This is a genomic window from Kitasatospora sp. NPDC001132 (assembly GCF_053598415.1).
Window position 1 is genome coordinate 1 of record NZ_JBSFKF010000036.1, and the last position, 56734, is coordinate 56734.

50 protein-coding genes and 1 pseudogene (1 of these 51 cut by a window edge) are annotated in these 56734 nt (G+C 74.3%); 27 read left to right on the top strand and 24 right to left on the bottom strand.

The genetic code is table 11. The annotated features are described in order from the left end of the window. Window positions 1-520: 520 nt before the first annotated feature. Window positions 521-970, top strand: a complete 450-nt coding sequence (locus tag ACWDBE_RS32890) for a PTS sugar transporter subunit IIA (protein ID WP_449792050.1) — start codon at window positions 521-523, stop codon at window positions 968-970. A 96-nt stretch (window positions 971-1066) separates the two neighbouring features. Continuing rightward, window positions 1067-2737 carry a phosphoenolpyruvate--protein phosphotransferase gene (gene ptsP / locus ACWDBE_RS32895; RefSeq protein WP_449809732.1) on the top strand — a complete coding sequence of 557 codons (1671 nt, stop codon included), beginning with the start codon at window positions 1067-1069 and terminating at the stop codon, window positions 2735-2737. Between the two features lie 71 nt (window positions 2738-2808). Here the strand turns inward: ptsP and ACWDBE_RS32900 are convergent, their stop codons facing one another. The 3 genes from ACWDBE_RS32900 to ACWDBE_RS32910 all read right to left on the bottom strand — a co-directional run bounded on the left by ACWDBE_RS32900 (window position 2809) and on the right by ACWDBE_RS32910 (window position 6452). Next, a complete protein-coding gene (locus tag ACWDBE_RS32900) occupies window positions 2809-4827 on the bottom strand; it encodes an acetoacetate--CoA ligase (RefSeq protein WP_449792052.1) in 2019 nt (672 codons plus the stop codon). A gap of 129 nt (window positions 4828-4956) precedes the next feature. Next, window positions 4957-5505 carry an NUDIX domain-containing protein gene (locus ACWDBE_RS32905; protein ID WP_449792053.1) on the bottom strand — a complete coding sequence of 183 codons (549 nt, stop codon included), beginning with the start codon at window positions 5503-5505 and terminating at the stop codon, window positions 4957-4959. 50 nt (window positions 5506-5555) lie between these two features. Further along, window positions 5556-6452 carry an NUDIX hydrolase gene (locus tag ACWDBE_RS32910; protein WP_449809763.1) on the bottom strand — a complete coding sequence of 299 codons (897 nt, stop codon included), beginning with the start codon at window positions 6450-6452 and terminating at the stop codon, window positions 5556-5558. 189 nt (window positions 6453-6641) lie between these two features. On the opposite strand from ACWDBE_RS32910, the gene mmuM reads away from it, so the two are divergent. The 5 genes from mmuM to ACWDBE_RS32935 all read left to right on the top strand — a co-directional run bounded on the left by mmuM (window position 6642) and on the right by ACWDBE_RS32935 (window position 13120). Then, window positions 6642-7586, top strand: a complete 945-nt coding sequence (gene mmuM, locus ACWDBE_RS32915) for a homocysteine S-methyltransferase (protein WP_449792054.1) — start codon at window positions 6642-6644, stop codon at window positions 7584-7586. A 208-nt stretch (window positions 7587-7794) separates the two neighbouring features. After that, window positions 7795-8559 (top strand): IclR family transcriptional regulator, encoded by a 765-nt coding sequence (locus ACWDBE_RS32920; RefSeq protein ID WP_449792055.1) that lies wholly within the window; start codon window positions 7795-7797, stop codon window positions 8557-8559. A gap of 439 nt (window positions 8560-8998) precedes the next feature. Continuing rightward, complete coding sequence (locus ACWDBE_RS32925) at window positions 8999-9718, top strand: MIP/aquaporin family protein (protein ID WP_449792056.1); 720 nt, start codon at window positions 8999-9001, stop codon at window positions 9716-9718. 113 nt (window positions 9719-9831) lie between these two features. After that, on the top strand, window positions 9832-11352 hold the full coding sequence (glpK, locus tag ACWDBE_RS32930) for a glycerol kinase GlpK (protein ID WP_449792057.1): 1521 nt from the start codon (window positions 9832-9834) through the stop codon (window positions 11350-11352). 172 nt (window positions 11353-11524) lie between these two features. Further along, window positions 11525-13120, top strand: coding sequence for an FAD-dependent oxidoreductase (locus ACWDBE_RS32935; protein WP_449792058.1), 1596 nt, complete (start codon window positions 11525-11527; stop codon window positions 13118-13120). Window positions 13121-13736: 616 nt separating this feature from the next. Here the strand turns inward: ACWDBE_RS32935 and ACWDBE_RS32940 are convergent. Together ACWDBE_RS32940 and ACWDBE_RS32945 are read right to left on the bottom strand one after the other, a co-directional pair. Beyond that, window positions 13737-15125, bottom strand: a complete 1389-nt coding sequence (locus ACWDBE_RS32940; RefSeq protein ID WP_449792102.1) for a GntT/GntP/DsdX family permease — start codon at window positions 15123-15125, stop codon at window positions 13737-13739. 2 nt (window positions 15126-15127) lie between these two features. Next, window positions 15128-15682, bottom strand: coding sequence for a gluconokinase (locus tag ACWDBE_RS32945; RefSeq protein WP_449792060.1), 555 nt, complete (start codon window positions 15680-15682; stop codon window positions 15128-15130). A 191-nt stretch (window positions 15683-15873) separates the two neighbouring features. On the opposite strand from ACWDBE_RS32945, the gene ACWDBE_RS32950 reads away from it, so the two are divergent. Then, window positions 15874-16569: a FadR/GntR family transcriptional regulator gene (locus ACWDBE_RS32950; RefSeq protein ID WP_449792061.1), complete on the top strand. Its 696-nt coding sequence runs from the start codon at window positions 15874-15876 to the stop codon at window positions 16567-16569. 186 nt (window positions 16570-16755) lie between these two features. Beyond that, window positions 16756-17265: a hypothetical protein gene (locus tag ACWDBE_RS32955; RefSeq protein ID WP_449809733.1), complete on the top strand. Its 510-nt coding sequence runs from the start codon at window positions 16756-16758 to the stop codon at window positions 17263-17265. 15 nt (window positions 17266-17280) lie between these two features. On the opposite strand, the gene ACWDBE_RS32960 is transcribed toward ACWDBE_RS32955, so the two are convergent. The 4 genes from ACWDBE_RS32960 to ACWDBE_RS32975 all read right to left on the bottom strand — a co-directional run bounded on the left by ACWDBE_RS32960 (window position 17281) and on the right by ACWDBE_RS32975 (window position 25372). Next, complete coding sequence (locus ACWDBE_RS32960) at window positions 17281-18048, bottom strand: metallophosphoesterase (RefSeq protein ID WP_449792063.1); 768 nt, start codon at window positions 18046-18048, stop codon at window positions 17281-17283. 100 nt (window positions 18049-18148) lie between these two features. Further along, window positions 18149-22711, bottom strand: coding sequence for a hypothetical protein (locus tag ACWDBE_RS32965; RefSeq protein ID WP_449792064.1), 4563 nt, complete (start codon window positions 22709-22711; stop codon window positions 18149-18151). A 117-nt stretch (window positions 22712-22828) separates the two neighbouring features. After that, a complete protein-coding gene (locus ACWDBE_RS32970; protein ID WP_402415911.1) occupies window positions 22829-23704 on the bottom strand; it encodes a hypothetical protein in 876 nt (291 codons plus the stop codon). 135 nt (window positions 23705-23839) lie between these two features. Further along, the gene (locus tag ACWDBE_RS32975; protein ID WP_449792103.1) at window positions 23840-25372 is read right to left on the bottom strand and encodes a hypothetical protein; all 1533 of its coding nucleotides are present in this window, start codon (window positions 25370-25372) and stop codon (window positions 23840-23842) included. 194 nt (window positions 25373-25566) lie between these two features. Here ACWDBE_RS32975 and ACWDBE_RS32980 point away from each other — a divergent pair, with 194 nt between their 5' ends. The 5 genes from ACWDBE_RS32980 (at window position 25567) to ACWDBE_RS33000 (ending at window position 29845) form a co-directional block, all read left to right on the top strand. Continuing rightward, a complete protein-coding gene (locus ACWDBE_RS32980; RefSeq protein WP_449809734.1) occupies window positions 25567-26619 on the top strand; it encodes an IPT/TIG domain-containing protein in 1053 nt (350 codons plus the stop codon). Window positions 26620-26826: 207 nt separating this feature from the next. Next, window positions 26827-27351 (top strand): hypothetical protein, encoded by a 525-nt coding sequence (locus tag ACWDBE_RS32985; RefSeq protein WP_449809735.1) that lies wholly within the window; start codon window positions 26827-26829, stop codon window positions 27349-27351. A gap of 174 nt (window positions 27352-27525) precedes the next feature. Then, window positions 27526-28290, top strand: coding sequence for a LamB/YcsF family protein (locus ACWDBE_RS32990; protein ID WP_392883963.1), 765 nt, complete (start codon window positions 27526-27528; stop codon window positions 28288-28290). Further along, window positions 28287-28913: a 5-oxoprolinase subunit PxpB gene (gene pxpB, locus ACWDBE_RS32995; protein WP_449809736.1), complete on the top strand. Its 627-nt coding sequence runs from the start codon at window positions 28287-28289 to the stop codon at window positions 28911-28913. The genes ACWDBE_RS32990 and pxpB overlap by 4 nt, the downstream gene beginning before the upstream one ends. A gap of 68 nt (window positions 28914-28981) precedes the next feature. Further along, on the top strand, window positions 28982-29845 hold the full coding sequence (locus ACWDBE_RS33000; RefSeq protein ID WP_449809737.1) for a 5-oxoprolinase subunit C family protein: 864 nt from the start codon (window positions 28982-28984) through the stop codon (window positions 29843-29845). A 33-nt stretch (window positions 29846-29878) separates the two neighbouring features. On the opposite strand, the gene ACWDBE_RS33005 is transcribed toward ACWDBE_RS33000, so the two are convergent. After that, window positions 29879-30802 carry an aminoglycoside phosphotransferase family protein gene (locus ACWDBE_RS33005; RefSeq protein ID WP_449809738.1) on the bottom strand — a complete coding sequence of 308 codons (924 nt, stop codon included), beginning with the start codon at window positions 30800-30802 and terminating at the stop codon, window positions 29879-29881. Between the two features lie 100 nt (window positions 30803-30902). Further along, window positions 30903-31673, bottom strand: coding sequence for an alpha/beta fold hydrolase (locus ACWDBE_RS33010; RefSeq protein WP_449809739.1), 771 nt, complete (start codon window positions 31671-31673; stop codon window positions 30903-30905). Between the two features lie 156 nt (window positions 31674-31829). Here ACWDBE_RS33010 and ACWDBE_RS33015 point away from each other — a divergent pair, with 156 nt between their 5' ends. From ACWDBE_RS33015 to ACWDBE_RS33025, 3 genes are all read left to right on the top strand, one after another. After that, window positions 31830-32375, top strand: coding sequence for a PadR family transcriptional regulator (locus ACWDBE_RS33015; RefSeq protein WP_449792071.1), 546 nt, complete (start codon window positions 31830-31832; stop codon window positions 32373-32375). Between the two features lie 247 nt (window positions 32376-32622). Continuing rightward, window positions 32623-33318, top strand: coding sequence for a class I SAM-dependent methyltransferase (locus tag ACWDBE_RS33020; protein WP_449792072.1), 696 nt, complete (start codon window positions 32623-32625; stop codon window positions 33316-33318). 267 nt (window positions 33319-33585) lie between these two features. Further along, window positions 33586-34428 (top strand): undecaprenyl-diphosphate phosphatase, encoded by an 843-nt coding sequence (locus tag ACWDBE_RS33025; RefSeq protein ID WP_449792104.1) that lies wholly within the window; start codon window positions 33586-33588, stop codon window positions 34426-34428. Between the two features lie 170 nt (window positions 34429-34598). Here ACWDBE_RS33025 and ACWDBE_RS33030 read toward each other — a convergent pair whose 3' ends face one another. After that, on the bottom strand, window positions 34599-36110 hold the full coding sequence (locus ACWDBE_RS33030; protein WP_449809740.1) for a HEAT repeat domain-containing protein: 1512 nt from the start codon (window positions 36108-36110) through the stop codon (window positions 34599-34601). A gap of 288 nt (window positions 36111-36398) precedes the next feature. Here ACWDBE_RS33030 and ACWDBE_RS33035 point away from each other — a divergent pair, with 288 nt between their 5' ends. Continuing rightward, the gene (locus ACWDBE_RS33035) at window positions 36399-36959 is read left to right on the top strand and encodes a PAS domain-containing protein (RefSeq protein WP_449809741.1); all 561 of its coding nucleotides are present in this window, start codon (window positions 36399-36401) and stop codon (window positions 36957-36959) included. Between the two features lie 106 nt (window positions 36960-37065). On the opposite strand, the gene ACWDBE_RS33040 is transcribed toward ACWDBE_RS33035, so the two are convergent. Further along, window positions 37066-38547 carry a DNA-binding protein NsdB gene (locus ACWDBE_RS33040; protein ID WP_449792075.1) on the bottom strand — a complete coding sequence of 494 codons (1482 nt, stop codon included), beginning with the start codon at window positions 38545-38547 and terminating at the stop codon, window positions 37066-37068. Window positions 38548-39301: 754 nt separating this feature from the next. On the opposite strand from ACWDBE_RS33040, the gene ACWDBE_RS33045 reads away from it, so the two are divergent. After that, a complete protein-coding gene (locus ACWDBE_RS33045; RefSeq protein ID WP_392921060.1) occupies window positions 39302-40309 on the top strand; it encodes an aminoglycoside phosphotransferase family protein in 1008 nt (335 codons plus the stop codon). 38 nt (window positions 40310-40347) lie between these two features. Here ACWDBE_RS33045 and ACWDBE_RS33050 read toward each other — a convergent pair whose 3' ends face one another. From ACWDBE_RS33050 to ACWDBE_RS33065, 4 genes are all read right to left on the bottom strand, one after another. Further along, window positions 40348-41568 carry an acyl-CoA dehydrogenase family protein gene (locus ACWDBE_RS33050; protein ID WP_449809742.1) on the bottom strand — a complete coding sequence of 407 codons (1221 nt, stop codon included), beginning with the start codon at window positions 41566-41568 and terminating at the stop codon, window positions 40348-40350. Window positions 41569-42013: 445 nt separating this feature from the next. Next, complete coding sequence (locus tag ACWDBE_RS33055; RefSeq protein WP_350526312.1) at window positions 42014-42097, bottom strand: putative leader peptide; 84 nt, start codon at window positions 42095-42097, stop codon at window positions 42014-42016. Between the two features lie 100 nt (window positions 42098-42197). Continuing rightward, entirely contained in the window at window positions 42198-42692 is a 495-nt protein-coding gene (locus ACWDBE_RS33060; RefSeq protein WP_030058989.1) for a hypothetical protein, read from the bottom strand. Between the two features lie 732 nt (window positions 42693-43424). Further along, window positions 43425-43652 carry a DUF397 domain-containing protein gene (locus ACWDBE_RS33065; protein ID WP_449792105.1) on the bottom strand — a complete coding sequence of 76 codons (228 nt, stop codon included), beginning with the start codon at window positions 43650-43652 and terminating at the stop codon, window positions 43425-43427. A 404-nt stretch (window positions 43653-44056) separates the two neighbouring features. Here ACWDBE_RS33065 and ACWDBE_RS33070 point away from each other — a divergent pair, with 404 nt between their 5' ends. Next, window positions 44057-44596: a PTS-dependent dihydroxyacetone kinase phosphotransferase subunit DhaM gene (locus tag ACWDBE_RS33070; protein WP_449792077.1), complete on the top strand. Its 540-nt coding sequence runs from the start codon at window positions 44057-44059 to the stop codon at window positions 44594-44596. A 92-nt stretch (window positions 44597-44688) separates the two neighbouring features. Here ACWDBE_RS33070 and ACWDBE_RS33075 read toward each other — a convergent pair whose 3' ends face one another. From ACWDBE_RS33075 to ACWDBE_RS33085, 3 genes are all read right to left on the bottom strand, one after another. Then, complete coding sequence (locus ACWDBE_RS33075) at window positions 44689-45177, bottom strand: NUDIX hydrolase (protein WP_449792078.1); 489 nt, start codon at window positions 45175-45177, stop codon at window positions 44689-44691. Between the two features lie 10 nt (window positions 45178-45187). Then, complete coding sequence (locus tag ACWDBE_RS33080; RefSeq protein ID WP_449809743.1) at window positions 45188-45739, bottom strand: sugar transferase; 552 nt, start codon at window positions 45737-45739, stop codon at window positions 45188-45190. 278 nt (window positions 45740-46017) lie between these two features. Continuing rightward, complete coding sequence (locus ACWDBE_RS33085) at window positions 46018-46233, bottom strand: hypothetical protein (protein ID WP_449809744.1); 216 nt, start codon at window positions 46231-46233, stop codon at window positions 46018-46020. Window positions 46234-46694: 461 nt separating this feature from the next. On the opposite strand from ACWDBE_RS33085, the gene ACWDBE_RS33090 reads away from it, so the two are divergent. After that, window positions 46695-47840 carry a polysaccharide deacetylase family protein gene (locus ACWDBE_RS33090; RefSeq protein ID WP_449809745.1) on the top strand — a complete coding sequence of 382 codons (1146 nt, stop codon included), beginning with the start codon at window positions 46695-46697 and terminating at the stop codon, window positions 47838-47840. A 195-nt stretch (window positions 47841-48035) separates the two neighbouring features. Here ACWDBE_RS33090 and ACWDBE_RS33095 read toward each other — a convergent pair whose 3' ends face one another. Then, the gene (locus ACWDBE_RS33095; protein ID WP_449809746.1) at window positions 48036-48812 is read right to left on the bottom strand and encodes a glutamate racemase; all 777 of its coding nucleotides are present in this window, start codon (window positions 48810-48812) and stop codon (window positions 48036-48038) included. A 57-nt stretch (window positions 48813-48869) separates the two neighbouring features. Between ACWDBE_RS33095 and ACWDBE_RS33100 the strand changes: the two genes are divergently transcribed. Together ACWDBE_RS33100 and ACWDBE_RS33105 are read left to right on the top strand one after the other, a co-directional pair. Beyond that, the gene (locus tag ACWDBE_RS33100; RefSeq protein ID WP_449809747.1) at window positions 48870-50018 is read left to right on the top strand and encodes a glycosyltransferase; all 1149 of its coding nucleotides are present in this window, start codon (window positions 48870-48872) and stop codon (window positions 50016-50018) included. A gap of 77 nt (window positions 50019-50095) precedes the next feature. Continuing rightward, window positions 50096-50851 (top strand): SAM-dependent methyltransferase, encoded by a 756-nt coding sequence (locus ACWDBE_RS33105; RefSeq protein ID WP_449809748.1) that lies wholly within the window; start codon window positions 50096-50098, stop codon window positions 50849-50851. An 83-nt stretch (window positions 50852-50934) separates the two neighbouring features. On the opposite strand, the gene ACWDBE_RS33110 is transcribed toward ACWDBE_RS33105, so the two are convergent. The 3 genes and pseudogenes from ACWDBE_RS33110 to ACWDBE_RS33120 form a co-directional block, all read right to left on the bottom strand. Next, window positions 50935-51612, bottom strand: a complete 678-nt coding sequence (locus ACWDBE_RS33110; RefSeq protein ID WP_449809749.1) for a thiol:disulfide interchange protein DsbA/DsbL — start codon at window positions 51610-51612, stop codon at window positions 50935-50937. 143 nt (window positions 51613-51755) lie between these two features. Continuing rightward, entirely contained in the window at window positions 51756-51980 is a 225-nt protein-coding gene (locus tag ACWDBE_RS33115; protein ID WP_449809750.1) for a glycosyltransferase, read from the bottom strand. 62 nt (window positions 51981-52042) lie between these two features. Beyond that, a pseudogene (locus ACWDBE_RS33120) lies at window positions 52043-53044 on the bottom strand (glycosyltransferase); the annotation flags it as partial. Window positions 53045-53489: 445 nt separating this feature from the next. Between ACWDBE_RS33120 and mscL the strand changes: the two are divergent. From mscL to ACWDBE_RS33140, 4 genes are all read left to right on the top strand, one after another. After that, window positions 53490-53936 carry a large conductance mechanosensitive channel protein MscL gene (gene mscL / locus ACWDBE_RS33125; protein WP_449792087.1) on the top strand — a complete coding sequence of 149 codons (447 nt, stop codon included), beginning with the start codon at window positions 53490-53492 and terminating at the stop codon, window positions 53934-53936. Window positions 53937-54364: 428 nt separating this feature from the next. After that, entirely contained in the window at window positions 54365-55144 is a 780-nt protein-coding gene (locus ACWDBE_RS33130; protein ID WP_449792088.1) for a DUF6643 family protein, read from the top strand. Between the two features lie 208 nt (window positions 55145-55352). Further along, window positions 55353-56228 (top strand): MOSC domain-containing protein, encoded by an 876-nt coding sequence (locus ACWDBE_RS33135; RefSeq protein ID WP_449792089.1) that lies wholly within the window; start codon window positions 55353-55355, stop codon window positions 56226-56228. A gap of 326 nt (window positions 56229-56554) precedes the next feature. Further along, window positions 56555-56734: the beginning of a right-handed parallel beta-helix repeat-containing protein gene (locus ACWDBE_RS33140; protein ID WP_449809751.1), read on the top strand. 2352 nt of this gene lie beyond the right edge of the window; only the first 180 of its 2532 coding nucleotides appear in the window; the start codon lies at window positions 56555-56557; the stop codon falls past the right edge of the window.

Consider the following 56734-nt stretch of genomic DNA (forward strand, 5'->3'; position numbering starts at 1 on the left):
CCGGGGATGTCAACATATCTGGCGTTGACTTTTGGCACGCTGTTGAGTTCTCAAGGAACGGACGCTTCCTTCGGACCGCCTTCCAGCGGACCCTCAGGGCTTCGTTCTTTCGTGTTTCCAGCTTATCAGACGCTTTCCGCTCCATTTACCGGAGCTTTTCGCTTCTGAAATCTGGCGTTAACCGCGGAGTCGCGGCGACTCGACCAACCATAGCGGGTGGGCGGCCGGAGCGCGAATCGGGGCGCGCCGGGAGTCCCCCGGACGGCGCATGATTTGTTGCTCTCGCGAGCATATACAGCAATGGTCCCGATTCGCCAAGATGCCTGTAGAGTGCGGCGCATCGGCCAGAGGACTAGACCACTCGCGGGCCGGTGAGCCGCCGGCCGACTGGGCAGGCGCGGGCGGTTCTTCGCCCGGGAATGTCAGCAGATGTCCCTAGTTGACATCACTTAGGCTTCAGTTGATCGTCGTGCCGCTCCTCGCGGCCGCTCGCTGTACTGCGTACTTGGGAGGCACAACCATGACCACTGTGACGTCGCCGCTGACCGGCAAGATCGTGGGGCTCGCGGGCGTGCCCGACCCGGTGTTCTCGGGTGCGATGGTCGGCCCGGGCACCGCGATCGACCCGGTGCGTGAGCAGACCACGGCGCTCGCCCCGGTGGATGGTGTCGTCGTCTCCATGCACCCGCACGCGTTCGTCGTGGTGGACGCCGAGGGCCACGGTGTGCTGACCCACCTCGGGATCGACACCGTCCAGCTGAACGGCGAGGGCTTCGAGCTGCTCGTCGCCAAGGGCGACACGGTGACCCGCGGTCAGGCCGTCATCAAGTGGGACCCGGCCGCCGTCGAGGCCGCCGGCAAGTCGCCGATCTCGCCGATCGTGGCCCTGGAGGCCACCGACGACTCGCTCGGCGACCTGCGGGAGGACGGCGAAGCCAAGGCGGGCGACCAGCTGTTCAGCTGGAGCTGATCTCTTCCTTCCGACACCCGCCCCGAGCGAGATGACGGGGCGGCCCCCACACAGCGGTTCCCGGCGGGGCCGCTCATCTCAGCGGAGACAGGTGACATGGAGAAGACGCTGCGCGGCGTGGGCGTGAGCCACGGGGTCGCGATCGGCCAGGTGCGGCACATGGGGACGGCGGTACTGGAGCCCCCGGCCACCCAGATCCCGACCGAGGACGCCCCGCGGGAGCAGGCCCGGGCCCAGGCCGCCGTCGAGGCGGTCGCCGCCGACCTCATCGCGCGCGGCAACCTCGCGGGGGGCGAGGCGCAGGCCGTACTGGAGGCCCAGGCGCTGATGGCGCAGGACCCTGAGCTGATGGCCGACGTGTCCCGCCGGATCGCCGTCGGCAGCAGTGCCGAGCGTGGCGTCTACGACGCGTTCGCGGCCTACCGGGCGCTGCTCGCCTCCGCCGGGGAGTACCTGGCCGGGCGGGTCGCCGACCTGGACGACGTGCGCAACCGGATCGTGGCCCGGCTGCTCGGTGTGCCGATGCCGGGTGTGCCGGACAGCGACGAGCCGTACGTGCTGTTCGCGCGGGACCTGGCGCCGGCCGACACCGCGCTGCTCGACCCGACGCTGGTGCTCGGCTTCGTGACCGAGGAGGGCGGGCCGACCAGCCACAGCGCCATCCTGGCCCGGGCGATGGGCGTGCCGGCCGTCGTGGCACTGCCGGGTGCGATCGAGGTCGCCGAGGGCACCGTCGTCGCGGTGGACGGCAGCTCCGGCGACGTGCTGGTGGAGCCGTCCCAGGAGAAGCAGGACGAGCTGCGGGCGGTCGCCGCCGAGCGCAAGGCCGCGCTGGCCGCTTCCTCCGGCCCGGGGCAGACCTCGGACGGTCACCGGGTGCCGCTGCTGGCGAACGTGGGCGGTCCGGCCGACGTGCCGGCCGCGCTGGAGAACGGCGCCGAGGGCGTCGGCCTGTTCCGCACCGAGTTCCTCTTCCTGGACGACTCGGCGAAGGCGCCCAGTGCCGAGAAGCAGGTCGAGGCGTACCGCAAGGTGCTGGAGGCCTTCCCCGAGGGCCGGGTCGTGGTCCGGGTGCTGGACGCCGGCGCCGACAAGCCGCTGGACTTCCTGACCCCCGCCGACGAGCCGAACCCGGCGCTGGGCGTGCGCGGGCTGCGCACCCTGCTCGAACACCCCGACGTGCTGCGCACCCAGCTCGAGGCGCTGGCCAAGGCGGCCGAGGGGCTGCCAGTGCACCTTGAGGTGATGGCCCCGATGGTGGCCGACCGCAAGGACGCCAAGGACTTCGCGGCCGCGTGCCGGGAGGCCGGGCTGGACGCCAAGTTCGGTGCGATGGTGGAGATCCCGTCGGCCGCGCTGCGCGCCAGGGCGATCCTCCGGGAGGTCGAGTTCCTGTCGCTGGGGACCAACGACCTCGCCCAGTACACCTTCGCGGCCGACCGTCAGGTCGGTGCGCTGGCCCGGCTCCAGGACCCGTGGCAGCCGGCCCTGCTGGACCTGGTCGCCGCGGCGGCCGACGCGGCCCGGGTGAGCGGCAAGAGCTGCGGTGTCTGCGGCGAGGCGGCCTCCGACCCGCTGCTGGCCGTGGTGCTGACCGGTCTGGGCGTCACCAGCCTGTCGATGGGCGCGGCCTCGATCCCCTACGTGCGGACCACGCTCGCCAAGTACACGCTGGCGCAGTGCCGCCGGGCGGCCGAGGCGGCGCGGGCCGCGGACAGTGCCGAGGAGGCGCGGGCTGCGGCGCAGCAGGTGCTCTCCGGGGAGTGACGGCACAAGAGACGAGAAGGGGCGCTCCCACCATCGCGGTGGGGGCGCCCCTTTCGTTCGCGCCGGGCCGGTCAGGCCCGGCGGTCGAGGCGGAGCCGCTCGAAGAAGCGCAGGTGCTCGATGCGGTCGACGGAGCCGGGGTTGACGGCCTGCTCCAGCGGGGTGCCGGAGAGGATGCGCTTGACCGGGACCTCGATCCGCTTGCCGGTGAGGGTGTGCGGGAGGCCGCGGACGGCGATGACCTCGTCGGGCACGTGGCGCGGGGAGAGCTCGGTGCGCAGCGAGGTGCGGATGCGCCCGATCACGTCGTCGGTCAGCTCCGCGCCGGGGGTGAGGACGACGAACAGCGGCATCCAGTAGCCGCCGTCGGGCTCCTCCAGGCCGATGACCAGGGACTCGGCGATCTCGGGGAGGCGCTCGACGACCTCGTAGATGTCCGAGGAGCCCATCCGGACGCCCTGGCGGTTGAGGGTGGAGTCGGAGCGGCCGTGGATGACGACGGTGCCGCGGGAGGTGACGGTGATCCAGTCGCCGTGGCGCCAGATGCCGGGGTAGGTGTCGAAGTAGCTGTCGTGGTAGCGGGTGCCCTCCGGGTCGTTCCAGAAGCCGGTGGGCATCGACGGGATGGGCTTGGTGACGACGAGTTCGCCGACGGCGTCGGTGTGGGGGTGGCCCTGGGCGTCCCAGGACTCGACGGCCGCGCCGAGGCAGGGGGCCTGGATCTCGCCGAGGTGCACGGGGAGGGTCGGGACGCCGCCGACGAAGCAGGAGCAGACGTCGGTGCCGCCGCTGACGGAGGCGAGCCAGACGTCCTGCTTGACCTCGTCGTAGATCCAGCGGAAGCCGTCGGGCGGGAGCGGGGAGCCGGTGGTGCCGATGCAGCGGACGGCGGAGAGGTCGAGGTCGCGGCCGGGGTGGAGTCCGGCCTTGCGGCTCGCGATCACGTAGGCGGCGGAGGTGCCGAGGACGGTGGCGCCGGTGCGGGCGGCGACCGACCAGAGGGCGCCGGTGTCGGGGTGCCCGGGGCTGCCGTCGTAGGTAACAATCGTGGACCCGACGAGGAGGCCGGCCAGCAGGAAGTTCCACATCATCCAGCCGGTGGAGGTGTACCAGAGGAAGCGGTCCCGCGGGCCGAGGTCGAGGTGGAGGCCAGCCTGCTTGAGGTGTTCGAGCAGGATGCCGCCCTGGCTCTGGACGATGGCCTTGGGCAGGCCGGTGGTGCCGGAGGAGTAGAGCACCCAGAGCGGGTGGTCGAAGGGGACGGCCTCGAAGACCGGCTCCACGTCGTCGGCGACCAGGTCGTCCCAGTTCAGGGCGCCCTCGGGGGCGGGGGCGCCGAGCAGCGGGACGTGGACGACGGTGTGCAGGCTGGGCAGCTCGCGGCGCAGCTCGGCGACGACCTCGGTGCGGTCGTGGTCCTTGCCGCCGTAGTGGTAGCCGTCGATGGCGAACAGGACGGCGGGCTCGATCTGCTGGAGGCGGTCGAGGACGCTGCGGGCGCCGAAGTCGGGGGCGCAGCTGGTCCAGATGGCGCCGACGGCCGCGGTGGCGAGGAGGGCGACGGCGGCCTGCGGGACGTTGGGCAGGTAGGCGCTGACCCGGTCGCCGGGGCCGATGCCGCGGGCGCGCAGGGCCGCGGCCAGCGAGCCGACCTGGCGGCGGAGTTCGGACCAGGTGAGGACGGCCGGCTGCTCGCCGGTCTCGTCGAGGTGGAGGATCGCGGGGTGGTCGGCGTTGGCGGGGTTCTCCGCTGCGCGCAGGGCGTGCTCGGCGTAGTTGAGGCGGGCGCCGGGGAACCAGCGGGCGCCGGGCATGGTGGCGTCGGCGAGGACGGCTTCGGGAGCCTGCCGGAAGCGGACGTCGAACCACTGGGTGATCGCGGTCCAGAACCGGTCGAGGTCCTCGGTGGACCAGGCGTGCAGGGCGGCGTAGCGCTCGGCGGCCTGCTGGTCGTCGGTGGCCGGGGCGAGGGGGGCGGCCGGGGCGCCGTGCTGTTCGGCGGCCCAGGCCTGGAAGGCCACCAGGGTGGTGTCGGCGGCGCGAGCGGGGGTGGGGCGCCAGAGCGGCTGGTCCTGCGGTGGGGTGCTCACGGTGGTGGTCTCCCGGCCGGTGGTGGGGACGGGAGGGCTCGTGGCAGACCCGTCCGGTTGGGCTGTCGGTGCAGACCATGCCACGTGATCGCCCGCCGCGCCAGGGTCGGCCGATGGGTGGACGGGAGGTCAGCGCCGGGTGAACTCGCCGCCGAACCAGCGGCGCAGGACGCCGTTGTGGAAGTCCCAGACGAGTGGGGTCTCGGCGGTGGCGAGCAGCCAGCCGTCGGTCTCGTCGGTGGGGCGCGAGGGCGGGAGGTCGGCGAGCGGTCGGGCCGGGAGCAGTCCGCAGAGCATCACGAAGCGGCCGTTGGGGTCGGAGGCGGTGTGGATCAGGGTGACCTCGGCCGCGTCGGCGGTGATGCCGGTCTCCTCGTGCAGTTCGCGGACGCAGGCCTGCTGCCAGCTCTCGCCGTAGTCCATGTAGCCGCCGGGGAAGGCGAGTTCGCCGTAGCCGGGCTCGATGGTGCGGCGGATGACGACCAGGGCGGGGTCGGCGTCGGGGCGGGTGACGGGGAGGACGGTGACCGCGACGGGCAGCGGGTTGCGGTAGCTGATCTCGGCGCAGCCGGGGCAGGTGCGTGGCCAGGCGAGGGTGCCGGGCGGGTAGGGCGTGCCGCAGAAGTGGCAGTGCGAGAACGGCCGGTGGGCGCTCTGGATCGCTTCGTCAGTCGTCATGGCCGGATGGTAGCCCGGCCGTCGGCGGTGGTGCCCCGGGCCGGGGAGGCTCAGGGCGCCCCGGTGTCCTCGGTGCTCTCCTCCCGGCCGGGGCGGAGCAGCGCGGGGTGCAGCAGCCGGGCGTCGCCGGCGTGGTAGGTGCGGGCGCGGGGGCCGCCGCGGGCGCCGCCGCGCTCGGTGGTGGTGCCGGTGCTCTCGACGAAGCCGGGCACCGACAGCACCTTGCGGTGGAAGTTGCCGGGGTGGAGCTTCTCGTCCCAGACCGCCTCGTAGACGGCGCGGAGGTCGGGGATGGTGAAGTCGTACGGCAGGAAGGCGGTGGCCAGCGGGCTGTACTCGAGTTTGGCGCGCACCCGGTCGAGGCCGTCGGCGAGGATGCGGGCGTGGTCGAAGGCCAGCGTGAGCGGGCCGGGGCCGGTGCGCCCGTCGACGCCACCCCCGTGGGTGTCGGCGGGCGCACCGGCGGCTCGGGACCGGCCACGGGGCCGGAGGTCCAGGTCGGAGACGGGGTGCCAGGCGGCGGCCGCGGCGTCCGTCCCGGCCTGGGGGTCGGGCAGGTCGGGGGCGAAGGCGAGGTACGCGACGGAGACGACGTGCATCCGAGGGTCCCGCTCGGGGGCGCCGTAGCTGCCGAGCTGTTCGAGGTGGAGGCGGCAGAGCGTCTCGGTCCCGGAGGCGCTCCGCAGGCCCGTCTCCTCCGCGAGCTCGCGGGCCGCGGCCTCGTCCAGGCTCTCCTCGCCGGCCCGCAGGAAGCCGCCGGGCAGCGCCCAGCAGCCCTGGTGGGGCGGGACGCCGCGCTCGACGAGCAGCACGTGCAGGCTGCCGTGGCGCAACGTCAGGGCGACCACGTCCACGGTGACGGCGACCGGGGCGTAGGCGCGCGGATCGTACGCGGCGAGCCACTCCTGTTCGGCTCGGGGCCCGGTGGAGGGCGGTTGGTCGTCCACTGCCACGCCGGGCTCCTTTCCGTGCGTTCCGGTGCCGCCGGCCTGGCCGCCGGTGCTGTTCTTCTCGGGCTGAGCACAACGTAACGAGCGCTTTCCCCGGTGGCAAACGGTTTTCCTCCCCGGCCGGGGCACTCGGCCGGAGCGCCCCGTCCTAGGCTGTGACCAGGAACTCTGCCAGAGGAGACCGACATGCCCATTCTCCCCCCGCCCGACTTCGTCGCCGCGCTGGCCGCCGGTCCGCTGGTGCTCGACGGAGGGATGTCGAACCAGTTGGCGGCGGACGGGCACGACCTCTCGGACGAGCTGTGGTCGGCGCGGCTGCTGGCGGACGACCCGCAGGCGGTGCTGGCGGTGCACCGGGCGTACTTCGCGGCGGGCGCGGACGTCGCGATAACCGCGAGCTACCAGGCGAGTTTCGAGGGCTTCGCGCGCCGCGGGGTCGGCCGGGCGCAGGCCGCGCGGCTGCTGGCGAGCAGTGTGGAGCTGGCCCGGGAGGCGGCGCGCCCGGAACCGGGCGGGCGGCGGCGCTGGGTGGCGGCCTCGGTGGGCCCGTACGGGGCGGTGCTGGCGGACGGCTCGGAGTACCGGGGCCGGTACGGGCTGAGCGTCGCGGAGCTGGCGGACTTCCACCGGCCGCGGCTGGAGGTGCTGGCGGCGGCCCGGCCGGACGTGCTGGCGCTGGAGACGGTGCCGGACGTGGACGAGGCGCGGGCGCTGCTGGGGCTGGTGCGCGGGCTGGGGGTGCCGGCCTGGCTGTCGTACAGCATCGAGGGTGACCGGACCAGGGCCGGGCAGCCGCTGGCGGAGGCCTTCGCGGTGGCCGCCGGGGTGGACGAGGTGGTCGCGGTGGGCGTCAACTGCTGCACGCCGCGGGACGCGGACCGGGCGGTGGCGGTGGCCGCCGAGGTGACCGGGAAGCCGGTGGTGGTCTACCCGAACAGCGGGGAGCGCTGGGACGCCGCCCGCCGGGGCTGGCGCGGCGAGCCGACCTTCCGCTCGGCCCGGGTGGACGGCTGGCTCGCGGACGGCGCGCGGCTGGTGGGCGGCTGCTGCCGGGTCGGGACGGACGGGATCGCCGCGCTGGCGGCAGAGGTGACGGTGCAGCGGACGCAACGGGCGGGGGCGTCGGGCTGACGGCTCGGGCGGGGTGCCGGCCCAGCGGGCGGGAGCGCACGCGACGGCCCGGACCGCGGCTCGACGCAGCGGGCCGATGCAGCGGGTCGACAGGGGTCGCGGGCGGGTTACCCGGGGGGAAGGTGCACGGAACGGCGGCGGCCTGGCAGACTCGTCCCGTCACCACTGCGGTCGACAATGTCGACCGCCTGTCAGCGCGGAGGTTCCCATGCCCGGCCCGATCCAGTCGCTCTCCCGGGCCGCCGCGATCCTGCGGCTGCTGGCCGGCGGTGAGCGCCGCCTGGGCCTGTCCGAGGTCGCGACGGCGCTGGGCCTGGCCAAGGGGACGGCCCACGGCATCCTGCGCACGATGCAGCAGGAGGGGTTCGTCGAGCAGGACCCGGAGAGCGGCAAGTACCAGCTGGGCGCCGAGCTGCTGCGACTGGGGCAGAGCTACCTGGACGTGCACGAGCTGCGGGCGCGGGCGCTGGTGTGGGCGGACGACCTGGCCCGGGCGGCCGGGGAGACGGTCTACCTGGGGGTGCTGCACCAGCAGGGCGTGCTGATCGTGCACCACGTGTTCCGGCCGGACGACACCCGGCAGGTGCTGGAGGTGGGCTCGATGCAGCCGCTGCACAGCACCGCGCTGGGCAAGGTGCTGGTGGCCTACGACCCGGTCGCGCGCGGGGAGTTGGGCGACGGACCGTACGAGTCGTACACCGTGCGGACACTGACCGAGGCGGCCGACGTGGACGCCGAGTGCGCGCTGATCCGGGAGCGCGGCTGGGCGGACTCGATCGAGGAGACCTGGGAGGGCGTGGCCTCGATCGGCGCGCTGATCCAGGACCGGCGGCGCAACCCGGTGGGCGCGGTGTGCATCAGCGGGGCGGTCGAGCGGGTCTGCGAGGACGGCTTCGTGAAGCCCTCGCTGGTGGCCTCGGTGCGCAGTGCGGCGCGGGCGATCTCCCGCGACCTGGGCGCCGGCAGGTTCTGAGCGCACCCCGCGGACCCACCCCCACGGCCCCACTCCCACGAACCCACCCCCCACGGACCCCCTCCGAGCGCACTCCCGAGTACGTCTCGGAGCACACCTCGGAGCAGGTCTCCGAACACATCCACGGGCGGCTCGCCCAGAGCCGCCGATTCGTCACGCCAGAGGCGCGGACGGCCGGGAGGCCTGTCCGCGCCTCTGGCGTTTTGTCCGGTTTCGGGACACTCCCCTCGGTAGCCTCGACGGACCCGTCGAGGCGAGGGTCACAGCTGCATAACCCCGCCTTGACGTGGGGGCGACCTGGGGAGGAAGCTTCCGCATGACGGTCGACATTGTCGAACGATGGCCGGAGAGATCACTCCCACAGTGAGCTCACCCGCACAACGATCGACCGACCGCCTGCCCCCACCACCCTCCGGGCCATATGGACAAGGGAGTCTTTGTGTCCGCGTTCTCCAACGGCGACGTCTTCGTCGGCGAAACCCTCGGCACCGCCGCCCTGATACTTCTCGGCGGTGGCGTCTGCGCCGCCGTGACCCTCAAGAAGTCGAAGGCCGTCAACGCCGGTTGGCTGGCGATCACCTTCGGCTGGGGATTCGCGGTCCTCATCGCCGCCTACATGTCGGCTCCGAAGTCCGGTGCCCACCTCAACCCGGCCGTCACCGTCGCCCTCGCGGTCAAGAGCGGCGAGTGGAGCCAGGTGCCGCTCTACCTCGGCTCCCAGCTGCTCGGCGCGATCATCGGCGCCGTGCTGGTCTGGGCCACCTACCTGGGCCAGTTCAACGCGAACGAGGAGCCCACCCTCGGCATCTTCTCGACCGGCCCCGAGATCCGGAACCCGATCCAGAACGTGATCACCGAGGTCATCGGCACCTTCGTGCTCTGCTTCGCGATCCTCACCATCGGCACCAACTCCGGGCTCTCCCAGTCCGGCACCGGCACCCTGATGGTCGCCTTCACCGTCGTCGGCATCGGCCTCTCGCTGGGCGGCCCGACCGGCTACGCGATCAACCCGGCCCGTGACCTCGGCCCGCGCATCGCCCACGCCCTGCTGCCGATCCCGAACAAGGGCGGCTCCGACTGGTCGTACGCCTGGATCCCGGTCGTCGGCCCGATCCTGGGCGGCCTGGCGGCCGGCGGCGTCTACAACGCCATCTTCTAGAGACCCCTCTCGAAATGAGCGGTGTCGACCCCGCCGCACACGGGGACTGACCGAGCAGGCTCGTCAGGCCCACCCACCCCGTACCCCCCGAACCAGAGCCGAGGACCCTCCCCATGACCTCCACCGGTAACTACATCGCCGCGATCGACCAGGGCACCACCTCCAGCCGCTGCATCATCTTCGGCGCCGACGGCCGGATCGTCGCCGTCGACCAGCAGGAGCACCGGCAGATCTTCCCGCAGCCCGGCTACGTCGAGCACGACGCCGCCGAGATCTGGACCCGGGTGCAGTCGGTCGTCCGCGGCGCGCTGGAGAAGGCCGGCCTGACCAAGGACGACATCCGCGCGATCGGCATCACCAACCAGCGCGAGACCACCGTCCTGTGGGACAAGAACACCGGCGAGCCGGTGCACAACGCGCTGGTGTGGCAGGACACCCGCACCGAGGCGCTCTGCCGCGAGCTGGGCCGCAACGTCGGCCAGGACCGCTTCCGCCGCGAGACCGGCCTCCCCCTGGCCAGCTACTTCGCCGGCCCGAAGATCCGCTGGCTGCTGGACAACGTCGAGGGCCTGCGCGAGCGCGCCGAGGCCGGCGACATCCTCTTCGGCACCATGGACACCTGGGTGATCTGGAACCTCACCGGCGGTGTCAACGGCGGCAAGCACGTCACGGACGTCACCAACGCCAGCCGCACCATGCTGATGAACCTGCACACCCTGCAGTGGGACGACAAGATCGCCGAGTCGATGGACGTCCCGATGTCCGTCCTGCCGGAGATCCGCTCCTCCGCCGAGGTGTACGGCGAGGCCGTCGGCGACCTGGCCGGCGTCCCCGTCGCCTCCGCGCTCGGCGACCAGCAGGCCGCGCTGTTCGGCCAGACCTGCTTCGACGAGGGCGAGGCCAAGTCCACCTACGGCACCGGCACCTTCCTGCTGCTGAACACCGGCGAGAAGATCGTCAACTCGTACCACGGCCTGCTGACCACCGTCGGCTACCGGATCGGCGACCAGGCCCCGGTGTACGCCTTGGAAGGCTCGATCGCCGTCACCGGCTCGCTCGTCCAGTGGCTGCGCGACCAGCTCGGCATCATCTCCACCGCCGCCGAGATCGAGACCCTCGCCAACACCGTCGAGGACAACGGCGGCGCCTACTTCGTCCCGGCCTTCTCCGGCCTGTTCGCCCCGTACTGGCGCTCCGACGCCCGCGGTGTGATCGCCGGTCTGACCCGGTACGTCACCAAGGGCCACCTGGCCCGGGCCGTCCTGGAGGCCACCGCCTGGCAGACCCGCGAGGTCGTCGACGCCATGCAGAAGGACTCCGGGGTCGAGCTCACCGCCCTCAAGGTCGACGGCGGCATGACCAGCAACAACCTGCTCATGCAGAACATCGCCGACGTCCTGGACGCCCCGGTCGAGCGCCCGTACGTGGCCGAGACCACCGCCCTCGGCGCCGCCTACGCGGCCGGTCTCGCCGTCGGCTTCTGGAACGACCTCGACACCCTGCGGGCCAACTGGCACCGCGCCGCCGAGTGGACCCCGCGCATGGACGAGGCCACCCGGGAGCGCGAGTACAAGAAGTGGCTCAAGGCCGTGGAGCGCACCATGGGCTGGGTGGAGGAAGAAGAGAACAACTGACCGACGAGCCGGTCGGGGCCCCGTGCCCCGGCCGGCCGCCCGCTGTTCCGGCAACGGGCGTCACTGGTTTCACGGCCCGCCGCACCGGGCCGACCGGCCTCTCCCGCAGGGGCCGCACCGCACACGAGAGGAGTAACGGCGCCGCCCGACCCGCGCGCCGTACACAACCACCATGGCAACCATCCCGACCCTGGGCGCCGAGCGCACCGCCGGCCGCACCGCTTCCCGCGCCGAGACCCGCGAGCTGCTCGGCAAGGCCACCTACGACCTGCTGGTGATCGGGGGCGGCATCCTCGGCACGGCCGTCGCCTGGACCGCGTCCCAGGCCGGCCTGAAGGTCGCCATGGTCGACGCCGGCGACTTCGCCGGCGCCACCTCCAGCGCCTCCTCCAAGCTCGTCCACGGCGGCCTGCGCTACCTGCAGACCGGCGCGGTCAAGCTGGTCGCGGAGAACCACAAGGAGCGCCGCGCGCTCTCCACCGACGTGGCCCCGCACCTGGTCAACCCGCTGACCTTCTTCGTGCCGGTCTACAAGGGCGGCCCGCACGGCGCCGCCAAGCTCGGCGCCGGCGTCTTCCTCTACTCGGCGCTGTCCGCCTTCCGCGACGGCATGGGCCGGGTCTCCACCGCCGCGCACGCCGCCCAGCAGGTGCCCGCGCTGCGCACCGAGGGCCTGCGCTCGGTGGCCGTCTACGGCGACCACCAGATGAACGACTCGCGCGTCGCCGTGATGACCGTACGCGCCGCGGTCGACGCCGGCGCCGTGGTGCTCAACCACGCCGAGGTCACCGGCCTGCGCTTCACCGGCGGCCGGGTCACCGGCGCCGAGCTGCGCGACCGCCTGGACGGCAGCGAGTTCGGCATCGACGCCCGCCTGGTGCTGAACGCCACCGGCCCGTGGGTCGACCACCTGCGCAAGATGGAGGACGCCGGCGCCGCGCCGTCGATCCGCCTCTCCAAGGGCGCCCACGTGGTCGTCAAGCGCCGCTCGCCGTGGCGCGCCGCGCTGACCATCCCGATCGACAAGTACCGCGTCTCCTTCGCCATCCCGTGGGAGGACCACGTCCTGCTCGGCACCACCGACGAGGAGTACACCGGCGACCCGAAGGACGTCCGGGCCACCGACGCGGACATCGACCAGATCATGGGCGAGGCCGCGCACGCCATCCGCGACGAGCACCTCGACCGCGACCTGATCACCTACTCCTTCGCCGGCCTGCGCGTGCTGCCGGGCGGCCCGGGCGACACCGCCGCCGCCAAGCGCGAGACGGTCGTCACCGAGGGCCGCGGCGGCATGCTGTCGGTCTCCGGCGGCAAGTGGACCACCTACCGGCACATCGGCCGCACGGTGCTGGAGAAGCTGGCCCACGTGCCTGGCACCAGCCTCGGCGAGGACATGTCCCCGATCGCCCCTACCGTCCCGCTGCCGGGCGTCGGCGCGCCGAACGCGGTGGCGCACCGCCTGCTGATCGACCGCGAGCCGGGCTCGCGGATGGAGCCGCTGGTGGCCAAGCACCTGGCCAGCCACTACGGCACCCTGTCCTTCGACATCGCCCGCATGATCGACGAGAACCCGGAGCTCGGCCGCCCGATCCACGAGGACGGCCCGGACGTCTGGGCGCAGGTCGCGTACGCGGCGGACAACGAGTGGGCGTACACCGCGGACGACGTGCTGCGCCGCCGCACCACGATGACGGTGCGCGGGCTGGACACGCCGGAGATCAAGGCCGAGGTCGAGGCCTTCCTCGCGAAGCGCGGGAACAAGTAAGCACAGCCTCGCGAAGCGCGGGAACAAGTAAGCACAGCCTCGCGAAGCGCGGGAACAAGTAAGCACAGCCTCGCGAAGCGCGGGAACAAGTAAGCACAGCCTCGCGAAGCGCGGGAACAAGTAAGCAGAGTCTCGCGAAGCGCGGGAACAAGTAGGCACAGCCTCGCGAAGCGCGGGAACGAGTAGCCACATCGCTTTCGACGGGCGGGCGTTCGGGGTTTCCCCGGGCGCCCGCCCGCCGTTTCGCCGTACCCTCCGGCCGTCAGACCGGGACGTCGGCCTTGACCACCCGCTTCGGGTGCGGGTCGGGGCGGGTGAGCACGGTGACGTCGGCGATCGGGTCGCCGTCGAGCACGAGCAGGTCGGCTGGGCGCCCGAGGCGGGGGTGCCGATCTCCCCCGCCATGCCGAGCAGCCGGGCCGCCGCGGCGGTCGCCGAGCGCAGCACGTCCACGACCGGCTGGACCCGGGTGCGCAGGGTGAACTCCTCCAGCTGGGCCGGGTGCATCGGGCTTTTCGGCGTCGCGGCTTTACGGCGTCGCGGCCTGCTGGAAACGCCGAGGGGCGGCACCCGTACGTCACGGGTGCCGCCCCTCGGCGCACTGCGGTCGAGGCCGCTAGATGATCAGGCTGAGCGGCATGATCAGGGCGATGGCGACCACCGAGATCACCGTCTCCATCATCGACCAGGACTTCAGCGTCTGCCCGACGCTCATCCCGAAGTACTCCTTCACCAGCCAGAAGCCGGCGTCGTTGACGTGCGAGAAGAACAGCGAGCCGGCACCGATCGCGAGCACCAGCAGGGCCGCGTGGGTCGAGGACATGTTCGCGGCGAGCGGGGAGACGATCCCGGCCGCGGTGATGGTGGCGACCGTCGCCGAGCCGGTGGCCAGGCGGATCAGTACGGCGATCAGCCAGCCCAGCAGCAGCGCCGAGATGTGCCACTTGCCGGACCACTCGCTCACCGCGTTGCCGACGCCGACGTCGATCAGGGTCTGCTTGAAGCCGCCGCCCGCGCCGACGATGAACACGATGCCGGCGATCGGGCCGAGCGACTTGCCGACGGTGTCGGAGATCCGGGCCTTGTCGAAGCCGGCCGCCTTGCCGAGGGTCACCATGCCGAGCAGGGTCGCGGCGAGCAGCGCGATCAGCGGGGAGCCTATGAAGTCGAACACCCGCTGGCCCAGCGCCTTCGGGTCATCGATCACCACGTCGGCGAGCGCCTTGCCGAGCATCAGCACGACGGGCAGCAGGATGGTGGCCAGCACCGCGGCGAACGACGGGGTGCGGTCGCGCTTGGCCGTCTCCTCGGGGGCGGTGGCGGCCGGGAGCTCCAGCGGACCGACCCAGCGCTCGGCCAGGCGTGCGAACAGCGGACCGGCGATGATCAGGGTCGGTACGGCGATCAGCAGGCCGAGCGCCAGGGTGATGCCGAGGTCGGCCTTCAGCGCGTCGACGGCGACCAGCGGGCCCGGGTGCGGGGGCACCAGGCCGTGCAGCACCGACAGGCCGGCCAGGGCGGGGATGCCGATCCGCATCAGCGGCACGTTGCCGCGGCGCGCGACCAGCAGCACGATCGGGATCAGCAGGACGACGCCGACCTCGAAGAACAGCGGCAGGCCGAGCACGGCCGCGATCAGCGCCATCGCCCAGGGCAGCGCCTTGTTGCCGGTGCGGGAGAGCACGGTGTCCGCGATGATGTTGGCGCCACCGGAGTCGGCGAGCAGCTTGCCGAGCATCGCTCCGAGGCCGATCAGCAGGCCGACACTGGCGACGGTGGAGCCGAAGCCCGTCGAGAAGCTGCTGAGCAGCTTGTCGAAGGGGGCACCCGCGACGGCGGCCAGCAGACCGGAGCCGAGCGTGAGGGCGAGGAACGGGTGCAGCTTCAGCTTGGTGATCAGTACGACGATCGCACCGATGCTGAGCAGCACCGCGATCAGCAGCTGGGAGTCGCTGCTGGTGTGCGGCAGGGCCGGTGGGGCGGCCGCCAGCAGGGTGGGGGCAATACTCACGCGAGGTCTCCATTGACGGGCCGCAGCAGTGCCACGGCCATCTCGACGAGTTCTTCGGGGGACGGGCCGACGTCCAGGACGCCGCCGCGCTCGTCCGCCGCCAGGGGTTCCAGGGCGGCGTACTGCGAGTCGAGCAGCGAGGACGGCATGAAGTGGCCGGCGCGGTGGCTGAGCCGGTCCTCGACCAGCTCGTGACCACCGCTGAGGTGCAGGAAGAAGGCGCCCGGGCAGGCCGCGCGCAGGGTGTCGCGATAGCGGTGCTTCAGCGCCGAGCAGGTCACCACGCCGCCGGTGCCGGCCTCGGTCCGCTCCTTGAGCCAGGCGCCGATGGCGCGCAGCCAGGGGGCGCGGTCCTGGTCGTCCAGCGGGATGCCGGCCGACATCTTGGCGATGTTGGCCGCGGGGTGGAAGTCGTCCGCCTCGGCGAAGGGGAGGGCGAGGCGGTCCGCCAGCAGGCGGGCCAGGGTGGTCTTGCCGACGCCCGAGACGCCCATCACCACCACGGTGAGAGGGGTCTTCGGAAGGTCGTGGTTCTCGACGCTGAGACCCATGGGGTGGTGCTCCTTCGTTGCCTGGCCGCCACTATCGCCTCAAAGATATGACGTATTCAAGTGACAGAAACCAAATCGTCATACTTTTGCGGTGTGGTCTGGATCGCAGGGCGCCTTGGGCGCGCAGAGGGCGAGGTGAGCGCGCGTAGGGCGGCGTGAAAGCGCCCGGGGCGGGCGTCTACGCTGGGCGGATGGAGATCCAGGGGCTGCCCGGGCGGCTGCTTGACGAGCTCGGGCCGGCGATCGCGTCGGGGGAGATCCCCGAGGGAGCGGTGCTGCGCGGCGAGGAGCTGGAGGGCCGGTTCGGGGTGTCCCGGACGGTGGTCCGCGAGGCCGTGCGGGTCCTGGAGGGGATGCGGATGGTCGCCTCCCGGCGCCGGGTCGGGATCACCGTGCAGCCGAAGTCGCTCTGGGACGTCTTCGACCCGATGGTGATCCGCTGGCGCCTGGCCGGCTCCGACCGCTCCGCCCAGCTGCGCTCGCTCGGCTCGCTGCGGATGGCCGTCGAACCGGCCGCGGCCGCGCTCGCCGCCACCCACGCGAGCGACGACGACCGGCGCGAACTCAGTGCACTGGCCGTGGATCTGACGGTCACCGCACGGGCCGCCGACCTGACCGCCTTCCTCGGGCACGACATCGCCTTCCACTCCCTGGTGCTGCGCGCCTCCGGCAACGAGATGTTCGCCCACCTCGGGGACACCGTCGCGGCTGTGCTCACCGGCCGGACCGAGTACCATCTGATGCCCCATCAGCCGGAGCCGTACGCGATCCGGCTGCACCGCGAGGTCGCGGAGGCGATCTGCGCCCAGGACGCCGCCCACGCCGAGCGGGCGATGCGGACGATCGTCACCGGCGCGCTGGAGGAGCTCAACCTCCAGCTGGACTGAGCCGGGGCCGCGGGGCGGCGGGGCCGCCGGGATGACACGATTTGGCGGCAGTTCGGCGGTTTCGGACGCATAGTCCTGGTTCGGCGGGGCAGAGTGTGCCGAGGGGGCGCGTTTCGTGTGCGCCCGTTCCGCATCCGTACCCGTCACCGAACACCGAACGCGCGCCACGCGCCTGGGGGTCGCTCGATGTCCGTGCCACGCCGCCGCCGTCGCCGTCGCCTGCCCGACGAGGTGCGCGCCGCCGCAGTCCGGGCGGTGCTCTGCCTCTCCTTCACCCTGGTGGGCGTCGTGGTGGCCACGCTGGCCTCGTACGCGGGCAGTTGGCTGCTGACGCCGGCGCTGCTGGCGATGGGGCTCGGGGTGTTCGGCACCATGTGGTGCCTGCTGGAGATCCTGATCTCCCGCCAGATCGCGGCCCAGCGGATGCGGGCACCGGGCTCCGCGTACCCGATGGCGGGCAGCCGGCCGCCGTCCGGACTGCCGGCCCCGCGGCCGGTCCCCCGGGGCGACTCCTCCTCGGTCTACCGGCAGCCGTACGAGTCGCCGCAGCCGTACGGGCCCGGGCAGCAGCGACCGCAGCAGGCGCCGTACCAACAGCCGCACCAACAGCAGCACCAACAGCAGCCGTACCAACCGCCGCGCCAGTCACCGCAACAGCCGCCGCGCCAGGCCAGGGTGCGGACCAACCACCCGTAGCGCCGGGCGAACCGGTCAGCGCCGGACCGGCAGCGCCCGGTAATGGGTGGTGAGCCGGCGGTCCCCGTCCAGGACGTGGAAGGCCAGCATCGGCGGGTGGTCGAAGGAGATGCCGCGACCGCCCTCGCAGGGCAGCGTGACGGTGGAGACCACGCCGGGCGCGATCAGCAGCGGCAGGCCGGCGAAGGTGGTCGCCGCGGGGGTGTGCGAGTGGCCGCAGACCAGGGCGGCCACCCGGGGGTGTCGGCGCAGCACCCGCGCCAGCCGCACCTCGCCGAACTGGCGGATCGGGTCGACGTTCGGCAGGTGCAGCTCCACCGGCGGGTGATGGAAGGCCACCAGGGCGGGCAACTCACTGCGACCGGCACCGAGTTCGGCGTCCAGCCAGTCCAGTGTGCGCTCGTCCAGCAGGCCGTCGTCCCGACCGGGCACGGAGGAGTCGAGCATCAGCACGTCGGCGCCCGGCAGCCGGTGCAGCCGGTTGACCGGCTCCTCCCCCGGCGCCTCGCCCAGCAGCACCTCCCGGTACGGCGAGCGGCGGTCGTGGTTGCCGGGGCAGGTGAGCACCGGGTGCCGGGAGGCGAGCACCTCGACGACCTCCCGGTACTCCTCCGGGAGGCCGTGGTCGGCGAGGTCGCCGGTGACCAGCACCGCGTCCAGCGGACCGGGCAGGGCGTCGAGGTACGCCATCACCTGCTCGGCCCGCCGCCTGGCGCGCTTGCCGCCGTCCCGGCCGTGGACCTGGCCGAGGTGGATGTCACTGAGGTGCGCGATCGTCAGCATGCCCGTCACGCTAGTCAGTTCACCGCCGTACGGGAACCGCTCGCCCCTGCCCGGGAGCCTCCGGCCCCCGCACGGCAACCGCCCGCCCGTAGGGGATCCGTCACGGCTGGGCGGGAACCTCCGCGGGGCGCTTGAACATCCGGGTGGCGGTGATCTCGCCGTGGATGGCCGGGCCGTCCGGGTCCGGTGCGGCCGGCAGGCCCGGGCGCAGGTGCTCCTCCACCGAGATGTACTTGAGGCCGGCGCGCAGGTCGGCGTCGTTGCGCAGGCGGATCACCAGCGGGAACTCGGCGAGCGCAGTGGTGTCGAACAGGCCGGTGGTGTAGATGAGCTGGACGCCGAGCGCGTCCGCCACGGCCCGCTGGAGCTCCAGCAGGTAGGTGGCGTTGGCGCGGCCGATCGGGTTGTCCAGGAACAGCGTGCCGGCGTGCCGCAGCTGGGACTGGCCGCGGTCGTTGGCGCGCAGCGCGGCCATGGTGCAGTAGAGCGCGATGGCCGCGGTGAGCAGCTGGCCGCCGGAGAAGACGTCGGACATCTGGCCGACGCCGACCCGCTCGGCGCGCAGCACCGCGTCGGGCTTGAGGATCTCGACGCTGACACCCTTGGGCCCGATCGCCGCGGCGACCCCGCGCAGCAGCAGGGACATGCCGTCGCGGCGCAGGTCGCTGTTCTTCTTGACGGCGGCCCGGGTGGCCTCGTCGATGACCTCGCCCAGGCGCTCGACCAGGGTGGCGTGGTCCGGGTCCTCGAAGCGGATCCGGAGGAACTCCTGGCCGGACCACTCCCCCAGGCCCTCGGGCAGCCGGGACAGCCGCTGGGCGGCGCGCAGGGTGGTGAGCGAGGACTCGACCAGGCCGCGCAGCCGGTCCACGATCGAGCCGCGGTTCTTCTCCAGCTGGGCGAGCTCGTCGGTGAGCACCCGCAGCCGGGGCGCGAAGGCGGCGGCCCAGGCGGCGGCGTGCTCGGGCAGCGCGGAGGCGGGCAGTTCGCGGATCTGTTGGCGGGCGGGGGTGCGGACGGCCTCGTAGCGGGCCGCGTTGGCGTGCCGGACCAGGGCGTCGGAGGCGTCGCGGACGGCGAGTTCGGAGGAGGACAGCTCGCCGGCGGCGGTGCGCAGGGAGCGGCGGGCCTCGGTGGCGCCGTTGCGGGCCTCGGCCAGCGAGCCCAGGTACGGCTCGACCGGGTCGTCCGGGTCCTCCTGGTGGTCGCGCAGGCCGTCGCGCAGCTGGCCGGCCAGCTCGTCGAAGTCGGCGGCGGCGGACTGGGCGGTGTCGAAGGTGCGCTGGAGGTCGGCGTGGGCGGTGCGGGCGGCCTCCAGGGCCTCGCGGCGCTCGGCGAGGCGGCTGGTGGCGGTGCGCAGCAGGGCCTGGGCGTGCTCCGGGTCGGTGGGGACGAGGTCCTCGGGCAGCTCGGTGTGCGCCTCGCCGTCGGCGGGGGCGGAGCGCTCGGCCTCGCCGCGCAGGCGGCCGAGCTGCTCGCTGGCGGTGGCGGAGCGGGCCTCGATGGTCGCGACCAGTTCCTCGGCGCGGGCGGCGGCGGCCTGGCGGGCCGGGCCGTCGGCGCCGTCGGGGCTGCCGAGGAGTTCCTCGGCGCGGGTGCGCACCTTGTTGGTGAGGCGGTCGAGTTCGGCCGCGGCGGCGGCCTCGTCGCCCTCGGCGCGGGCCTGTTCGGCGCGCAGGTCGGCGCCGACGCCGACCTTCTCGTACAGCTGGGAGGCGGCGCGGTAGGCCTCGCGCAGGGCGGGAAGCGCGACGGGGGTGGTCTCGGCGGGCTCGTCGGCCTGCTCGGCGGCGGGGATCTCGGCGCGTTCGGCGCGCAGCGCGCGGGCCGTGCGGCGGGCGTCGTCGGCGGCGCGCTGGGCGGCGCGGCGGTCCTCGTCGCAGGTGCGGGCGCGTTCGGCGCACAGCGCCTGGCGGCGGTCGCACTCGGTGGCGTCCTCGGTGAGTTCGCGCTGGCGGCGGGCCCAGTTGCCGCGCTCGCGCAGCCGGAACGCGAGGCCGGAGAGGGCGTCGGCGCGGCGGCGGGCGCGCTGGGCGGCCTCGCGGTGCTCCTCGTGGGCGGAGGCGGCCGCGGCGTGGTCGGTCTCGGCCTCGTCGTGGTCGGCGCGCAGGGTGGCCAGGGCGGCGGCGGCCTGCTCGGCGTGCTCGCGGGCGGCCTCGGCGGCGGCGGCGAGTTCGGCGAGGGTGCCGGGCGGGCAGCTGGCGTGCCAGGAGGCGAGGCGGGCGGCGAGGGCTCGGTCGGCGCCGAGGCGGCCGGCCAGTTCGCGGATGTGCTCCTCGCGGGCGCTCGCCCGGGCGCGCAGTTCGCGGCGCTCGCCGTCGGCGGCGGACTCGTCGTGCATGGCCGGGTTCGGCGGCACCAGGAAGAACGCGGGCTGGTCGGTGATCGGGGCGATCAGCGAGGCGGCTGCGCCGACGGCCACGGTGGAGCGCGGCAGCAGGGCGGCGGCCTGCAGGGCCTCGCGGGCGCGCTCCAGCGAGGACGGGTCGGTGACGACGACGCCGTCGACCAGTTCCGGGCGGGCGGCGAGGATCGCCTCGTGGTCGGCCGGGTCGACGGACTGGGCGAGGTAGCGCCAGCCGGGTAGGGCCGGGATGCCGTGCTCGGCGAGGTACTCGACGGTGGCGAGCACGTCCGGGCCGGGCGGCAGCAGGCCGCCGTCGCCGAGGGCGGCGAGGATGCGGGAGTCGTCGGCGGCGGCCGTACGGAGGTCGAACAGGGTGCGTTCGGCGGTGGCGATGGACTCGTCGAGCAGTTCGCGCAGGTACTCGGCGTTGCGGTCGAGCAGGGCGGGGGTGAGGAAGCCGGCGTCCTCCTCGGCGCCCTCCTGGTAGGGGGTGAGGGAGAGCAGGTCGGCGAGGCGCTGCTCGGTGGCGAGCAGGGCGGCGGTGCGCTGCTCGGCGGCGAGGGCGCGGGCGGCGTCCTTGCGGGCGTCGCCCGCCCGCTCGGCGGCGAGTTCGGCGCGCGAGGTGGCGGCCGCGGCCTCGCGCAGCCGGGCGGCGGCGGCCTCGGCGGCGGCGCGGGCCTGGGCGAGTCCGGCGGCGGCGGCCTTCTCGACGTCGGCGGCGTGCAGTGCGGCGCGGGCCGGGTCCACGTCGCCGTCGGCGTCGATGAAGCCGGCCGAGACGGCGGCCTCGGTCTCCTGCTCGACCTCGGCGAGGCGCTGGCGCAGGTGCTCGGCCTCGCTGCGGGCCTTCTGGGCCGCGGTGGCGGCCTCGGTGGCGTCGGACTGCGCCTTGCCGCCCTCCTCCTGGAGTTCGCCGGCGCGTTCCTCCTCGGTGTCGGCGCGGGACTCGGCGGCCGCGGCGGCGGCCTCCAGGGCGCGGGCCAGGGCGGTGGCGGCGCGGGCCCGGGCGGCGAGCGCGGGGGCGGCGTCCAGCTCGGCCTCGCGGATGGCGGCGGCGACCCGGGCGACCCGGTCGGCGGCGGCGCGCTGGCGCAGCACCGCCTCGGCCGCCTGCCAGGCGGAGTGCAGGGTGCGGGCGTCGATGAGTTCGCGGCGCAGCGCGGCGGCCTCGGCGGTGGCCGCGGTGAGGCTCAACGTGGCGTGCCGGTGGGTGAGTTCGTCGGTGATCAGGCTGTGCCGGGTGCGGTCGGCCTCGGCCGCGGTGACGGCGCTCGCGGCGGCGGCGACCTCGATGGCGAGGTCCTGGGCGCGGTCGCGTTCGGCGGTGGCGCGGGAGGCGAGGGCGTGGGCGAGGCGGCGGGTGCGGCGCTCGGCGGTGCGGTGGGCCTCGCGGACGGTCTCGCGGGCGGTGGTGGCCTCGACGATGCGCTCCAGCAGGTCCAACGACCCTGCGGTGAAGTCGCGTTCGGCGGTGAGTTCGGCGCGGCGGCCGAGCTTGGCGGCGAAGCCGTGCACGAGGTCGGCGAGGCCGTCGGTGTCCCGGGTGTCGGTGACGGCGCGCAGCAGGAGGTCGGTGAAGTCGCTGTCGTGCTTGACCGCGAAGAGGCCGGCCGCCTCGCCCTCGTCGGCGTTCATCTCGCGCTGGTAGCGGAAGAGTTCGGGGTCGAGGCCGAGTTCGCCGAGGTGTTCGGTCCAGCGGTCGTGGCCGTCCTCGAAGACCAGGTCGAGGTGGGGGTGGGCCTTGCCGGCCTCGGTGAGGGCGTCGCGGAAGCCCTTCATGGTGCGGCGGCGGCCGCGGGCCTTCTGGTCGCCGGCCAGGCTGACCCGTTCGGCGACCGGCAGCGAGTCGAGGGTGAGGCCGGGGCCGGGGCGGAAGGAGTACCAGGTCTCGGCGAACTTGCGCGGGTCGGAGGAGACCTGGCGGCCGCGCCACTCGCTGACCTTGCCGACCACGATCAGCTCGCCGGTGACGGTGTGCTGCCACTCCAGGGCGACGTGGCCGCAGTCGTCGGCGAGCAGGAACTTGCGCAGCACTCCGGAGCTGGCGCCGCCGAGGGTGTTGCGGTGGCCGGGGAGCATGACCGAGAAGATCAGCTTGAGCAGGACGGACTTGCCGCCGCCGTTCTCCAGGAAGAGCACGCCGGCCGGGGCGGGGCGGCGGACCGGGCCGTCGGTGTCCTCGCCGAACAGGCCGATCTGCTGCGGGGCGGGGTCGGCGACCGGCTCTCCGACGCCGCGCAGGTCGAGCACCGTGTCGGCGTAGCGGGCGCCGGCCGGTCCGATCGAGTAGAGGCGGACCCGGTTGAGCTCGTACATGGGCGGCGGTTCTCCGTGGCTTGCGTGGCGTGAGGGATGGGCGGCGGGCCGGATCGGGGCGGGTGGGCCGCGGCCGGCGCGGTGGGCTCGGAGCGGGTGGACTCGGAGCGCCGGGGCTCAGAGCGAGTGGAACGGCAGCCCCGCGTCGGCGACCAGTTCGTCGCCGGTGTCCGGCGGCAGCAGGCTGGCGGTGCCGTCGGAGACCGGGACGATGCCGAGGTCGAGCAGTTCGGCCATGGCCGCGCTGCCCGCCAGGTCGCGCACCTGGAGCTGGTAGCGGGCGGTGGTGCGGTAGGTGCCGCCGGAGTCGTCGGACACCTTCTGGAGGAAGCCGGAGTCGACCAGGAACAGCACGGCCTTGGCGACGATCCCGATGGTGGAGCCGGAGAGCCGGCGGGCGTCCTTGGTGGCGCCGGTGGCGGTGCGCCGGGCCCACACCCGCCAGGCGGCCTCCAGGCCGGGGGCGTCGGAGGCCGGGTCGGTGTTGGCGCCCTCGGCGTCGGCCTGTTCCTCGAGGCGGCGGCAGGCCTGGCGGACGAAGGAGTCGACGCCGTTGACGGTGATCCGGCCGAGGTAGCCGTCGTCGGCGAGGTCCTCGGGGCGGGGGAAGGCCATCGCGGCGACGGCCAGGTGGGCGAGGCCGTGCAGGAAGCGGTCGGTGGACTCGGAGGCGGCGCGGCGCGAGTAGTCGCCCAGCCGGACGGCGAACAGCGAGTCCTCGGCGGCGGCCACGGCCATGCCGGCCCGCGGGGAGACCTCCAGGACGACCAGGCCCATGCCGGTGGCGATGGCGTCGGCGAGCCGGGCGAACGGCGGGTCCTCGCGGTGGCGGCGGACCAGTTCGGCGTACTCGGCGTCCCGGGCGGGCAGCAGCTTGGCCTGGAGGCCGAAGGAGACCAGCCGGGCGGCGTCCGCGACGTCGGCCGGGGTGATCGGCGCGGGGGCCGCGGGTTCGCTCTCGGCCGCCCAGGACGTGTCGTGGTGGGTCGTCACGGGCGGTGCTCCTCGGGGGTGGCGCGGTGGTTACGGTTCGTCAAGGTCGGTTCCGGCGAGGGTCGGTTGCGGCGGGGTCGTCGCGGCGGGATCGCTTCCGGCGGGGCCGGTTCCGGCGGGGTGCGGCCCGGCCGGTCAGCCGGCGTCCTTGCGGTCGGCGGCCATGCCGGCCGCGTCGAGCAGGGCGCTGCCGACGATCAGGTCGGCGCCGCCGAACTCCGGGTCGCGCAGCGGGGTGCCGTCGTCCACGGCGAACAGCAGCCGCTCCTCGCCCTGGCGGTAGGCGGTGCCGACCGGCGGGCTGGCCGCGTGCACGGCGAGCAGGGCGACCAGGTAGGGCAGGTCCGGGTCCTGCTTGCGGGCGTCGGCGAGCAGGCCGGAGAGCCGGCGGGGGGCGTCCGGGGGCAGGTCGAGCAGGACCATCGCGGACTCCAGCTGGGCCTCGGAGAACCGGCTGTCGTCCGGGGTGGCGACCAGGTCGGGGTCGGGCAGCTCGGCGCCGAGGTGCTCGCGCTCGACCGGCGGGGTGAGCAGCAGGTCGACCAGGTCGGCGACCCGGACCGAGACCGGGGTGCGCAGGCCGGCGCCGCGGGCGAAGAAGGCGCCGGTGGGGCGGACGGCCTGCTCTATCGGCAGCCGCAGCACGGGGGCGAGCAGCTGCCCGTAGAGGTCGATGCCGCTGCGGGCGCCGGGGGTGGCGAAGGCCTGCCGGTCCTGCTCGGCGCGGAACAGCGGGCCGGCCTCCAGCAGGCGGGTCTGGAGCTGGGTGTGGCGGCGGATGCAGTCCTTGACGATGTCGACCAGCTCGGCGGCGCGGCGCTTGTGCTCCGGGTCCTCGGCCTCGTCGCGGGCCTTGCGGATGTTGGTGAGAATCGCGTTCTCGTGCCGGTAGCGGTCCGCGATGTGGTCCAGCGCCTCCTCGATGAGGTCGGGGATGGCGCGCATCCAGTCGACCGCGCGGACGTTGCGGCGGGTGGCGTCCAGGGCCCGGCGCAGCGTCTCGGCGTACTGGACGGTGCGGTAGCGGGCCTGCTCGGCGGCGAGCTGGGCGTCGGCCAGGCGGCCGCGGCGGATCAGCACCTCCAGCTTGACCTCCGCGGCGATCTGGGCCGAGGTGACGTCGGTGTCGAGCGCGCCGACCAGGACGTTGACCGCCTCGTCGGTGGTGCGCAGGTAGACGCCGCCGTCGGGACCGGGGACCTCCTCGATCAGCTTGAAGTCGTAGTCGCGGCGGATGTACTCGCCGTCCGCGCCGAAGGTGCCGTAGACGGCGCGGAAGCCGCGGTCCACGCTGCCGACGTTGATCATCGACTCCAGCACCCAGCGGGCGACCCGCTCGTGCTCGGTGGCGGGGCGGTCCACGGCCTGGGCGGCGACCCTGGGCAGCAGCCGGGCGAGCACTATCTCGCGGTCGGCCCCGGTGTCGAAGTCCATGTTCAGGGTGACCAGGTCGATCGCGGCGAGGCCGACCTCGGCCATCGCGTAGCCGCCGTACTCGCCGGCCAGGTTGACCTTGCGGTTGTCCAGGTCGTGCAGCGGGGCGGTGCAGGCCAGCGCCTTGAGCCGGCGGGCCAGGCCCTCGTCGGCGGCGGGGCCCGGCGCGGGGCGCGCGGCGGCGGCCGGGCCGGCGGGCGGGCGGAGGCCGGGCTCGATGGGCGGGTCTGCGATGGCGGTCACGGGGGACAAGATTAGAGGTTCGCACCGACATCGACCGAAACGGACCTTGCGGGCGGGCGGAGCAGCAGGTGGGCGGCGGTGCGGGTGACCGATTCGGAACGTCGTTCCGACGGAATTCCGCCATTCCCGAACTCGTATTCGAGAAAACCGTGAGGGCGGCGCGTTGGTTCGGTGATGATCGACCTATGATCACCCGACTGGCCAAAGCGAGCCTCGCCGCCGCGCTGTCCGTGACCACCCTCGCCACCGGCGCCGTCCTCGCCACCGGCGCGACCGCAACCGCCGCCCCGGCCGACGCCCCGTCGGCCTCCGCCCAGCACGTGACCGTGTCACAGGGCGGGAACTACCCCGGCGGCTTCTTCACCACCGGCAACATGTCGGTGAGCTGGACCACGTCCGGCACCGCGGACCTGACCGGGCCGACGCACATCACCCTCGACCTGCCGCCGGGTGTCACCACCGACGGAGCGATGTTCTTCCCCACGCCGCCGGACTACACCTTCACCACGGCCCTCTCCCCCGACCACCGCCACCTGGAGGCCGTGTTCACCGCCACCCGGGCGCCCGGCAGCTACAACTTCATGAAGCTCAACCTGGCCACCACGCCCGGCGTGCCGATCGCCGGCGCGATCACCGCGACGGTCGCCAACCCGAACGACACCGACCCGACCGGACACATCTCCGGCTACGACCTCGTCAGCAAGAGCTACCTGCCGGCGACCGTCCAGGCCGCTCCGGCCGTCACCGGCCTCGACACCGCCACCGGCCCGGCCGCGGGCGGCACCGCGGTGACCGTCAGCGGCAGCAACCTGGCCAACGGCATGGTGCTGGTCGGCGGCCTCCCGGCGCCCGGCCGCTGCACCGACACCGCCTGCACGGTGACCACGCCCGCGGGCTCGGGCAGCGCCCCGGTCAGCGTGGTCACGCCCGGCGGCACGGCCGCGGCGCCCGCCGCCTTCGACTACACCGGCACCCCGCCGACCCCGGCCGCGCCGGTGATCAGCAGCCTGTCCCCCGCCTCCGGCCCGGCCGCCGGGGGCACCCGGGTGGTCGTGTCCGGCAGCGACCTGGCGTACGGGACGGTGGCCTTCGGCGGGGTTCCCGCCACCCACGTCTCCTGCGGCGCGTCCGCCTGCACGGCCACGGCTCCGGCGGGCGCCCAGCCAGGGCCGGTGGGCATCACCGTCACCACGGCCGGCGGGACCAGCGCGCCGGCGGCGTACACCTACACGGCGTAGCGGCCGTCCGCACGCCGCGCGCTGCGTGCCACCCCCACCGGTGCCCGGGTTCCCCAGAACCCGGGCACCCGAGCGGTGCGTTCCGGACCGCCGGCCCCTTCAAAAGGCAAGTTGAACACGTTCAAAAGATGGGTCTAGAGTCGGTTCCGCGCAGGCGGCACAAGGCTCCGTCTGCACTTCGGCATGCTCGGCATGGAGGTGTGCGAGATGGACGACGACCCGGCGGTCATCCTTCGCAAGGTCCGGCGGTGGCTCTGGTCCTTCCTGGTCTGCCTGGTGCTCAGCGGTCTCACCGCGTTCCCCCTGGAGACCGAGACCCGCTGGCTGGTCGACTTCGCCTCCGGCCCGGCCGCCCCGCCGGGCGACCGCGTCCCCGCCGCCACGGCCTGGCTGGAGCGGGTCCACACCGGCCTCGCCGAGACCAACGAGCACTACCCCTTCCTCGCCTACGGCACCGACTGGCCGGCCTTCGCCCACCTGGTGATCGCCGCCGCCTTCTGGGGCCCGCTCAGGGACCCGGTCCGCAACATCTGGGTGATCCGCTGGGCCGTGCTCGCCTGCGGAGCCGTCATCCCGCTGGCGCTGGTCTGCGGTCCGCTGCGCGGGATTCCGGTGGCATGGCGATTCATCGACATGTCGTTCGGAGTCTTCGGCGTCATACCGCTGCTGATCGTGCTGCGTGCGCTGCGTCCGCTGGAGCGCGCGTCCCGGGAACCGGCGCCCGCGCGCTGACGCGAGCCGGGCCCCGGCCGCGCACCACCCCCCGCGGCGCCGCCCGGGGGCGTGCACTCCCGGGCACGCGCCGCGGCGCCCGCGGGGCTCCGGGTCACCGGCAACGGCCTTCATCCGCAGGCCCTACCATCTGGCTCAACAGCTGCTGGGAGGCGGACGGGCGTGGCCGATGCGGTGATCGATCTCAATGCGGACCTCGGCGAGGGGTTCGGACGCTGGACCCTGACCGACGACGAGGCCCTGCTGTCCGTGGTGACCAGCGCCAACGTCGCCTGCGGGTTCCACGCCGGGGACCCGTCGACGATGCGGCGGGTCTGCGCGCTCGCGGCCGAGCGCGGCGTCCGGATCGGAGCCCAGGTCTCCTACCGCGACCTGGCCGGCTTCGGCCGCCGCGCCATGGACGTGCCCCCGGAGGAGCTCGCCGACGAGATCGCGTACCAGATCGGCGCCCTCCAGGTGTTCGCCCGCGCGGCCGGCTCCAAGGTCTCCTACGTCAAACCGCACGGCGCCCTCTACAACCGGGTGGTCGGCGACTCCGAGCAGGCCGAGGCCGTGGTAGCCGGCGTGCTGCGGGCGGGCGCGGTCTGCGACGGACCGCTGCCCGTACTGGGCCTGCCGGACTCGCTGCTGCTGGAGGTGGCCGAGGGCGTCGGCCTACCGGTGGTCGCCGAGGCCTTCGCCGACCGCGCGTACACCCGCACCGGCGCCCTCGTACCGCGCCGTGAGCCGGACGCGGTGGTGCACGACCCCGAGTCGGTCATCACCCGCGCCGTCGGCATCGCCCGGGACGGCATGGTGGAGGCCTCCGGCGGCGAGCGGATCCCCGTCGAGGCCCGCTCGCTCTGCGTCCACGGCGACACCCCCGGGGCCGCCCAGCTCGCCTGGCGGATCCGCGGCGCCCTGGCCTCCGCCGGGGTCCGGGTGGAGGCCTTCACGTGACGGTCCGGGCGGTGCACCGGGTCGGCGAGCGGGCCCTGCTGGTCGAACTGCCCGGGGCCGCCGAGGTGGCGGCGCTGTACGGCTGGCTGAGCGAGCGCCGGGAGGCGGGGGCGCTCGGCACGGTCGAGGAGCTGGTGCCGGCCGCGCGCACCCTGCTGCTGGACGGCGTCGCGGACGTCGACGCGGTGGCGGCGCTGCTGCGCAGCGCCCGTCCGACGGCGGCCGGGGCGGTGCCCGGGCCGCTGGTGGAGGTCCCGACCGTGTACGACGGCGCCGACCTGGCCGAGGTCGCCGCGCTGTGGGGGGTGTCCGAGGAGGCCGCCGTCCGGATCCACACCGGACCCGAGTACGTCGTCGCTTTCTGCGGCTTCGCCCCGGGTTTCGGGTACCTCACCGGTCTCCCCGCGCGGTACGAGGTGCCGCGCCGGGCCACCCCGCGCAGCTCCGTCCCGGCCGGCTCCGTCGCCCTGGCCGGCCCGTACACCGGCGTCTACCCGCATCCCTCCCCCGGCGGCTGGCAGCTGATCGGCCGCACGGCGCTCACCCTCTGGGACGCCGACCGGGATCCGCCGGCCCCGCTGGCCCCGGGCACCAGGGTCCGCTTCACGGTGGAACGGGTGTAGGGCGTGTCCGACCGTTCCCGCCGGGCGTGCGACGCCACTGGTCGGAGAGGCCCTGAGGGGAGCCGGAGTTGAACGAGCTGGTGGTGGAACGGCCCGGGCCGCTGACCACGGTCCAGGACCTCGGGCGGCGCGGGGTCGCCCACCTCGGGGTGCCGAGGGCCGGGGCGCTGGACGAACCGGCGCTGCGGGCGGCCAACCGACTGGTGGGCAACGACGCCGGGGCGGCCGGGCTGGAGAGCACGCTCGGCGGGGTCGCGCTGCGGGCCGTCGGGACGGTGCTGGTCGCCGTCACCGGCGCGCCCTCGCCCGTACGGGTGGACGGGCGGCCGGCCGCCTGGGGCGCGCCGGTCGTGGTGCCGGCCGGGTCCGTGCTGGAGGTGGGGGCGGCGACGGCCGGGGTGCGCGGCTACCTGGCGGTGGCGGGCGGGATCGCCGTGCCGCCGGTGCTCGGCAGCCGCTCGGCGGACCTGCTCTCCGGGCTCGGGCCGGCCCCGCTCGCCGCCGGGGACCGGCTGCCGGTCGGCGCCCCGCCGCCGTACCGGGCCCGGCCCGAGCTGGTGCCGCTGCCCGCTCCCCCGGCCGAGCTGGTGCTGCGGCTGCGGCTCGGACCGCGCACGGACTGGTTCACCCCGGAGGCGCTGGCCCGCCTCGGCCGCGACCGGTACCTGGTCTCGCCGACCGGCAACCGGATCGGGCTGCGCACCGTGGGCCCGCCGGTCGCCCGCGCCCGGTACGGTGAACTGCCCAGCGAGGGCATGGTGTTGGGCGCGGTGCAGATCCCGCCGGACGGGCAGCCGGTGGTGTTCCTGGCCGACCACCCGACCACCGGCGGCTACCCGGTGGTCGGCGTCGTGCCGACCGGCGACCTCGCGGCCGCCGCACAGGCCCGGCCGGGGACGCCGGTGCGCTTCGTGCCCCTGCGGGAGCGCTGAGCGGGAACGCCGAACGACGCGAAGGCTCCGCGCTCAGCGCCCCGACAACACCTCGGCGACGACCCGTCGGCCCGGGTCCAGTCGCGCCGCGCCCTCCTCGACCGCCCAGACCGCGTTCTGCAGCACCCGTGCGAGCGTCCAGGCCGCCGCCACCCCTCGGTCCAGCTCCAGCACCTCCGTGAGCAGGTCGAAGCGCCGCCGCAGCGCCCGGGCCGGGTCCCCGGTGGCCACCAGGTCCGCCCATCGGTTGCGCAGCGCCGGGAGCAGCTCGAAGCCCGGGTGGCCGGCCAGCGGCTTGGGGTCGATGGCCAGCCAGGGCGCCCGGCCGCTGCCCGGGAGCGGGGCCAGCACATTGCCGTAGTGCAGGTCCCAGTGCAGCAGCCGGTCGCCGGGGTCGGCGCGGACCTCGCACAGGGCGGCCGCGCAGTCGGCGAGCAGGCGCCGCTCCGCCGGGTCGGCGAGGGCGGCGACGGCCGCCGGGGCGCGGTCCAGCAGGTCACTCGCCGTACCCGCCAAGGTCCTTAGCCCGGACGGAGCCCGATGCTGCGTCAGCTCCCTGAGCAGTCCGGCGATCACGGCCAGCGCCGCGAGATCGTCGGGCAGAGCGAGCAGCGAGCGCGCCGGGTCCAGCCGCTCCAACAACAGGGAGCCGGTGGCCGGTTCGTGGTCGAGCAGCCGGACGGCGCCGCGGCCGTCCCAGGTCCGCAGCGCGAGCGGTTCACCCACCGTCTCCTCGTCGACGGGCTGGAGCTTGAGCACGGCCGGCGACCCGTCGACGCGAAGGACCGGCAGCACCAGCCCGACCACGCCGTGCGCGACCGGCCCGTCCGGGCGCAGCTCCCAGCGGTCGAGCAACTCCTCGGCCAGAGCAGGCAGTCGGGCCACCCAGGCACGTCCCTCGACGCCGAGGAACTCCTCCAGGGACGCGGCCAGCGCGGGCGGCACCTCGACGGGCATCGGGGCGGGCTCCTCTCGGACGGGTTACCCCAGCCTACGGCGGGCGGGCGGCGGGCCGCCCGCATCGCTCACGTTCGGCCCTCCCGCGCCCGCCCCGCGCTCAGCCCTGTCCGAGCGGGGCGGCCGCGGCGGACGCGAAGCCTTCCGGGTTGTCGAGCATGATGTTGTGTCCGCAGTCCGGCACCGCGACCACCCGTACGCCCGCCGCGCGCAGGGCGTCGGCACCCGCCGGCTCGCCGTCCGCCGCCGGGTGGAGGAAGGTGCGCGGGAGGTCGAGCCCGAGCAGCAGCTCGCGCATGGCCGGCACGGTCGCCCGCGCGAGGTAGCGGGCGCTGCGGTGGAGCGCCTCCGGCCCGGCCAGCCGCATGGTGGACCACCAGAACGGGCCGACCCGCTCGGCGACTTCGTCCCGGCCTCCGGCCAGGAACTCCTCCTCGGTGTAGGCCGCGATGCCGCTGCTGCCGGGGTGGCTCCGGTCGGGGTCGATCCGGTCCAGGTTGGCGTCCACCAGCAGCAGCCGCTCGACCAGCCGCGGGTGCCGCTGGGCGAGGACGATCGCCACCGCCCCGCCCATGCTGTGGCCGACCACCTCGACCCGGTCCGCCCCGGCGGCCGCCACCGCCGCCGCGACCGCGTCCGCGTGCTCCTCCAGCGTGTAGCCGAAGTCCGTCGGCCGGTCGCTGAGGCCGAAGCCCAGCAGGTCCAGCAGCAGTGAGCGCCGACCGGCGAGCAGCGGGTGGGTCGCCGCGGCCGCGAAGTAGGCCGGCGAGCTGGCGCCGAGCCCGTGCAGGTAGAGCCGGGCCGGCTCGGCACCGGGCAGCTCGACCCAGCGGATCCGGTCACCGTTCGGGGTGACGGGGGTTTCGCGCACGCTCGCTCGCTCCTGTTCCAGACGGGTGCCGCCTGTTCCAGGCGGGTGCCGGTCCCTGCGGAGTCCGGCGGACAACCAGGACGATACATCGATGTCAAGGTATAGCGGTAGCGAGATACCCATGCCCCGAGGGAGGGGATCTGAGAAAGTGGCCCCATGCTGAAGCTCGCGATCCTCGGGTTCCTGTACGACCGCCCCCTGCACGGCTACGAGCTGCGCCGCCACCTCGCCGCGCTCACCGGCCACGTCCGCCCGATCAGCGACGGCACGCTCTACCCCGCGATCAAGCGCCTGGAGGCCGACGGCCTGCTGGTCCGCGAGACCGAGCCGGGCAGCGCCGCCGCGCCCCGGCACACCCTGCACCTCACCGAGGCCGGCCGCGCCGCACTGCTCGACCGGCTCCGCGAACCCGAGGCGCTCGACGTCAGCGACGAGAACCGCTGGTTCACCCTGCTCGCCTTCCTGCGGCACCTCGCCGACCCCGCCGCCCAGGCCGCCGTGCTCCGCCGCCGGCTGGCCTTCCTCGCCGAACCGGCCAGCTTCTTCTACGAGGGCGACCGCCCCGTCGGCGCCGAGGAGTTCACCGACCCGTTCCGGCGCGGGCTGCTGCTGGTCGCCCGCGCCACCACCGAGGCCGAACTCGCCTGGCTGCACACGACCCTGGCCGAGCTGGAGGGCGACGGGCGGCCGGACGCACCGTAGACCGGACCCCCGAACACACCGCGACCCGAACACACCGCGACCCGAACGCGGCCGGCGCGCCGGCCGAACGGGCCGCGCCCACAACGCGCCGCGGCCCGCACCGACCGTCGAACGGTCGGCACGGGCCGCAGGGGCGCCCGCTTCTCTCGCTCCGTCGACGCAGAACACTTACCCCCTCGGGGTATATAGAACCCCCTTGCCGACGCCCTCTTCCCCCCGCACACCGGTCCGTGTTCCGATGAACGGCATGGCATCTGAGCGACGTGAGGGTTACGACGGAACGGGCGCTGGCCCGATCACCCCGGACGGCTGTGCCGTCGAGGTCTGGAGCCGCCTGCCCGTGGGCGACGCCCCGGACGTGATCGAGGCGGCCGTGCCGCCCGGCGCGCGCATCCTCGAACTCGGCTGCGGCGTCGGCCGGATGACGCACCCGCTGGTCGACCGCGGGTTCACCGTGACCGCCGTGGACGAGTCCGCCGACATGCTGGCCCGGGTCCGCTCCGACGTCCGCACGGTGCGCAGCCCGATCGAGGGGCTGGACCTCGGCGAGCACTTCGACGTCGTCATGCTCGCCTCCTTCCTGGTGCACGCCGGTGACGTGACGGTCCGCCGGGGCCTGCTGGAGACCTGCCGCCGGCACGTCACCGAGGACGGCTGCGTGCTGGTGCAGCGCGAGGGCGAGGACTGGCACCTGAACGTGCCGCGGGAGAACTCGATCGGCCCGGACGCCCGGGCCCGGCTGGTCTCGGCCACGCCGGTCGGAGACGGCGTCAACTCGGTCCGCTTCGAGTACGAATTCCCGGACGGAACCTGGTCGCAGACCTTCCTGTCCCGCCCGCTCAGCACCGAGGCCTTCGAAGGGGCGCTCGCGGAGGCCGGTCTGGTGGTCGAGCGCTACCTGACCGCGGACCGCACCTGGGTCCGGGCGCGGCCGGTGCTCTAACGACCGGTGCTCTAACGACCGGCGTTCCGGCGACCGGCACCCCCCGACGCCCTCCGAGCCCGGCGGTGCACCTGTGCGCAAAGCCGGAACAAAGGGTGAACAAAGAACCGTTACCTTCACCCCGTACCATCAGCCGCGCGCCTGGCTCGCGCGCGGCCCGCGGGCCCGGCGGGTCATGGCGGTCCCGAACGCCCTTCCGACCCGCAAGGACCCGCCCATGCCGCCCCTGCCCCACGCCCGACCGATATCCCCGGCGGGTGCCCGGTGATCGACTGGTTCCACGGGGCCGTCCTCGGCCTGATCCAGGGGCTCACCGAGTTCCTGCCGATCTCCTCCAGCGCCCACCTGCGGGTCTTCTCCGCCCTGTTCGGCTGGGACGACCCGGGGGCGGCGTTCACGGCCGTCACCCAGCTCGGCACCGAGACGGCGGTGCTGATCTACTTCCGCAAGGACATCGCCTCGATCATCAGGACCTGGGTGCTGTCCCTGTTCCGCCCGGCCCTGCGCTCGGACCCGGACGCGCGGATGGGCTGGTTCGTGATCATCGGCACCCTGCCGATCGGCATCCTGGGCAAGCTGTTCCAGGACACCATCGAGACCCACCTGCGCGACCTGCGGATCATCGGCACCACACTGATCGTCTTCGGCCTGATCCTGGCCTTCGCCGACCGCACCCGGGCCGTCCGCCACGCCCGTCCGATCACCGACCTGACGCTGCCGCACGCGGGCGTCTACGGCCTCGCCCAGGCGCTGGCGCTGATCCCGGGCGTGTCCCGCTCCGGCGGCACGATCAGCGCGGGCCTGCTGCTCGGCTACAGCCGGGAGGCCGCGGCCCGCTACTCGTTCCTGCTCGCCATCCCGGCGGTGCTCGCCTCGGGCGCGCTGGAGCTGTTCAAGATCGGCGAGGGCCCGGCCCCGGCCTGGGGACCGACCGTCCTGGCCACCTTGATCGCCTTCGTGGTCGGCTACGCGGCGATCGCCTGGTTCCTGAAGTACATCTCGAACAACAGCTTCATGCCGTTCGTGGTCTACCGGGTGCTGCTCGGCATTCTGATCATCGGGCTGGTCTTCGGCGGCGTGCTGGCTCCGGACGCGGGCGCGGTGAAGTAGGACGAAGCAGAAACCGGGTCGAACCGGAATCCGCTCGGTCCAGGATCGGGCCGAACGAGAACCCGGTTCCAGAAACACGGACCCGCGGAAAGCGAGTGGGCCGGGACACCGACACGGTGTCCCGGCCCACCGAACGTTGAGGACCCGGCCTGTCGACGCGACGACAGGCCCTAACGCCCGAACTCCCGGGCGGCGGTCAGTCGGCCGCGTACGGCGGCGTGGACCTCGGCCTCCTCGGCCGGGTCGGCGGCGAGCCTGCGCAACCGCTCCAGCACACGCGCGTCGCCCGTGGTGGCGACATGGCGCGCGGCGAGCTCACGCGTGGACTCCTCGCAGTCCCAGAGGCACTCGACGGCGGGCCCCTCGGGAAAGTGCACGTCGGTCGCGGCCAGCGCCTGGGCGGCGCGTCGGCGCAGTTCGGAGGAGGCGGCCTCCCCGTAGATGTGGCGCAGGACCGGTACGGCGTCGGCGGCGGCCAGCCGCCCCGCGCCGTCCACCAGCGACCCGAGCCCGGTGCCGCTGACCCCACGCACGGAGATCCAGCGGCGCAGCCCGGCCACCACCAGCGGCGCGTCGGCCGGTTCGCCGACGTCGGCGAGCAGCTGGACGGCGGCCTCACCGAGCGCGCTGTCGGCGCCGCCGCCGGCCGGGTCGGCCCAGCGGCGGGCGTGTGCCAGCACCTCCGGGCCGCGCATGCGGCCCAGCAGTTCCAGGGCGGCCCGGACGATCCGGTCGTCCACGTCCGCGGCGGCGGCCTCGATCAGCTCGACGGCGGCCGGGTCGCGTTGGTCGACCAGGTAGCGCAGGGCGGCCCGGCGGGCGCCCGGCAGGCCGTCGCGGGCCGCTTCCAGCAGCAGCGGGCGGTCCTCCGGCCGGACCACGGCGGTCAGGCAGCGGGCGGCCGCGGCGGCGCGGCGGTCCACCGCGTCGGGGCCGGACTGCGCGTCGGTGCCGCGGGCGGGCTCCGGGCGGGCGTCGGGCCGGCCCAGGAAGGCGCCCACGCCGAGGCCGCCGAGTTCGCCCTGGTCGGCCCAGGCCAGCACGTCGGCGGTGGACCACCCGGGGGTGACGCCGCTGCGGTTGACCTGGCGCTGCCACAGGTCGAAGGGTGACTGTTCGCTGGCCGCCGCCACTCTGGGGTGGTAGGCCGCCCACAGCCGCCAGGGCCGGGGCTCGTAGGCGTTGCGGATGAACTCGCGCAGCTCGGCGTCGCCCTCGGGGCCCGGCGCGAAGCGGTCGAGCACGGCGGTGCCGAGCAGCAGCAGGCCGCGGTCGTCGTCGCGCAGGGCGAGTTCGTCGAGGGCCCAGGACCAGTTGGCGCCCGTGGCGGCGTACTCGCGCAGCATCAGCAGCGCGTCGCGCCGGCCGTACGCGGCGAGGTGGCCCAGGACGGAAAGGGCGAGGCCGGTGCGGCTCTCGTCGTCGGTGATCAGGTCCTCGGCGGAGTGGAGGTGGTCCTCGATGCCTTCGAGGGGGGCTTCCAGCTCCATGTAGAGGCGCGCGTAGTAGAGGGACCGGCTCTCGACCTGCCAGTCGGCTCGCGGGTCCCTGGTGACGCACTCCTCCAGCGCGGCGATGGCCTCGGCACGATCGGCGGCCAGCGCGTGGAGCTGCCCGTCTCCGCGACCTCTCTGAAGGAGGCCTAGGAGGCTGGCACTGGGTGCTATCACTGGCTCGAACATGAGGTCAGCATCCGTTGCGGCGGTCGTAGTGGCAACGGGATTTCCGTCGCCGGGGTCTCTGGTCGGTACTGCGGTGGGCGCCCGGGCGCCGGAATCACCGAAGGTTACCGCCTCGGGACCCCTTCCGCACACAGGGCGACGGAGGCTCCGGCCACAGTGGCATATGCCAGTGGAACTTTGCCTGCGTTCTGTCCAAATCGCCCACACGGGTGACGACGCTGTGCGACAGTTTCCTCACTGTCCGAACGACCCGCCCGCCGCGGGCCGCACCCGAGCGATGGGCCCGCCATGACCATGCCCCCCTTAGGCGCCACCCGCCCGCCGGGGGCCGCCACGGTGGACGGCGCCCCGACGGGCGGGAGCGGCGCGCCGGGCGTCGGCCGCGGCACCGCGGCCGACACGGGGGGCGGCGACGGCACGGATGACACCGACAGCGGAACGGACGGCAGAGTGGACGGCACGGCACAGGAGCCGTCCGGCCCGTACCTCGGCGACGGCGGCGACCACCACGGGATCGACGACGGCCTGCTCGGCTCCGCCGAATGGGACCTGCTGACCGACGGGGTCCGCTGGAGCCAGGAGACGTACCTCCTCCTCGGCTGCGATCCGGCCCGCGGCCCGCTCAGCCTCGACCGGCTGCCCGACCGCCTCCCCGAGGCGGACCGGCCGCTGCTGCGGCGGATGATGACCGACGCCCTGGTGCACGGCCGCCACGCCGCCGGCACCCTGCGGATCCGCCGCCCCGACGGGCGGCACGACGGCGTCGAGTGCGCGGGCGAGCCCGTCCTCGGCACGGACGGCACCGTCATCGCGCTGCACATGCTGCTCCGCCCGGCCCCGCCGTCCTGAGCCGACGCCCCGTCCCGGGCAGCACCCCGGGCACGCACCCCCAGGCAGGCGCCCCCGGAGCCACTCGCTCCCGGGCCCGCACGCCCGGGGCTTCCCCCGCAGCCCGTCAGGTCAACCGCGGCCGGTTCTTGGCGTCCGCCGTCCGCAGCGCCCGGCCCAGCTCCTCCCGCAGCTCGTCCACCACCGGCAGCCCCCGGTACTGCGCGGTCAGCCGGTACATCTCGCGCAGCCGGTCCCAGGTCCGGTGCGAGGAGTTCTGGCCGATCAGGTTCATCACCATCTTGGCCTGGAACTGCGCCGCGTCCGGCTCGCCGGTGATCAGGTGCACCGAGGCCAGGGTGATCCGGTCGAACAGCGCCGACCGCAACTGCCCGGTGCCCTCCCGCAGGGTGATCACCCGCTCCGCGTGCCGGCGGGCCTCGGGAGCCGCCCCCGGGTCGTGCTCGGAGAGCGTGCGCAGCACCAGGGCCTGCATGCCGCGCAGTTCCGCCTCGTCGAACACCTGCATCCACGAGGGCGGTGGCTCCGGCGCCTCCTCGCCGAACAGCTCCTCGGCCTCCCCGAGCAGCCGGTAGGTGTCCTGGGAGTGCCCGATCGAGGCGTGCGCCCACGCCTCGACGGTGTTGAGCATGGCGCGCGTTCTGGGCGCCGTCCGCCCACCGGTCGCCTTGGCCGCCGCCATCAGCTCGAGCGCGTCGTCGGCCCGGCCCAGGTGCACCATCTGCCGCGCGGCCCGGGAGATCGCCTCGCCGGCCCTCGGCCGGTCGCCGGCTTCCTTGGCCGCGTCGGCCGCGATCATGAAGTACTTCTGGGCGGTGGGCTCCAGGCCCACGTCGTGCGACATCCAGCCCGCCAGCACCGCCAGGTTGGCCGCGACCAGCCACAACCGCTGCTCCACGGCGGGCTCGTGCCGGTGCGTCAACAGGCCGCCGACCTCGTTCAGTTGACCGACCACCGCCTTGCGCTGCAAGCCGCCGCCGCGGGCCGCGTCCCAGGCCCGGAACACCTGTACCGAGTGCTCCAGCGACTCCACCTCGTCGAGCCCGACCGGGCCCGCGTCGTACACGTCCACCGCCGGGTGCGCTCCGCTCCCGGTGACCACCTGTCGTGGCCCGGGGACGGAGGCCGCGTACGCGACCGCGTCCCCGGACAACCAGCCCTTCAGCGAGTCGGCGATGACCGCCCCGGCCGTGAGCGCCGCTCCGGCACCCACCAATCCACGTCGGTTCAGCATGAGGTCCATTCCCGTGAACTCGGTGAGGACCGCGGCTGTTCGATCCGGCGACCATGGCACTGCTGCGGACGCGTCCGCCCCGGACCTGGTGGGCCGGTGTCGTTCCAGACCGAGGTCCTCAGTGGTGACGACACGGCCGAGCCGCTCCGTGAACACGGCCGCCAGCACCCTCGGCACCGGATCGCGCGGGATCTCCCCCTGCTCGATCCAACGCCGTACCCTCGACGTGTCGGTGGACAGCTGCAGCTGCCCCATCGCGGCACCCCGACGGTTGACCAGCCGCGCCAGCTCGCCCTTCGACCATCCGGTCAGGACGAACAGATCGGCCAGTCGGGTGTTGGGTTCCCTACTCAACGAAGCCCCCAGGTTCCTCGGCTGATCCGAGGCTAGAGGCTCCGGCGAGCACCGGGCGAGCATTCGCCACCGTTCGCCAGGGCCCGCCAGACTACAAAGCCAGTGCCCGACGGGTGTGTTGTAGGGGTGCGCCACCTCGCCCCCCGGGTCGGGCGGCGTCCCACCACCGTCGGGACTGTCCCCCGACGGTGGTACGGGGCGCTCCCGGTCCTCACCCGAGGGGGTGGCGCGGCCGGGTGGCGCGGGAGCGCCGGGCACGGCCACGGCAGTCCGGCCGACCGCATTCCCCAGGGTGCGGACGGCCGGAACAACACCGCCGAACAGGGGTTCCCACCCCGCGTCCGTGCCCGGCGCCCGCGCACCACCCACCCCACCGCACGACGTACGCGTGAAGCACCGCACCCCACGACGTACCGCACCACCCGCAGGGCCGCCGTCACGCCAGGAAGCACACGGCACCGGCCCTCCCCCGCCCCCGCGGGGCAGCACCCGCCGACGGACCGGAAGGGACCACCCTCACCCCATGTACTCCTCAGCGACGACCCCCACGCCCGCCGCGGCCCGCCCCGCGCTGCGCCCCCCCGCCGCAGCCGTCGGCCGCACCGGCCCCAGGGCGGTGCCCCCGGCGAGCCGCCCCTCGGCTCCGCGCGGCACCGAGGGCCGGGCCACGGACACCCGGGTCGTCCCGACCGGCCGTACGGCGCTGGGCCCCGCCGGCCGCACCGCGCTGGGCCTGCGCGGCCCCGACACGGGCATGCCGGCCGGTGGCCGGATGCCGCTGGCCCGGCAGGCCGACGGCCAGGTGCTGCGGGCCCGGCGGCCCGTCCAGCCCGGCGGCCCGGAGCGGATCGACCCCTCGGCGCTCCAGACCCCGGCCGTCCGGGCGGCGCTCGCCAGTGTCGCGCGGATATGTCCCGCGTTCACCCCGCGCCAGGTCCTGCGCGAGGGCAGCCGCCACATCCTGGTGGCGGGCACCATCGGGCGGGCCCCGGTGGTCGCCAAGTGCCTGGCGCCGCAGGCGGTGCGGAGTGAGTACTTCGAGCAGCTGGTGGCCGACTTCCACCACGAGGTGGCGGTCTACCGGGCGTTCGTCCGGCACCGCCCGCCGGTGCGGCTGCCCCGGCTGGTGGCGGCCGACCACGACCGGTGCGTGCTGGTCATGGAGCGCGTCCCGGGGCGCCCGGCGGCCCGCGAGCGCCACCCGGTCAACGCGCCGACCCCGGGCGAGGTGCGGGCACTGCTCACCGCGGTCCGCACGCTCAACCTGTGGCGGCCGCCGACCGACGTCTTCCAGCCGCGCCTGGACTACCAGTTGGAGATCGCCCGCTACCACTCGGTGGGCCAGCTCACCGACCGGGACGCCGGCGACCTGCGCGGCCTGCTGCACGGCCTCGGCAACACCCCGCTCCAGCTCTGCCACGGCGACGCCCTGCTCAGCAACATGCTGCTGGCGCCGTCAGGACCGGTGCTGGTCGACTGGGAGCAGGCCGGCTGGTACCTGCCCGGCTACGACTTGGCGGTGCTCTGGAGCGTCCTGTCCGGGGACACCGCGGCGCGGCGCCAGATCAGCCAACTCGCCCAGAGCGGCGGCACGATGGCCCGGGACGCCTTCCTGGTGAACCTGGTGCTGGTGCTGATGCGGGAGATCCGGCTGTACGACGTGCCGGGCGCAGGCGAGGAGCAGCGGATCATGATCCGCCGGCTCTACGACGACGCGGCGCTCGCCCGCCGCGCCGTCCGCGCCGCGGTCGGGACCCGCTGAGCCGCGGGGGTCCGACGACGGGCCCGCGGCTCAGGGCCTCACGGCCGGGCGCCCCGTTCCAGGGCGGCCCGGCCGGCGGCCTCCAGCACGGTCTCGTCCGGTGCCAGGTGCACCCGGCTGCTGAGCACGTCCCGCAGGTAGCGCTCCAGCGGGTGGCGCCGGCTCAGGCCGGGGCTGCCGGTGAGGGCGACGGCCTGCTGGACCACCGCCGTCGCGGCCCGGGTGGCCAGCAGCTGGGCCGGTCCGGTGCGGGCGACGGCCTCCGGCTCACCCAGGTCCACCCGGGGGGCCAGGCCCTCGACCAGTTCCTCGGCACCGATCAGCTGGGCCTCGATCTCGCCGAGGGCGGTCCGGTAGCGGGGCAGGGTGCCGAGCGGCTCGGTCAGGTTGGCCGGGGTGCGCTGGCTGAGGAAGCGGACGAGCCAGGCCTCGGCGGCCCGGGCGACGCCGATCGCCACCGCGGAGAGGGCCAGGTCGTGCCAGGCGCGGGCGAGTTCGGCCTCGGAGGGCTCGGAGGCCCGGGACGATTCGGAGGCCCGGGGCGATTCGGCCCCGGAGTCGGCTCCCTGACGGCCCGTCCGACGACCGGCCGTCAGGCCGAGCGCGAGGTCGCCCGGCACCCGGACCTCGTCCAGCACGACGTCGTGACTGGCGCTGGCCCGCAGGCCGAGCTGGTCCCAGGTCGGGTCGATCTCCAGGCCCTCGCTCTCGCCGCGGACCAGGAAGGTGCCGATCCTCGGCTCCTCCTCGTCGGTCCGTGCGGTGACCGCCATCCAGGCGAGCGCCTCGGCGCCGGCGCAGTACGTCTTACGGCCCGTCAGCAGCCAGTCGTCACCGTCCCGGCGGGCGACCGTCGCGGGCAGTTCGCCCGCCCCGGTGCCGGGCTCGGCCCGCAGCGTGTTGACCAGGACCGGGCCGCGCCGGGACTCGGCGAGCAGCCGCCGGTAGCTGGCCGCCGGCCAGTCGGCGCGGCGGGCCTGCTCGGCGTGCCGGAGCAGGGTGAAGGCGGTGACCACGGCCACCGAGGCGTCGCCGCGGCCGAGTTGGGAAAGCACCCGGACGGTGTCGGCGAGCGTTCCGCCCGGACCACCGTACCGCGCGGAGACGGTGAGGGTGAGCAGTCCGGCCTCGTGGACCGCCTCGATCCCCTGGTACGGGAAGGTCGCGTCGCGGTCGTGCTCCTCGGCGCGGGCCGCCAGCAGGTCGACCACCCGGGGCAGCCCGGCGAGGGCGGCCCGGATCGCGGTGCGGTCGGGCACGCGGTCGGCGGTGCCGGCGGACGCGGAACCGCCGGATGCGGAACGGGTGGGCGTGGAACCGGTGGGTTCGAGATGGCCGGATTCGGACCCGTCGGAATCCGCCGACGGAGCGGCGGTCCGGGAGCGGCGCCCGGCGGAGGCCGTCGTGGCCGGAGCGCTCCCGGGCGAACGAGCGGCGGCGGAGCGGTCGGAGCGGTCGTCGGCGGAGCGCTCCGCGGACACGCGGTCCTCGGACGAACGATCGACGGTCGAACGGTTGGCGGCGCGGGTCGTCATGGTGCTGTGCCTCCGGGCGGGCAGCGTGGGCTCGGCGAATGCGGGCGGCACGCCGTACGGGCGCGCGGTACCGGATGGGCGGCCCCGGAGGCCGACTCACGGCCGCCCCTGGTTTCGGCGCCGACCGGACAACCCGGCCGACCGCCCGCCGCCGGGGAAGGGATCCCCCTCAGCGGCCCGGACACGCCGCACTGGCGGTCCGCCGCAGGTCCAGATGCCTGCGACGGGTCAGCAGCGGAAGACGGCACGGCATGTTCGCGACTGTACGAACCGTTGATCGATACCGTCAAGCGGCGCCCGACCCCCGGACGGAGCCGGCCGGAGTCGGCTGGAGCCGGGCGGCTCCGCCGGGATCAGCCCTGCTGGAACATGTCCGCCGGGAGCGGCTTCAGCAGCTGATACAGGTCGTCCGAAATCGGTCGGTCCCAGGAGGCGATGGTGACCAGGACGCCGTCGCTGCGGCCGAACTGGGCGCAGAACACGCGTTCCTCGCTGACCTTGACCTTCTTCACGATCAGCAGGTCGTCCCCGAGCATGACCGGGAAGTCCTCGGCCGAGACGAACTCGACCGGCTCGTCGTTCTCCAGCGCCGCGAGCAGCTGACGCACCTCGAACGGCACGTCGTCGCCGGTCTCCCGGGCGGGCGAACCCTCGGGGAGGTTGCCGATGAACATCGCCGGGCCTCTGCCGCCGAACAGGTCGTAGCGCAGGAAGATCCCCTGGCAGGAGCCGTCCGGGCCGGTCATCATGGCCGCACCGAAGTCACCGGGCCAGTCGCCCGGGTCCATCGCGAGCACGTCGAAGTCCGGGCCGGCGGGCTGTCCGGAGCGACGGCGGAGAAAAGACATGGGAACATCGTACGTGCCCGGCACACCACGCTCGCGAGGTGGGTGGGGCACCGCCGAGGGACGGCCGGGAGATCGACGCTCAGAGACCAATGTTGACTCTGAGCAACCGTCCGGGCTACGTTCGGTTCAGCACGACAGCCGTTCTGGGTTTCACCCTCCGGGGGGACGGCATGTCGCAACGCGGCCCTACACGCGTTTCCCTCACCGTGCACTTGTCGTGCCGAACTGCCGAGCACCCAGCTTCGTCGTCGCACACAGCACAAACACAAGCCAACAGTTCCATGCACCACAAGCCAGATCCGCGGGGCCCCGGCCCGTCGCTCCGTGGATCTGCTCGGGACGCCGCCGCGTGGGGGCGTGCGGGTCCCGAGCACCGGTGCCGTCATCCGAGTCGCTCTCGGGTTCGGCGCCAAACCTCCCGGCGACTGCCGGCCCCCTCGTGGGGCCGGGACCGGCCGACGCACCCCCGGTGCGCAGGGGATGACTGGGAGGATGGCCTGGCAACTGCCGGGCCGCACAGCAGGCGCCGTGTCTGGCCGCGTGGGGGCGGTGGGCACGGCGTCTGCCCGTGCTCTTACTCTGAGCTGCGTTTGTCTAACAGTCAACAGAAATTCTGACGTGGCACGCTCAATGGATCATCACTTGTGATGTTCGGACCCGAAAGATCGCCTGCGGAGCGGACCCCCGTCGGTCGGGGGTCCGCTCCCGCCGTGAACGGCCCGGCGCGCCGCCTCAGGTGAGGTCGAACTCGCCGTCCCGGGCGCCGAGCACGAAGGCCCGCCACTCGCCCGGCGTGAAGACCAGGACCGGCCCGTCCTCCTGGCGGCCGTCCCGCATCCCGATGTATCCGTCCACGAAGGCGATCTGCACGTCTCCGACGCCCTGACTGCTGCACAGCCACTCCGCGCCGGTGAAGTCCACCTTGGGCTTCCCGTTCCGCGCCAGCTCCGGCTGCGCCACGCCGGCCTCCGTGTCCGTCCCGCTGTTGGATCCCACTTGACCGATCTCCTCCCGACGGCATTCCGGGGCCAGCCTAGCCACACCGCCCGGCCCCGGTCAGCGGGTTGACGAGGACTCCCACGAGCGGGGACGGGCACGGCCGGAGGAGGGGTCGAGGCGTGTCCCGACCGGCGGGGGCGGCGGGCAGCTGCCAGAGTGCTGCCAGGGCGCCGCCCGACGGCCTTCCCGACCCGGGGCCCCGGGGAACCCGGAGGCCGTCGGCGGTTCCGCGGAGGCCTGGCCGCCGCCGTGCTGCCCCACCGAGCCGTCGGGCCCGAATACTGGATTCGAACGCTTTGTCTGATGGTCCGAACTGTCTGACGGTCCGAACGTTCCACCCACCGATCCGCTCAAGGGAGCAGCCGATGAGCCGCCGGGACGGCACCCGCGCCGACGTCATCCCCATCTCCGACGCCCCCTCGGCCCATCCCCCGGCACCCCGCACGCCCCACTCGCGCACCCCGCTGCCCCGGCCGACCCCCGCCCGGCCCGCCGCGCACGGGCGGGTCGGGATCGTCCTGGTCTCGCACAGCCAGGAACTGGCCACCGCCGTACGTTCCCTCGCGCTGGTGTTGACCGGATCCGACTCCCCCGCGCCGATCGCGGCGACCGGCGGCGACCCGTCGGACGGGCCGGGCATCAGCGCGGTCCTGGTCGCCGCCGCGACCCGCCGGGTGGACCAGGGCCACGGCGTGGTGGTGCTCGCGGACCTCGGTCGGGCGGTCACCACCGTCCGCGCGCTGCTGTCCGAGGCGGACGAGCACGGGCTGCCGTTCCCGGTCCGGTTCGCCAACGCGCCGTTCGTCGAGGGCGCGGTGGCCGCCGCCGCGACCGCCACCGCGGGCGGGGACCTGGCCGCGGTGCTGGACGCAGCGGAGGAGGCCTACCGGCAGTACAAGGGCTGAACGGCGTGGGCGGGCTCGGGGGGTGTGGGCAGGCTCAGGGCCGTGGGCGGGCTCGGGGCCGTGGGCGGGCAGGTGTGGCGCGGGGCGCGGGCTCAGGGGCGCTCCTTGCCCTCCCAGGTGAAGACCACCGGGCCCTCGCACTCCAGCGCGTGGCGCAGCCGCTCGTGCTCGCTCTCGATCATCGGCGGCAGCTCGTCCAGCCCGAACCAGCCGACCTCCAGCGACTCGTCGTCGTTCACCCGCGCCTCGCCGCCGACCGCGCGGCAGCGGAAGGTCAGCACCAGGTACTGCGTCACATCGCCGTTCGGGTACGTGACCTGCGGCGAGACCGTGACGGAGGCGAGCAGCTCGGGCACGACCACCACCCCGGTCTCCTCCTCGCACTCGCGCACCACACCGTCGGCGGGCTGCTCGCCGGGGTCGAGGATGCCGCCGACCGGAGCCCACCGGCCGTCGTCGGCTCGGCGGGCGAGCAGCACCCGGTCACGGTCGTCCAGCACGACGGCGACGACGGCGCTCAGCCAGAGCGGACGGGTGCCCACGACGGCGCGGAGTTCGGCGAGGAAGGGGGGAATGGCCATGGGCCGCAGCCTAGCGGGGCGGCTCAGGGCCGACCCGGAGCGCCCGGCCGGTATCGGGCCGCAGCAGGGCGAGCACGGTGAGCCCGAGGATGTGCAGGTCGAGCCCGAGCGAGCGGTGCTCCACGTACCAGAGATCGAGCTCGGCCCACTCGGGGCGGCTGAGCGGGCGGGGTGTCCGGCTGCGACTCAACGCGTGCAGCTGGGCCCAGCCGGTGAGACCGGGCCGGACCGCGAGTCGGCCGCGCTCGCGGCGGGAGTAGCGCACCACCTGCTCGGGGCCGGCCGGCCACGGCCCGATGACCCCCATCTCGCCGCGCGCCACGTTCCACAGCCGCGGCAGCTCGTCCAGGCCGGTGCGGCGCAGCAGGACGGCGAGCCGGTCGTCCCCGTCGGTCCGGAAGCGCAGGATCTGGAACTCGCGGCCGTGCCGGCCGGCCCTGGTCTGGCGCTGGAGGACCGGGCCGCCGGTGGTGCGGCGGAGCAGGACGGCGATCAGCAGGGCCAGTGGCAGCGCGACGATCGCGGTCAGGGCGATGACGGCGAGGTCGCCGACGCGTCTCATGAGGTGGCCACGGCACGGTCCGGTCCACCGCCCATCGCTCCCCCTCCGCGGCGCCTCGAGCCGGAAGAACGCATTCACAGTAGAGGCGGGACGTGGCCGCCGTTCCGGGAACGGGGAAAGAAGAGGGGTCATGATTGTCCGACTGGACGATATTCAGTCGGTCTGACCAATTTCGCTCGATTCGCCGTTTCGGAATGCCGAGGGCGATCGACGCTACGGGGTGGGGGCGACGGCCGGGAACCAGCCCAACGAACGGCCGGTACCCGGCCGGGGCGTTCTCAGAGCGCGGCGCGGCGCCGGCCACGCAACACGCCGAAGGCGATCCGGCCGAGCAGCAGGACTCCGGCGGCCAGGCAGCCGGCCACCGCCATCGCCCAGGCCGGCCCGTCACTGTCCGGCACGAACACGGCCACGACGATACCGAGCGCCAGGCAGGCCAGGCCCACCAGGGCCAACGGGAGCTGGTAGGTGACCAGGGCTCCGCCACTGCACACGCGAGCCATCCGGGAGGCCCCGTGAAGGTGGAAGGGGTCACGGTCCGCATCTGCCATGAGCCCAAGGTACCCCGGGGCGGCGCGGGCGGCAGCCCGCAGGGAGTGGTCATTCGAACGCGCTGTGCAACCGGATGATTCGGGCAGGTCAGGGGCTCGCCGAGGCCACCGCGAAGTGTGTCCGAGACGTCTGCACGGGCATTCCAGCTCCACAATCAGTCCACGAAAAATCCTCGTCCCCCCGGCACAACCATCCGTCCGGCGCAGCGGTCTCAATGGCATCGAGTGATCCAGGAGCCGTTCGAGGGACGGGTGTGAACCCCCCACCGAGAACAGGAAAGTCCAGGAGCGGAGCCGCCGCCCCTGGAGTCGGAGGCCGGGCTCCGTCCTCCGGCGGTACCGCCACGCCGCTCGGCGAACGAGGGGGAACCGTGCCGCAGTCCCAGTCCACTACATCGATCTCCATGGCCCGCGCCCGGCCGGCACCCGGCGTGCGCGCGCTGCCTCCACCCGTCGCCTGCACGGCGGACCGCCCGCACGGCGGGCATCCGCGCGGAGGGCATCCACGCAGCGAGCTTCTCCACGGCGAGCATCGCCACGGCGCGCACCGGGACGGCGCACATGGGGACGGCACGCATCGGGACGGCGCGCACGGGGACGGCGGGGGCCGCCCCCGGACGGCCGTCGACACGGAACAGCAGGACGCTCGGGGCGAATGGCTGCGGTTCGCCCCCGTCCAGCCGCTGTTCCGGGCCCGGGCCGCCCAACGGCTGGCCGTACTCGCGTACCACGGGGTGACCGACCACCGCTCCTTCGGCGCCCAGCTCGACCGCCTCCAGCGGCTCGCCACACCCGTCTCGCTCGGCGCGGTCCTCCAGGCCGTGACCGAGCGGCGGCCCCTGCCGCCCCGGAGCGTCCTGGTCACCTTCGACGACGCCGACCGGAGCGTGCTCACCCACGCCCTGCCGGCCCTCGACGCCCGGGGGATTCCGGCCACCGCGTTCGTCATCTCGGAGCTCATCGGCACCGAACGGCCGTTCTGGTGGCACGAGGCCGACTTCCTCGCCCGGCACGGGGGCCGGGCCCGCTCGCTCGACTGCGGACACCCGTCCCAGCTGCTCCCGCGACTCAAGGCCATGCCGGACCCGGACCGCCGACGCAGCCTGCACGAGCTACGGGTCAGCGCCGAACGCCGGCCGCCCCGACAGGAACAGCTGACCCCGGCCGACCTGCTCGCCCTACGGGACGGGGGCGTCGCGATCGGCAACCACACCCAGGGGCACCCCTGCCTCGGGCGCTGCGACGACGACACCGTGCGCACCGAGATCACCGGCGCCCACGAGGCCCTCACCCGCTGGCTGGGCGAACCGCCGATCGCCTTCGCCTACCCGGACGGCGGCCACGACGTCCGCGCTGAAACCGTCCTGCAGGAACTCGGCTACCGCCTCGGATTCCTCTCCGACCACCGCCTGGGCCCCCGCCTCCCCTCACACCCCCTCCAGATCAGCCGCCTCCAGGTCGACTCCACCACCAGCACCCGCCGCTTCGACACGATCCTCTCCGGCCTGGAACCCGCCTACCGCCGCTGGCGCCGCCAAGCCGTCGCCTGACGCCCCCCGCCGTACAGGAAGTCGACCCGTTCGACTTCCTGTACGCGGTGGCGCCACCGCCCCACAGGCGCGCAGATCTACGCGCATAGACGGTTACCCCAGCCGGACAGGCCGGATCGCCGGCTGCGCGGGAAGTCGGCCAAGTCGACTTGCTGTGCAACACCCGGGCCCGTGCTGGTCGGCCTCTGTGGCGGGTCAGCCGATGAGGGTGGCGAGGGCGCTGCCCTGGGGGTAGAGGGCGGCGGCCGGGGGGAGGGTGGCGGGGGCGCCGGCGTGGAGGACGGTGAGGGTGCCGGTGCCGGTGCCGGTGCGGGTGGGGTCGGCGACGCGGCGGAGGGCCTGGGCGGCGACGGCGTCGGCGGACCCGTACAGGGTGAGCGCCGGGGAGGCGGTCGGGGCCACGGCGGCGCGGATGCGGTCGTCGACGAGCTCGTAGTGGGTGCAGCCGAGCACGATCACGTCGGTACCGGCCGGCGTACGGGAGGCGGCGTCGGCGATGGCGGCCGTGACGGCCTCGTCGTCGCCGTGCTCGACAGCGTCCGCGAGGCCCGGGCAGGCGACCTCGGTGATGTCCGCCGAACCGCCGAAGTCACGGATCAGCCCGCGCTGGTAGGCGCTTCCGGTGGTGGCCGGGGTGGCCCAGATCGCGACCCGACCACCCCGCGCTGCGGCGGGCTTGATCGCCGGAACGGTGCCGATGACCGGCAGCCCGGGCTCCAGTTCGTCCCGCAGGGTGGCGAGCGCGTGGACGGACGCGGTGTTGCAGGCGATCACCAGCGCGTCGGGCTCGAGGGCGGCAGCGGCCCGGCAGCAGCCGAGGGCCAGCTCGGTGACCTCTTCCGGTGTACGAGGCCCCCACGGCATCGAGGCCGGGTTGGAAGAGAGCACCAGATCCACGTCCGGGCGCAGCTTCCGAAGGGCGGCGGCGGCGGCCAGCAGGCCGATTCCGGAGTCCATCAGTGCGATCTTCACGGGTCAAGACTTTAGTCGATCCGCCCGCCGGGCCCCGTTCTGCGGCAGACTGCCGGGGTGACCGTCCTGCTGTGGATCGCCGCGTTCTCCCTGCTGGTCTGGCTCTGGCTGGCGTGCTGCCACGGCTCGTTCTGGCGCACGGACGTTCGGCTGCCGCCGCGCCGCCCGCCGGTCCGCTGGCCGCAGGCGGCGATCGTGGTGCCGGCCCGGGACGAGGCGTCGGTGCTCCCGGTGAGCCTGCCGACGCTGCTCGCGCAGAAGTACCCGGGGCGGGCCCGGGTGATCCTGGTCGACGACCACAGTTCGGACGGCACCGGCGCACTCGCGGCGCAGCTGCGGACGATCGACGGCCTGGAGCTGACCGTCACCTCCCCTCCCCCGCTGCCGCCGGGCTGGACCGGCAAGCTGTGGGCGCTGCGGCACGGCGTGGCCCTGGCCGGCCCGGACGTCGAGTACCTGCTGCTGACGGACGCCGACATCGCGCACGGCCCGGATTCGCTGGCCGAGCTGGTGTCCGCCGCCGAGAGCAACGGGCTGGACCTGGTGTCCCAGATGGCCCGGCTGCGGGTGGAGACCGGCTGGGAGCGGCTGATCGTGCCGGCCTTCGTGTACTTCTTCGCCCAGCTGTACCCGTTCCGCCGGAGCAACCGTCCGGGCACCCGGACGGCGGCCGCGGCCGGTGGCTGCTCGCTGGTGCGGCGCGAGGCGCTGGAGCGGGCGGGCGGGGTGGCGGCGATCCGCGGTGCGGTGATCGACGACGTGTCGCTGGCCCGGGCGGTGAAGTCCACCGGCGGTCGGACCTGGCTCGGCCTGGCCGACGGGGTGGACAGCGTGCGCCCGTACCCGCGGCTGGAGCAGCTGTGGCGGATGGTGTCGCGCAGCGCGTACGCCCAGCTCAGGCACTCGCCGCTGCTGCTGCTCGGGACGGTGTCGGGGCTGGCCCTGGTGTACCTGGTGCCGCCGGTGGCGACGGTGGCCGGGCTGGTGGCGGGAGCACCCGCGGTGGCCGCGGCGGGCGTGGCGGCGTGGGCGCTGATGGCGGGCACGTACCTGCCGATGGTCCGGTACTACGGGCAGCCGGCCGCGGCCGTGCTGCTGCTGCCGTTCACCGCGGCGCTGTACCTGCCGATGACGGTGGACTCGGCGGTGCAGCACTGGCGCGGCCGCGGCGCGGCGTGGAAGGGCCGGACCTACTCCCGGGCCTGAGGAACCCCGGGGATCCTCCCGAGAACCCGCCTACGGAACCCGCTGCGGGGCGGGCCGCCCCGATCCATACTGCTCGAATGGACCGTCAGCAGATCTCCCGCCTCGCCCACGCCCGTCACCCGATCGCGGCTCCGCTGGCGGACGAGTCGGTGGCCCGGCTGCTGGACCGCGCCATGGCCGGGACGGAGCAGGGTCTGGCGCTGGACCTCGGCTGCGGCGAGGGTGCCTGGCTGCTCCGGGCGCTGGCCGCCGGACCGGGCTGGCGGGCGGTGGGCGTGGACCTGGACGCGGCGGCGCTGACCCGCGCCCGGGAGGTCGCCACCGCGCTCGGCGTGGTCCGCCGGATCGGCCTGCACCACTCGGACGCCCGGGAGTTCTCCTCGAAGGAGCGCTTCGACCTGGTGCTGTGCGTCGGCGCCACCCACGCGTTCGACGGTCTGCCGGCGACGCTCGCCGCGGCCCGCGAACTCCTTTCCCCGGGCGGGAGGTTGCTGGTCGGCGAGGGGTTCTGGCAGCGCGAACCGTCGCGGGCGGCGCTGGACGGGCTGGGCGCGGAACGGGAGGACTTCGCGGATCTGGCGACGACCACCGACCGGGTGCTGGCCGACGGCTGGACGCCGCTGTTCGGGCACGTCAGCACCGAACAGGAGTGGGACGACTACGAGTTCTCCTGGACGGGCTCGCTGGCCGAGTGGGCCCTGGACCACCCGGACCACCCCGGTGCGGCGGCCGCCCGCGAGGCCGCGGACCGGCACCGCACCGGATGGCTCCACGGCTACCGGGGGACGCTCGGCTTCGTCACCTATCTGCTGCGCCGCGACCGAGGCGAGTGAACGCCCTGCGGTGACCGGCCACTTCCCGTTCGGCGCGAGGAAGCGGAGCGAGGAAGCCGACGCGAGCGAGTCGGCGCGAGAGCTCAGTGGTGGTTCTTCGCCTGCTCCTTCTGCACCAGCTGGTCGAGCACCTCGGGCATCGCCGCGACGCCGCCGGCCTGGGTCGGCGAGGTGCGGTACTCGCCCTGGATGACGACCGTCGGCAACTCGGCGACGCCGTAACGGGTGAAGGCGGCGGCGGCCTCGTCGACCGACCCCGTCACCTCGGCGGAGCGGTACGCCCGGCCGAACGCCTCGGCATCGACGCCCTGGGTCGCGGCCCAGTCGGTGGCGGTGGCCTCGCTGGTGACGTCGCGCCCCTCGTTGTGCACGGCGCGGAAGGCGCCGGCCTGCAGGCGGTCGACCAGGCCGAGGCGCTCCAGCGTGAAGTACAGCCGGGCGTGGCCGCGTTGCACGGCCTCGTCCCGACTGCCGGGCCAGATGGCCGGGATGCGGCGCAGCGCGACATCGGCGCGGTGCTTCTCCGCCCAGGTCTGCAAGGGCTGTTCGAGCGCCTGGGAGTGGCCGCAGTCGTACCAGAAGAACTCGGCCGCCTCGATCCGGGTGCTGTCGCCGACCGGTTGCGGGTGGTCGAGCCTGACGAACTTGGCGCCTTTGTGGGGGAATTGGTGGGTCATCGCGCCGGCCTGGACGGGGGACGCGGCGATCCCCACGGCGACGGCGAGCAGGACGGTGGACCGCAGCAGCGACTTCGAGTTCATCACACCGGGCAGTGTGCTGGCGGCGGTCCGTTACCGGCCGGTTCCCGCGGTACGGGCCGCGCCGGATTCGCCCGAACGGCGCACCCGCGCCGAGCCCGTTGACGCGGGGCGGACCACCTGACGGGGCAAGGTGGCGGCACTGGTCAGCGGGTGCCTTCCGGTCCGGCCGTCCACACCTCGGCGACCAGTTGCTGCCAGGCGTCCACGACGGCGCCCAGCTCGAAGTGTTCCAGCGCGTGCGCCCGGGCCGCCGCGCCGAGGCCCGCCCGGTTGACCGCCAGCACCTTGCCCAGTGCCTCGGCGAGGGCGAGCGGGTCCCCGGGGGCGACCAGCGCGCCGGTCGCCCCGTCCCGGACCACCTCGCGCACCCAGCCACGGCGGGTACCCCGGCCAGCGCCGCCTCGATCAGGGCACCGGGTACGCCCTCGCTGTCGCTCGTCAGCAGCAGCGCGTCGGCGGCCCGGTAGAGCGGGGCCGGGTCGGGAAGCGGGCCGAGGAAGTGGGCGCGCGCGGCGGCCGGGTGGCGGGCCAGCGTCTCGCGCAGCGGTCCGTCCCCGGCGACGGCCAGGCGGACGTCGGGCAGCCGGTCGAGCACGTCGAGGGCGAGGTCGAGTCGCTTCTCCGGAGCTATCGCCCCGATCCAGGCGACCAGCAGCACGTCGGCCGGCAGGCCCAGCGCGTGCCGCGCGGCCCGCCGGTCGTCCCGGCCGTCGGCGGGCGGATAGCTTTCTGCGGCACGGGAGTTGGGGATCACGTGCACTTTGCCCTCGGGCAGCCGGAACTGCTCCTCCAGGACGACGCGCGCCTCGTCGGTCAGGGTGGTGACGGCGGCCGCGCGGTGCATCAGCGCGCCGCCGCGCACCCGGCGCAGCCGGTTGGCGGTCCAGTAGCGCGGGTGGCCGACCGAAACGTAGACGAAGGGCGTACGGGTTCCGGCCAGCGCGAGGGCGCAGGCGGCCAGGGTGTCCGAGCCGTGGGCGAGCACCACGTCGGCGGCGCGCGCGGCGGCGCGCAGCGCCCGCAGGGTGCTCGGGTGCAGCCGGCCGGGGCCCAGTACGGCGGCGGAGCGCAGCGCGGCGGCGGCGGAGCAGTTGGCGGCGGCCAAGTCCGCGGCCCCGGGGGCCCGATCGGCGGACTCCGCGCCCTGGTCTGCGGAGTCGTGGCCTCCGGAGCCCCGGCCCGCGTGATCCCGGCGCCCGAAATCCCGGCGCCCGAAATCCCGACCTCCGGAATCCCGGGCCGCCCCGGCGGGGCAGACGTGGTTGGCCGGGTGCGGGGCGAGGGCGCACAGTTCGGAGGACTGCCCCCGACGACTCAGTTCCCGGTGGAGGTCACGGGCGAAGTTCTGTGCGCCGCCACGGCGTGAGTCGCTGATCAGATGCAGGACACGCGGACGGTTTCCGGCCGGATCGGCCGACGAGTGGTCGGGCATGGACCGACCTTGGCACAGTGCCCCGCCCGGTACATCCCCTTCGCGCAACCTGCTGGTGGCCCATCCGCCCGCGCTTGTACACCCGATGTGCGCCACAGGGCCGCCGTCGTGCGCCGGACGCGACCGTCGCGCGCCCCGTCTCACCCCCTGCCGCGCTCCGTTTCACCCCGTCGCGCCGGGTCGGCGCCGTCCGGGATCGTCGTGTGCCGGTGTCAAATGCCGCGTCGCTCCGTCGACTTGGGTCGGCTGTTCGACGGGCGAAAGGCCGGTACGCGGAGCGCCCCCGCCCCGCCCGGCCCGTGACGGCGGGGCCCGGCGGCCGTTACCCGTTTCGGGTGAACGCGGTTGGACCTCGGCCCGGGCCGGTCGGCAGGATGTCCGGCCGGGGCGGCACCCGCCGTGCCGCCCCATCTCCCCCTGCCCCGTACTGATTTGGAGTCGCCCGGTGTTCAAGGGATTCCGTAGCTTCCTGCTGCGCGGAAACGTGGTGGACCTCGCGGTCGGCATCGTGATCGGCGCGGCCTTCACCGCCGTCGTCACCGGGTTCGTCAGCGCCTTCCTCACCCCGCTGGTCGGCGTCGCGTCCGGTGCCGTCGGCGACTTCACCCAGAAGACCTTCGACGTGGCCGGCACCCGGTTCCCGTACGGCCTCTTCGTCAACGCGGTCATCGGCTTCGTCCTGACCGCCGCCGTCATCTACTTCGCCGTGGTGCTGCCGGTCGGCAAGCTCCAGGCCCGCTTCGAATCGGCCAAGCCCGCCCCGGCCGTGAAGGTGGACTGCCCGGAGTGCCTGAGCTCCATCCCGGCCGCCGCGTCCCGGTGCTCCTTCTGCACCTCCGAGGTCGCCAAGCCGGGTCTGCCCGCACAGGCCCAGGCGCTGCAGTCGCACTGACCACGGAACCGGACGGACGCCGGGCCGCCGCCCGGTCGGCACCGACCCGCACCGGGCCGACCGCGCAGGCCGCGGGCCCTGATCGAACCTCCCGGGGGAAACTGACGGGGACTTTATTCCCGAAACATTCACGAGCCCCCGTCGCCCCCACGGCGGGGGCTCTAACGCGCCCGCGCACGCCTGTCCGGAAAAGTTTCTCCGCAGGCCCCCCGACCGTCCACCGGCCGGTCACCACAAGGCCTTCCGCAGCCTCCGTCCGGCCACTGTTCGATCACTGACGGGGCGCCAAGGTTGTCCGGAACCGGACGCCGGAATGTCCGGCTTTCCTACTTTCGAAACCTTTGTGCGAGCGAAGACTGTGTAAACACTCGAACTGCTCCCCCTCCCGCTCTCCTCAGCAGGCGCGTTGTGGGCTTACCGTATGCCCCATGACCTCGCCCCGCTCCTACGACGGAGTCGGCTACCCCTCTCCGTCCTTCTCCTCCGGAACGCCGATCTACGACAGCCTCGTGGCTGAGCGCGGCGTCCCCCAGATCGCGCCCATCAACGTGCCGGCCGCCCTCCCGCCGGCACTGTCCTCCGGTTACGGATCCGGCCTCGGCCAGTCCCCCGAGCACCGGTACGGCAACGGGTACGAAAGTGCCGGCAGCAACCTCCCCGCGCTGCCGCCCGCCCGCCTCGCCCTGGGCCCCGGCCCGAGCAGCGGTCCCTCCGCCGGCCCCGCCACGGCGTACATCCCCGCGCAGCCCGCGCCGGCGTACGCCGCCCCGCAGCCGCCGGTCCCCGGCTACGGCTCCCCCCAGCCGTACCAGCGACCGCAGACCGGCACCCCGGCCTTCACCCAGTCCACCGGCAGCGGCTACCAGCCGACCGGCGGCCAGAGCTTCGGAGGCCAGAACACCTTCATCGGCGCCCAGGGCGGCCAGCAGTCCTTCGGCGCGCAGCCGGCCGGCGGCCCGGGCGGTTTCGGCCAGGGCCAGCCCGCCGCTCAGCAGGGCTTCGGCGGCCACCAGTCCTTCGGCGGCCCGACCGCCGGCGGCCCCGGCTTCCAGGGCCAGGGCGGCGAGCAGTCCTTCGGCGGCGCCCAGCTGCGCCCGGCCATGGCGCCGGTCGCGCCGGTCCGCCCGATGCAGCCGCAGCGCCCGGGCGGGTACAACGAGCCCGGCCAGTTCCAGGGTGGCTACCAGCCGCAGGGCCAGGGCTACTGAACCGCGGCTGACGCCCCGAGGCCGTCCCCCACGCGGCCCGCACCCGCACCACCTGAGCAGCACCCGGCGCCCCCCGTACGCCGGGCGAACGGAGAAACGGGTCATCCACGGACCGCCCGGCACGCCCCCCACGGCGTCCCGGGCGGTCCGTGCGCATACGGGGCCCCTGACCTGCGGGCCCGGGCCGGCCGGCTGGCAGGATGGAGGAATGCACCTCACCGGACTCCACGTCTATCCCGTCAAGTCGATGTACCGCCTGAGCCCGGAAAGCGCCGTGGTCCACCCCTGGGGTCTGGCCGGAGACCGCCGCTGGATGCTCGCCGACGCGACCGGACGGTTCGTCAGCCAGCGCGAGCACCCGACCCTCGGACAGATCCGGGCCGCACTGCTGCCCGACGGCGTCCTCACCCTGACCGCCCCCGACGGCTCCCGGATCGAGGTCCCCGCCCCCGCCGTCGCGTCCGGCGACGCGCTCGCCGACGTCGAGGTCTGGGGCACCCGCTTCCATGCCGCGCAGGCCGCCGAGGAAGCACACCGGTGGATCGCCGAGCACCTCGGCGACTACCGCCTGGTGTACCTGGACGACCCGCGCGCCCGGCCGGTCGACCCCGAGTACGGCGCGGCCGGCGACCGGGTCTCGATGGCCGACGGCTTCCCGCTGCTGCTCACCACCACCGCCTCGCTGGACCGGCTCAACGAACTGATCGCCGCCGAGCACCCCGACGGCCACGAGACCCTGCCGATGGAGCGCTTCCGCCCGAGCGTGGTGGTCGGCGGCGCCGAGCCGTGGGCCGAGGACACCTGGCGCCGGATCCGGATCGGCTCGGTCACCTTCAAGGTGGTCAAGCCCTGCGGCCGCTGTGTGGTCACCACCACCGACCAGGAGACCGGCGAGCGGCGCGGCAAGGAACCGCTGCGCACCCTGGCCAAGCACCACCGGCTGATGAACAAGGCCGCGTTCGGCCAGAACCTGATCCCCGAGCGGCCGGCCGGGGTCGAGGGCGACGCGCTCGGCACGCTGCGGCTGGGCGACGAGGTCGAGGTGCTGGAGGACGGGGCGCACTGGCCCGCCGACGGACGCTGAGGGCATCGGCGGACGCTGAGGGCATGGCTGAACGCTGAGGGCATGGCTGAACGCCGAAGACACGGGCGGACGCCGGGCGCACGGGCGGGCACCGGGCGCGTGCCGTGCTCCGGAACCGGCGTGTCCCGGACGGAACCACCGCTGTGCGCGCTCGTTGAAACAAGTGGTCGGAACCTGTGGCGGCGCTGAGCGCTACCGGTGTCCGCGCGACCGCGGGCGGCCGGACCACCCACGTGGGCGCGCTACGGTGGGCGGGCGGCCCGCGCACACCCGCGCGTTCGGCCCGATGATCGCCGGCTCGACGAAGGTGGGGACGACAGACCGTCATGGCTGAGCACAGGGTCCGGGTCACCCAGGACAGCGCATCCCGCTGGCGTCGCCGCGCGGGCGAGTACGACACGCTCGCGGAGGCCCTGGCCGCCGCCGAACCGGGCGACACCGTGACCGTCCGGCCGGGCACGTTCCGGGAGAACGTGCTGCTGGACAAACCGGTGACGATCGTGCCC

Excerpts from the sequence above, each read along its gene's own strand:
- ACWDBE_RS32890 (WP_449792050.1), top strand. The coding sequence starts at position 521 with ATGACCACTGTGACGTCGCCGCTGACCGGCAAGATCGTGGGGCTCGCG.
- ptsP (WP_449809732.1), top strand. The coding sequence starts at position 1,067 with ATGGAGAAGACGCTGCGCGGCGTGGGCGTGAGCCACGGGGTCGCGATC.
- ACWDBE_RS32905 (WP_449792053.1), bottom strand. The coding sequence starts at position 5,505 with ATGACGACTGACGAAGCGATCCAGAGCGCCCACCGGCCGTTCTCGCAC.
- mmuM (WP_449792054.1), top strand. The coding sequence starts at position 6,642 with ATGCCCATTCTCCCCCCGCCCGACTTCGTCGCCGCGCTGGCCGCCGGT.
- ACWDBE_RS32920 (WP_449792055.1), top strand. The coding sequence starts at position 7,795 with ATGCCCGGCCCGATCCAGTCGCTCTCCCGGGCCGCCGCGATCCTGCGG.
- glpK (WP_449792057.1), top strand. The coding sequence starts at position 9,832 with ATGACCTCCACCGGTAACTACATCGCCGCGATCGACCAGGGCACCACC.
- ACWDBE_RS32935 (WP_449792058.1), top strand. The coding sequence starts at position 11,525 with ATGGCAACCATCCCGACCCTGGGCGCCGAGCGCACCGCCGGCCGCACC.
- ACWDBE_RS32945 (WP_449792060.1), bottom strand. The coding sequence starts at position 15,682 with ATGGGTCTCAGCGTCGAGAACCACGACCTTCCGAAGACCCCTCTCACC.
- ACWDBE_RS32950 (WP_449792061.1), top strand. The coding sequence starts at position 15,874 with ATGGAGATCCAGGGGCTGCCCGGGCGGCTGCTTGACGAGCTCGGGCCG.
- ACWDBE_RS32955 (WP_449809733.1), top strand. The coding sequence starts at position 16,756 with ATGTCCGTGCCACGCCGCCGCCGTCGCCGTCGCCTGCCCGACGAGGTG.
- ACWDBE_RS32960 (WP_449792063.1), bottom strand. The coding sequence starts at position 18,048 with ATGCTGACGATCGCGCACCTCAGTGACATCCACCTCGGCCAGGTCCAC.
- ACWDBE_RS32965 (WP_449792064.1), bottom strand. The coding sequence starts at position 22,711 with ATGTACGAGCTCAACCGGGTCCGCCTCTACTCGATCGGACCGGCCGGC.
- ACWDBE_RS32980 (WP_449809734.1), top strand. The coding sequence starts at position 25,567 with ATGATCACCCGACTGGCCAAAGCGAGCCTCGCCGCCGCGCTGTCCGTG.
- ACWDBE_RS32985 (WP_449809735.1), top strand. The coding sequence starts at position 26,827 with ATGGACGACGACCCGGCGGTCATCCTTCGCAAGGTCCGGCGGTGGCTC.
- ACWDBE_RS33005 (WP_449809738.1), bottom strand. The coding sequence starts at position 30,802 with ATGCCCGTCGAGGTGCCGCCCGCGCTGGCCGCGTCCCTGGAGGAGTTC.
- ACWDBE_RS33015 (WP_449792071.1), top strand. The coding sequence starts at position 31,830 with ATGCTGAAGCTCGCGATCCTCGGGTTCCTGTACGACCGCCCCCTGCAC.
- ACWDBE_RS33020 (WP_449792072.1), top strand. The coding sequence starts at position 32,623 with ATGGCATCTGAGCGACGTGAGGGTTACGACGGAACGGGCGCTGGCCCG.
- ACWDBE_RS33030 (WP_449809740.1), bottom strand. The coding sequence starts at position 36,110 with ATGTTCGAGCCAGTGATAGCACCCAGTGCCAGCCTCCTAGGCCTCCTT.
- ACWDBE_RS33035 (WP_449809741.1), top strand. The coding sequence starts at position 36,399 with ATGACCATGCCCCCCTTAGGCGCCACCCGCCCGCCGGGGGCCGCCACG.
- ACWDBE_RS33045 (WP_392921060.1), top strand. The coding sequence starts at position 39,302 with ATGCCGGCCGGTGGCCGGATGCCGCTGGCCCGGCAGGCCGACGGCCAG.
- ACWDBE_RS33055 (WP_350526312.1), bottom strand. The coding sequence starts at position 42,097 with ATGCCGTGCCGTCTTCCGCTGCTGACCCGTCGCAGGCATCTGGACCTG.
- ACWDBE_RS33060 (WP_030058989.1), bottom strand. The coding sequence starts at position 42,692 with ATGTCTTTTCTCCGCCGTCGCTCCGGACAGCCCGCCGGCCCGGACTTC.
- ACWDBE_RS33070 (WP_449792077.1), top strand. The coding sequence starts at position 44,057 with ATGAGCCGCCGGGACGGCACCCGCGCCGACGTCATCCCCATCTCCGAC.
- ACWDBE_RS33075 (WP_449792078.1), bottom strand. The coding sequence starts at position 45,177 with ATGGCCATTCCCCCCTTCCTCGCCGAACTCCGCGCCGTCGTGGGCACC.
- ACWDBE_RS33080 (WP_449809743.1), bottom strand. The coding sequence starts at position 45,739 with ATGAGACGCGTCGGCGACCTCGCCGTCATCGCCCTGACCGCGATCGTC.
- ACWDBE_RS33090 (WP_449809745.1), top strand. The coding sequence starts at position 46,695 with ATGGCCCGCGCCCGGCCGGCACCCGGCGTGCGCGCGCTGCCTCCACCC.
- ACWDBE_RS33105 (WP_449809748.1), top strand. The coding sequence starts at position 50,096 with ATGGACCGTCAGCAGATCTCCCGCCTCGCCCACGCCCGTCACCCGATC.
- ACWDBE_RS33110 (WP_449809749.1), bottom strand. The coding sequence starts at position 51,612 with ATGAACTCGAAGTCGCTGCTGCGGTCCACCGTCCTGCTCGCCGTCGCC.
- ACWDBE_RS33130 (WP_449792088.1), top strand. The coding sequence starts at position 54,365 with ATGACCTCGCCCCGCTCCTACGACGGAGTCGGCTACCCCTCTCCGTCC.
- ACWDBE_RS33135 (WP_449792089.1), top strand. The coding sequence starts at position 55,353 with ATGCACCTCACCGGACTCCACGTCTATCCCGTCAAGTCGATGTACCGC.